Annotated in this window: 56 protein-coding genes and 2 pseudogenes (2 of these 58 running past the window's edge); 32 read left to right on the plus strand and 26 right to left on the minus strand. The window is 60.2% G+C overall.

From position 1 onward, the window contains the following. From FIV38_RS12280 to FIV38_RS12290, 3 genes are all read right to left on the minus strand, one after another. Positions 1-355 carry the 5' portion of an SH3 domain-containing protein gene (locus FIV38_RS12280; RefSeq protein WP_070995318.1) on the minus strand. The gene continues 53 nt to the left of window position 1, outside the view, so only the first 355 of its 408 coding nucleotides appear in the window; its start codon is at positions 353-355; its stop codon lies off the left edge, out of view. Between the two features lie 106 nt (positions 356-461). Further along, entirely contained in the window at positions 462-761 is a 300-nt protein-coding gene (locus tag FIV38_RS12285) for a YciI family protein (RefSeq protein ID WP_070995319.1), read from the minus strand. A 1-nt stretch (position 762) separates the two neighbouring features. Further along, complete coding sequence (locus FIV38_RS12290; protein WP_092237778.1) at positions 763-1359, minus strand: septation protein A; 597 nt, start codon at positions 1357-1359, stop codon at positions 763-765. A gap of 87 nt (positions 1360-1446) precedes the next feature. Between FIV38_RS12290 and FIV38_RS12295 the strand changes: the two genes are divergently transcribed. From FIV38_RS12295 to arfB, 8 genes are all read left to right on the plus strand, one after another. Then, positions 1447-2310, plus strand: coding sequence for a PHP domain-containing protein (locus tag FIV38_RS12295; RefSeq protein ID WP_029296341.1), 864 nt, complete (start codon positions 1447-1449; stop codon positions 2308-2310). 13 nt (positions 2311-2323) lie between these two features. Further along, positions 2324-2953 carry an L-threonylcarbamoyladenylate synthase gene (locus FIV38_RS12300; RefSeq protein ID WP_070995321.1) on the plus strand — a complete coding sequence of 210 codons (630 nt, stop codon included), beginning with the start codon at positions 2324-2326 and terminating at the stop codon, positions 2951-2953. A 120-nt stretch (positions 2954-3073) separates the two neighbouring features. Further along, positions 3074-3772, plus strand: coding sequence for a segregation and condensation protein A (locus tag FIV38_RS12305; RefSeq protein WP_169851199.1), 699 nt, complete (start codon positions 3074-3076; stop codon positions 3770-3772). A gap of 12 nt (positions 3773-3784) precedes the next feature. Beyond that, positions 3785-4711, plus strand: a complete 927-nt coding sequence (gene scpB / locus FIV38_RS12310; RefSeq protein WP_092237775.1) for an SMC-Scp complex subunit ScpB — start codon at positions 3785-3787, stop codon at positions 4709-4711. A gap of 37 nt (positions 4712-4748) precedes the next feature. Then, on the plus strand, positions 4749-4940 hold the full coding sequence (locus FIV38_RS12315) for a DUF1289 domain-containing protein (RefSeq protein ID WP_092237772.1): 192 nt from the start codon (positions 4749-4751) through the stop codon (positions 4938-4940). Between the two features lie 143 nt (positions 4941-5083). Next, positions 5084-6322 carry a 23S rRNA pseudouridine(2605) synthase RluB gene (gene rluB / locus FIV38_RS12320; RefSeq protein WP_029296351.1) on the plus strand — a complete coding sequence of 413 codons (1239 nt, stop codon included), beginning with the start codon at positions 5084-5086 and terminating at the stop codon, positions 6320-6322. Between the two features lie 610 nt (positions 6323-6932). Beyond that, the gene (locus FIV38_RS12325) at positions 6933-8354 is read left to right on the plus strand and encodes an amino acid permease (RefSeq protein WP_029296353.1); all 1422 of its coding nucleotides are present in this window, start codon (positions 6933-6935) and stop codon (positions 8352-8354) included. Between the two features lie 57 nt (positions 8355-8411). Then, positions 8412-8825 carry an alternative ribosome rescue aminoacyl-tRNA hydrolase ArfB gene (arfB, locus tag FIV38_RS12330; protein ID WP_029296355.1) on the plus strand — a complete coding sequence of 138 codons (414 nt, stop codon included), beginning with the start codon at positions 8412-8414 and terminating at the stop codon, positions 8823-8825. On the opposite strand, the gene FIV38_RS12335 is transcribed toward arfB, so the two are convergent. From FIV38_RS12335 to FIV38_RS12350, 5 genes are all read right to left on the minus strand, one after another. Continuing rightward, positions 8822-10021, minus strand: a complete 1200-nt coding sequence (locus tag FIV38_RS12335; protein ID WP_029296357.1) for an MFS transporter — start codon at positions 10019-10021, stop codon at positions 8822-8824. The two genes, arfB and FIV38_RS12335, sit on opposite strands and share 4 nt — an antisense overlap. 119 nt (positions 10022-10140) lie before the next feature. Beyond that, complete coding sequence (locus FIV38_RS12340) at positions 10141-10323, minus strand: hypothetical protein (RefSeq protein ID WP_029296359.1); 183 nt, start codon at positions 10321-10323, stop codon at positions 10141-10143. A gap of 74 nt (positions 10324-10397) precedes the next feature. Continuing rightward, a complete protein-coding gene (locus FIV38_RS30700; RefSeq protein WP_256324357.1) occupies positions 10398-10526 on the minus strand; it encodes a hypothetical protein in 129 nt (42 codons plus the stop codon). 151 nt (positions 10527-10677) lie between these two features. Beyond that, positions 10678-11268 (minus strand): HD domain-containing protein, encoded by a 591-nt coding sequence (locus tag FIV38_RS12345; RefSeq protein WP_092237769.1) that lies wholly within the window; start codon positions 11266-11268, stop codon positions 10678-10680. Positions 11269-11296: 28 nt separating this feature from the next. Beyond that, positions 11297-11608: an Mpo1-like protein gene (locus tag FIV38_RS12350; protein ID WP_029296363.1), complete on the minus strand. Its 312-nt coding sequence runs from the start codon at positions 11606-11608 to the stop codon at positions 11297-11299. Between the two features lie 172 nt (positions 11609-11780). On the opposite strand from FIV38_RS12350, the gene FIV38_RS12355 reads away from it, so the two are divergent. Then, a complete protein-coding gene (locus tag FIV38_RS12355) occupies positions 11781-12842 on the plus strand; it encodes an AraC family transcriptional regulator (RefSeq protein ID WP_092237766.1) in 1062 nt (353 codons plus the stop codon). Here FIV38_RS12355 and FIV38_RS12360 read toward each other — a convergent pair. The 6 genes from FIV38_RS12360 to FIV38_RS12380 all read right to left on the minus strand — a co-directional run bounded on the left by FIV38_RS12360 (position 12799) and on the right by FIV38_RS12380 (position 20219). Next, positions 12799-14253 carry a TrkH family potassium uptake protein gene (locus tag FIV38_RS12360; RefSeq protein WP_029296368.1) on the minus strand — a complete coding sequence of 485 codons (1455 nt, stop codon included), beginning with the start codon at positions 14251-14253 and terminating at the stop codon, positions 12799-12801. The genes FIV38_RS12355 and FIV38_RS12360 overlap by 44 nt on opposite strands. 484 nt (positions 14254-14737) lie before the next feature. Next, the gene (locus FIV38_RS12365) at positions 14738-16081 is read right to left on the minus strand and encodes an imelysin family protein (protein WP_092238436.1); all 1344 of its coding nucleotides are present in this window, start codon (positions 16079-16081) and stop codon (positions 14738-14740) included. Positions 16082-16242: 161 nt separating this feature from the next. Continuing rightward, positions 16243-18294 (minus strand): putative bifunctional diguanylate cyclase/phosphodiesterase, encoded by a 2052-nt coding sequence (locus FIV38_RS12370; RefSeq protein WP_029296372.1) that lies wholly within the window; start codon positions 18292-18294, stop codon positions 16243-16245. Positions 18295-18513: 219 nt separating this feature from the next. Then, the gene (locus FIV38_RS29960; RefSeq protein WP_166647888.1) at positions 18514-18690 is read right to left on the minus strand and encodes a hypothetical protein; all 177 of its coding nucleotides are present in this window, start codon (positions 18688-18690) and stop codon (positions 18514-18516) included. A 154-nt stretch (positions 18691-18844) separates the two neighbouring features. Then, entirely contained in the window at positions 18845-19441 is a 597-nt protein-coding gene (locus FIV38_RS12375) for a superoxide dismutase (RefSeq protein ID WP_003212997.1), read from the minus strand. A 178-nt stretch (positions 19442-19619) separates the two neighbouring features. Beyond that, a complete protein-coding gene (locus FIV38_RS12380) occupies positions 19620-20219 on the minus strand; it encodes a LysE/ArgO family amino acid transporter (protein WP_029296379.1) in 600 nt (199 codons plus the stop codon). Between the two features lie 95 nt (positions 20220-20314). Here FIV38_RS12380 and FIV38_RS12385 point away from each other — a divergent pair, with 95 nt between their 5' ends. The 10 genes from FIV38_RS12385 to FIV38_RS12435 all read left to right on the plus strand — a co-directional run bounded on the left by FIV38_RS12385 (position 20315) and on the right by FIV38_RS12435 (position 31979). Then, positions 20315-21208, plus strand: a complete 894-nt coding sequence (locus FIV38_RS12385) for a LysR family transcriptional regulator ArgP (RefSeq protein WP_029296381.1) — start codon at positions 20315-20317, stop codon at positions 21206-21208. Between the two features lie 52 nt (positions 21209-21260). Continuing rightward, positions 21261-22259 (plus strand): NAD-dependent epimerase/dehydratase family protein, encoded by a 999-nt coding sequence (locus tag FIV38_RS12390; RefSeq protein WP_029296383.1) that lies wholly within the window; start codon positions 21261-21263, stop codon positions 22257-22259. Positions 22260-22371: 112 nt separating this feature from the next. Further along, complete coding sequence (locus tag FIV38_RS12395; RefSeq protein ID WP_092237763.1) at positions 22372-23214, plus strand: BAR domain-containing protein; 843 nt, start codon at positions 22372-22374, stop codon at positions 23212-23214. Between the two features lie 435 nt (positions 23215-23649). Next, on the plus strand, positions 23650-24909 hold the full coding sequence (locus tag FIV38_RS12400; RefSeq protein ID WP_092237760.1) for a D-mannose isomerase: 1260 nt from the start codon (positions 23650-23652) through the stop codon (positions 24907-24909). 106 nt (positions 24910-25015) lie between these two features. Further along, positions 25016-26302, plus strand: a complete 1287-nt coding sequence (locus FIV38_RS12405) for an ABC transporter substrate-binding protein (RefSeq protein WP_092237758.1) — start codon at positions 25016-25018, stop codon at positions 26300-26302. A 168-nt stretch (positions 26303-26470) separates the two neighbouring features. Then, positions 26471-27379, plus strand: coding sequence for a carbohydrate ABC transporter permease (locus FIV38_RS12410; protein WP_029296391.1), 909 nt, complete (start codon positions 26471-26473; stop codon positions 27377-27379). Further along, on the plus strand, positions 27372-28214 hold the full coding sequence (locus tag FIV38_RS12415) for a carbohydrate ABC transporter permease (protein ID WP_029296393.1): 843 nt from the start codon (positions 27372-27374) through the stop codon (positions 28212-28214). Before FIV38_RS12410 ends, FIV38_RS12415 begins: the two co-directional genes overlap by 8 nt. A gap of 2 nt (positions 28215-28216) precedes the next feature. Next, complete coding sequence (locus tag FIV38_RS12420) at positions 28217-29377, plus strand: ABC transporter ATP-binding protein (RefSeq protein ID WP_092237755.1); 1161 nt, start codon at positions 28217-28219, stop codon at positions 29375-29377. A gap of 180 nt (positions 29378-29557) precedes the next feature. Next, positions 29558-30904 (plus strand): carbohydrate porin, encoded by a 1347-nt coding sequence (locus FIV38_RS12425; protein WP_029296397.1) that lies wholly within the window; start codon positions 29558-29560, stop codon positions 30902-30904. Between the two features lie 229 nt (positions 30905-31133). Continuing rightward, a complete protein-coding gene (locus tag FIV38_RS12435) occupies positions 31134-31979 on the plus strand; it encodes a D-hexose-6-phosphate mutarotase (RefSeq protein WP_029296399.1) in 846 nt (281 codons plus the stop codon). Between the two features lie 119 nt (positions 31980-32098). Here FIV38_RS12435 and FIV38_RS12440 read toward each other — a convergent pair whose 3' ends face one another. Beyond that, the gene (locus tag FIV38_RS12440) at positions 32099-32959 is read right to left on the minus strand and encodes a MurR/RpiR family transcriptional regulator (RefSeq protein WP_169851198.1); all 861 of its coding nucleotides are present in this window, start codon (positions 32957-32959) and stop codon (positions 32099-32101) included. Between the two features lie 219 nt (positions 32960-33178). Between FIV38_RS12440 and zwf the strand changes: the two genes are divergently transcribed. From zwf to FIV38_RS12455, 3 genes are read left to right on the plus strand one after another with little or no spacing between them, the layout of a single operon-like run. Continuing rightward, the gene (gene zwf / locus FIV38_RS12445) at positions 33179-34645 is read left to right on the plus strand and encodes a glucose-6-phosphate dehydrogenase (RefSeq protein ID WP_029296404.1); all 1467 of its coding nucleotides are present in this window, start codon (positions 33179-33181) and stop codon (positions 34643-34645) included. Continuing rightward, positions 34632-35345, plus strand: coding sequence for a 6-phosphogluconolactonase (gene pgl / locus FIV38_RS12450; protein ID WP_029296406.1), 714 nt, complete (start codon positions 34632-34634; stop codon positions 35343-35345). The genes zwf and pgl overlap by 14 nt, the downstream gene beginning before the upstream one ends. Positions 35346-35362: 17 nt before the next feature. Beyond that, a complete protein-coding gene (locus FIV38_RS12455) occupies positions 35363-36028 on the plus strand; it encodes a bifunctional 4-hydroxy-2-oxoglutarate aldolase/2-dehydro-3-deoxy-phosphogluconate aldolase (protein ID WP_029296409.1) in 666 nt (221 codons plus the stop codon). Positions 36029-36228: 200 nt separating this feature from the next. Here FIV38_RS12455 and FIV38_RS12460 read toward each other — a convergent pair whose 3' ends face one another. Beyond that, positions 36229-37401 (minus strand): aminotransferase class V-fold PLP-dependent enzyme, encoded by a 1173-nt coding sequence (locus FIV38_RS12460; protein WP_092237752.1) that lies wholly within the window; start codon positions 37399-37401, stop codon positions 36229-36231. A gap of 12 nt (positions 37402-37413) precedes the next feature. Further along, positions 37414-37650, minus strand: coding sequence for a DUF3820 family protein (locus tag FIV38_RS12465; protein ID WP_008056784.1), 237 nt, complete (start codon positions 37648-37650; stop codon positions 37414-37416). A 206-nt stretch (positions 37651-37856) separates the two neighbouring features. On the opposite strand from FIV38_RS12465, the gene FIV38_RS12470 reads away from it, so the two are divergent. Then, complete coding sequence (locus FIV38_RS12470; protein ID WP_092237749.1) at positions 37857-38324, plus strand: ferritin-like domain-containing protein; 468 nt, start codon at positions 37857-37859, stop codon at positions 38322-38324. Between the two features lie 257 nt (positions 38325-38581). Here the strand turns inward: FIV38_RS12470 and FIV38_RS12475 are convergent, their stop codons facing one another. Both FIV38_RS12475 and FIV38_RS12480 read right to left on the minus strand, forming a co-directional pair. Continuing rightward, positions 38582-39052: a MaoC family dehydratase gene (locus FIV38_RS12475; protein ID WP_029296435.1), complete on the minus strand. Its 471-nt coding sequence runs from the start codon at positions 39050-39052 to the stop codon at positions 38582-38584. A 68-nt stretch (positions 39053-39120) separates the two neighbouring features. After that, positions 39121-40065, minus strand: coding sequence for an alpha/beta hydrolase (locus FIV38_RS12480; RefSeq protein WP_029296436.1), 945 nt, complete (start codon positions 40063-40065; stop codon positions 39121-39123). A 210-nt stretch (positions 40066-40275) separates the two neighbouring features. On the opposite strand from FIV38_RS12480, the gene fadD2 reads away from it, so the two are divergent. Together fadD2 and fadD1 are read left to right on the plus strand one after the other, a co-directional pair. Beyond that, on the plus strand, positions 40276-41964 hold the full coding sequence (gene fadD2 / locus FIV38_RS12485; protein ID WP_029296437.1) for a long-chain-fatty-acid--CoA ligase FadD2: 1689 nt from the start codon (positions 40276-40278) through the stop codon (positions 41962-41964). A gap of 377 nt (positions 41965-42341) precedes the next feature. After that, positions 42342-44033 (plus strand): long-chain-fatty-acid--CoA ligase FadD1, encoded by a 1692-nt coding sequence (gene fadD1, locus FIV38_RS12490; RefSeq protein WP_092237746.1) that lies wholly within the window; start codon positions 42342-42344, stop codon positions 44031-44033. Positions 44034-44135: 102 nt separating this feature from the next. Here fadD1 and FIV38_RS12495 read toward each other — a convergent pair whose 3' ends face one another. Continuing rightward, on the minus strand, positions 44136-44513 hold the full coding sequence (locus FIV38_RS12495) for a hypothetical protein (protein ID WP_029296441.1): 378 nt from the start codon (positions 44511-44513) through the stop codon (positions 44136-44138). A gap of 199 nt (positions 44514-44712) precedes the next feature. Between FIV38_RS12495 and FIV38_RS12500 the strand changes: the two genes are divergently transcribed. From FIV38_RS12500 to def, 3 genes are all read left to right on the plus strand, one after another. Further along, positions 44713-44904, plus strand: a complete 192-nt coding sequence (locus tag FIV38_RS12500) for a CsbD family protein (protein WP_092237743.1) — start codon at positions 44713-44715, stop codon at positions 44902-44904. A gap of 175 nt (positions 44905-45079) precedes the next feature. After that, positions 45080-46033, plus strand: coding sequence for a YihY/virulence factor BrkB family protein (locus tag FIV38_RS12505; RefSeq protein ID WP_029296445.1), 954 nt, complete (start codon positions 45080-45082; stop codon positions 46031-46033). A 3-nt stretch (positions 46034-46036) separates the two neighbouring features. Then, entirely contained in the window at positions 46037-46576 is a 540-nt protein-coding gene (gene def / locus FIV38_RS12510; protein WP_092237738.1) for a peptide deformylase, read from the plus strand. On the opposite strand, the gene FIV38_RS12515 is transcribed toward def, so the two are convergent. After that, positions 46573-46989, minus strand: a complete 417-nt coding sequence (locus FIV38_RS12515) for a GNAT family N-acetyltransferase (RefSeq protein WP_092237734.1) — start codon at positions 46987-46989, stop codon at positions 46573-46575. The genes def and FIV38_RS12515 overlap by 4 nt on opposite strands. A gap of 805 nt (positions 46990-47794) precedes the next feature. On the opposite strand from FIV38_RS12515, the pseudogene FIV38_RS30925 reads away from it, so the two are divergent. Both FIV38_RS30925 and FIV38_RS30930 read left to right on the plus strand, forming a co-directional pair. Further along, positions 47795-48571, plus strand: a pseudogene (locus FIV38_RS30925) (PAS domain-containing protein); the annotation flags it as partial. Between the two features lie 120 nt (positions 48572-48691). Next, a pseudogene (locus FIV38_RS30930) lies at positions 48692-49114 on the plus strand (methyl-accepting chemotaxis protein); the annotation flags it as partial. A 125-nt stretch (positions 49115-49239) separates the two neighbouring features. On the opposite strand, the gene FIV38_RS12530 reads toward FIV38_RS30930, so the two are convergent. From FIV38_RS12530 to gntR, 4 genes are all read right to left on the minus strand, one after another. After that, positions 49240-49740, minus strand: a complete 501-nt coding sequence (locus tag FIV38_RS12530; protein ID WP_092237731.1) for a hypothetical protein — start codon at positions 49738-49740, stop codon at positions 49240-49242. 150 nt (positions 49741-49890) lie between these two features. Beyond that, positions 49891-50628, minus strand: a complete 738-nt coding sequence (locus tag FIV38_RS12535; protein WP_092237728.1) for an NAD-dependent epimerase/dehydratase family protein — start codon at positions 50626-50628, stop codon at positions 49891-49893. Between the two features lie 10 nt (positions 50629-50638). Continuing rightward, complete coding sequence (locus FIV38_RS12540; RefSeq protein WP_092237725.1) at positions 50639-51271, minus strand: glutathione S-transferase family protein; 633 nt, start codon at positions 51269-51271, stop codon at positions 50639-50641. A gap of 177 nt (positions 51272-51448) precedes the next feature. Beyond that, positions 51449-52480 (minus strand): HTH-type transcriptional regulator GntR, encoded by a 1032-nt coding sequence (gene gntR / locus FIV38_RS12545; RefSeq protein ID WP_029296458.1) that lies wholly within the window; start codon positions 52478-52480, stop codon positions 51449-51451. A 213-nt stretch (positions 52481-52693) separates the two neighbouring features. Between gntR and FIV38_RS12550 the strand changes: the two genes are divergently transcribed. After that, positions 52694-53227, plus strand: a complete 534-nt coding sequence (locus FIV38_RS12550) for a gluconokinase (protein WP_029296460.1) — start codon at positions 52694-52696, stop codon at positions 53225-53227. An 83-nt stretch (positions 53228-53310) separates the two neighbouring features. Next, the gene (locus FIV38_RS12555; protein ID WP_029296462.1) at positions 53311-54663 is read left to right on the plus strand and encodes a GntP family permease; all 1353 of its coding nucleotides are present in this window, start codon (positions 53311-53313) and stop codon (positions 54661-54663) included. Positions 54664-54720: 57 nt separating this feature from the next. Here FIV38_RS12555 and alaC read toward each other — a convergent pair whose 3' ends face one another. Then, a protein-coding gene (gene alaC, locus FIV38_RS12560; RefSeq protein WP_029296464.1) for an alanine transaminase crosses the window boundary here: on the minus strand, positions 54721-55917 show its 3' portion. It continues 15 nt past the right edge of the window; 1197 of the gene's 1212 nt are visible here — the last part of the coding sequence; the start codon falls outside the window, past its right edge; the stop codon is at positions 54721-54723.

The following is a 55917-nucleotide window of genomic DNA, read 5'->3' on the forward strand; positions in this document are numbered from 1 at the left end:
ACAGCAGGGCAACCAGCGCAACTCCTGCGCCAATCACGAACCATTGCTGCTGGTCGGTGAGCCAGCGGGGCAGGGTGCTGCCTTGTGCGTCCTTGAGTTGCTGGGCCAGGCGCTGGTTCTCCTGGCGCAAGCGGCTCAATTGCGCACTCTCGCGGGCGGCATCGGCAGTTTGCAATTGTTTGCTCAGTTCTTCGCGCAGGCGTTCGCTTTCTTTCAAGCGTTGCTGCAACTCGGTGATCTGGCTGCCGGCACTCAAGGACAGGGGCGTAGAACTGCCGGTGTTCGAGGTTTCTTCAGCCTGGGCCGTGGCCCCGATCGTTAACACTGCCAACAGACACAACTGACTTAAGCGCATCGGAACTCCTGATTCCACACGAATATTCAGAACGTTGTCGGCAGGTTACCGAGAATAATGAGCGATCAGGCGTTTGCCGAACCCAATAGGTTCAGCGCCACCCGGATCAAGGCAGGACTTGCTTGAAGGGTTTGATCACGACATCGGCATACACACCGGCCGCTACATACGGGTCGGCCTTGGCCCAGGCTTGGGCATCGGCCAGGGACGCGAACTCGGCAACGATCAGGCTGCCGGTGAAGCCGGCTTCTCCCGGGTCATTGCTGTCGACTGCCGGGTGCGGGCCGGCGAGCACGATGCGTCCTTCGGCTTGCAGCGCCTTGAGGCGTTCCACGTGGGCCGGGCGCACAGCCAGGCGCTTTTCCAGGGAGTTGGCGACGTCGGTGGCAATGATTGCGTAGAGCATGTCAGTCCTCGGTTTTTGGCGTGGTGGAGTCGGTGTCGTGCAGGTGGCGCGACAGGTAGATGCCCTGGGCAACCAGGAATACCACGGTCATGCCCAGGCTGCCGAACACCTTGAAGTCGACCCAGTAGCTCTGGAAGGTAAAGGCCACGAACAGGTTGGCCGCGCCACAGAACAGGAAAAACAGGATCCAGGCGATGTTCAGGCGGATCCAGATCGGCTCCGGCAGGCTCAGGGCATGGCCCATGATCCGCTTGATCAACAGGCGGTCGCCAATGAAGTGGCTGCCGATAAAGGCCAGGGCGAAGAGCCAGTTGACCACCGGGGCTTTCCATTTAAGGAAGGTTTCGCTGTGGAAGGCCAGGGTCAGGCCGCCAAAGACCAGGCAGGCGATGAGGGTCAGCCATTGGCTTTTTTCCAGCTTGCGCTGGGAGATGAAGATCGCGCCGTAGACCACCAGGGAACTGATGATCAGCACCGCCGTGGCGCTGTAGATGCCGCCGAACGACAGCTCATGGCCGCCGATATCCAAGACCCGTGGGTCGGTTTTGAAGACAATGAAAAACAGCAACAGCGGGATGAAGTCGATGAATTGTTTCACAGTAAGAGCCAGAAGCTGGATGTGGCGGCATAATAACAAACATCCTTGGTTGCGATAGCGCCAGCTGACTTGAGGTTACACACTCCCGTGAATGTTGATTTGCACTGCCACAGCACGGCCTCCGACGGCGCCCTGGCGCCCGCGGTACTGGTTGCGCGTGCGTTTGAAAAAGGCGTGCGAGTCCTGTCGCTGACCGATCACGACACCCTCGAAGGCCTGGACGAGGCGCGCAGCGCCGCCACGGCACTGGGGATGCATCTGGTCAATGGCGTCGAACTGTCCTGCACCTGGGGCGGGGCGACCATTCATGTACTGGGCTACGGTTTCGACGTCAACGCCCCGCCATTGGTGGCGGCCATTGCCAGTTTGCACGATGGCCGCTGGCTGCGGTCCGAAGAAATAAGCCGCAAACTGGCGCTCAAAGGCATGCCCAACGCCCTGGAGGGCGCCCGTGCCATCCAGCAGGAGCTGGGCGACAGCGGCAACGCGCCGGCCCGTCCGCATTTTGCCGACTGGATGGTGCGCGCAGGCTACGTCAAGGATCGCGCCGAAGCGTTCCGCAAATGGCTGGGCGCCGGCAAGCTGGGGGACGTGAAGTTGCACTGGCCGACCCTCGAAGACACCGTGGCTACCCTGCGCGCTTCGGGGGCCTGGGTCAGCCTGGCGCATCCCTGGCACTATGATTTCACCCGCAGTAAACGCCGCAAGCTGATAGGCGACTATATTCAAGCAGGTGGCCACGCCATCGAAGTGGTCAATGGGCATCAACCCGCCGAACAGGTTGGCAGCCTGGCGATTCTTGCCCGTGAATTTGGGCTGCTGGTCAGCGCCGGCAGTGATTTCCATGGCCCAGGCGGCTGGTCGGAGATCGGCGAATACCGCCCGGTCCCGGAAGACTTGCCGCTCCTGTGGGGGCGATTCAAGCATGACCCCATTACCGCCACCGTCTGAACAGGTAGAAAACGTGAGTCAATTTTTCCAGATTCATCCGGAAAACCCGCAAGCGCGGCTGATCAAGCAGGCCGTGGAGATCATCCGTGCCGGTGGCGTGGTGATCTACCCCACGGACTCCTCCTACGCCATTGGTTGTCAGATCGGCGACAAGAATGCGGTGGAGCGCGTAAGACGCCTGCGCGACCTGGATAAGAACCACAACTTCGCGCTGATCTGTAGCGACTTGTCGCAACTGGGTCTGTTCGCCAAGGTTGATACGGGCACTTTCCGCCTGCTCAAGGCCCATACGCCAGGGCCCTACACGTTCATCCTCAATGCCACCCGCGAGGTGCCGCGCCTGTTGCTGCACCCGAAGAAGCGCACCATCGGCCTGCGGGTGCCGGAGCATCCCATCGCCCTGGCATTGCTGGCCGAGCTGGGTGAGCCACTGATGAGCGTGTCGCTGATCATGCCCGGAGAGTCCGAGCCGCTGTACGACCCTTATGAAATGCGCCAACTCCTGGAAAAACACGTAGACCTGATCATCGACGGCGGCTACGGCGGCAACAAGGCGTCTACAGTGATCAACCTGGCCGACGGCGAGCCTGAGGTGGTGCGCGTCGGTTGCGGCGACCCCACGCCGTTCATGGTCGAGGCCTGAATGTCGGCCGTGGAAACCGTCGACAGCCAGGCCGGTGCCCAGCAGGAGCTGCCATTTGCCATGGTCTACGGCCAGGCGGTCATGGAAATGCCCCTGGACTTGTACATCCCGCCGGATGCCCTGGAAGTCTTCCTTGAGGCCTTCGAGGGGCCGCTGGACTTGTTGCTGTACCTGATCCGCAAACAGAACATCAATATCCTCGATATCCCGGTGGCAGAAATCACCCGCCAGTACATGGGCTATGTCGAGTTGATGCAGTCGGTGCGCCTGGAACTGGCCGCCGAATACCTGGTGATGGCTGCGATGCTGGCCGAGATCAAGTCGCGCATGCTGCTGCCGCGCTCGGAGACGATCGAGGCCGAAGAGGACGACCCGCGCGCCGAACTGATCCGCCGCCTGCAGGAGTACGAGCGCTTCAAGGCTGCTGCCGAAGGCATTGACGGCTTGAGCCGCGTGGGCCGTGACGTGGTGGTGCCCAAGCTGGATGCGCCGGAAGCCCGGGCGCGCAAACTGTTGCCAGATGTGAGCCTGGAAGAATTGCTGATGTCCATGGCCGAGGTGCTGCGCCGTGGCGATATGTTTGAAAGCCACCAGGTCAGCCGTGAAGCCTTGTCCACTCGCGAACGCATGAGTGATGTGCTGGAGCGCCTCAAGGGCGGTGGTTTTGTGCCGTTTGTCGAGCTGTTCACCGCTGAAGAAGGGCGCCTGGGGGTGGTGGTGACTTTTATGGCGATCCTCGAACTGGTCAAGGAGTCCTTGGTCGAGCTGGTACAGAATGAGCCTTTTGCGGCTATCCACGTGCGGGCGCGAGCCGAATAACGAGCTGAATCGATGAATCTGACTGAACCCCGCGAACTGGCTCCGCTGTTGGAAGCCTTCCTCTTGGCCTCGGGCAAGCCGCAATCACTGGAGCGCCTGTTCGAACTGTTTGAAGAGGCTGAGCGCCCGGAGCCGCCGGTATTCAAGAAGGCCTTGGAGATCCTGCGCAAATCCTGTGAAGGCCGGGCCTTTGAGCTGCGGGAAGTGGCCTCGGGTTACCGCCTGCAAATTCGCGAAAAGTTTTCGCCGTGGGTCGGACGCCTGTGGGAAGAGCGCCCGCAGCGTTACTCCCGGGCGATGCTGGAGACCATGGCGCTGATCGCCTATCGCCAGCCCATCACCCGTGGCGAGATCGAAGACGTACGCGGCGTGGCGGTCAACAGTCATATCGTCAAGACGCTGCTGGAGCGCGAGTGGATCCGTATCGTCGGTTACCGCGACGTGCCGGGCAAACCGGCGATGTTTGCCACCACCAAGGTGTTTCTCGATCACTTCAACCTGAAGAACCTCGACGACCTGCCGCCATTGGCCGAATTGCGGGAGATCGAGGCCGAACCGGTGCGCGATTTCGACGATGCGCCAGTGCCGGCTGGCTTGCAGGAGCTGGCTGATGCCAGCGCCGAGCCGGAAGAGCCCAAGGACGAGACCAGTTTCCATACGCTGCTGTTGGAGCTGGACGATATGGAGCAGGGGATCAAGACCGATTTTGATGACTTGCTGCGCGATGGGGCGGCCGAGCCCGAAACGCCGGTGAACGTTGAAACGACGCCAGCGGTCGAATCTGAACCTCTGGAAGATATCTTGGGTGTGGCGGCCGCTCGCGAAAAATTGCTGGCCGCCGTCGCCGCCCTTGAACAGCCCGAGTTGAGCGAAGAAGAAGCCGAAGCCCGGGCACTGGCCGAAGCCATCGAAAACGAACGCCGCGAATTCGAAGACTGACAGCTCCCACAGAAAAGCCCTGTGCAGTGAGGTAGTGATGAGCTCCACCAAAGACCCCTGCATCAGCATCTGCAAATTCAGCGAGGATATCTGCCTCGGCTGCGGGCGCAGCAAGCGTGAGATCCGGTCCTGGAAGAAACTCGACAAGGTCGACAAGCGCGAGGTGCTGGCCGAAGCCGAGCTACGGCTGCTCGCCCTGGGTGCCACCGGTCGGCGGAAAAGCAAATGAGCCGGCCCATATCGACTAGTCTCTGATGCGCAATGCGCGCCATGAGCGTATGATTCGCGACCCTTCGGCGATGCGTTCGCCCAAGACCCCAGTTTCAATACCGTCAGGCCACGCCTGAATCGACACACCGGGAGGTGCTTAAGATGAAAGACCAAGACCAGAACGACAGCCAGGAAATCGGCCCAGCAGGCGAGAAACTGCAAAAAGTCCTCGCCCGTATCGGCGTCGGCTCGCGTCGCGACGTGGAAGCCTGGATCACCCAGAAGCGCATCAAGGTCAACGGCGTCGAGGCCACCCTTGGCCAGCGCGTCGACCTGCATGACGCGATCACCATTGATGGCAAGGTCATCAAACGTGAAGAGGCCGCCGAATCGGTGCGCCGCGTGATCATGTACAACAAGCCCGACGGCGAGATCTGCACCCGCGACGACCCGGAAGGCCGTCCCACCGTGTTCGACAAGATGCCCAAGCCCAAAGAAGGCCGTTGGATCAACATCGGTCGCCTGGACATCAACACCACCGGTTTGCTGATGTTCACCACCGACGGTGAACTGGCCAACCGCCTGATGCACCCGTCCTACGAGATGGACCGTGAATATGCGGTGCGTGTACGTGGTGAAGTCGATGACGAGATGATCGAGCGCCTCAAGGCTGGCGTCGTGCTGGAAGACGGCCCGGCCAAGTTCACCGACATCAAGCAGGCTCCAGGTGGCGAAGGTTTCAACCACTGGTACCACTGCGTGGTGATGGAAGGGCGTAACCGTGAAGTACGTCGCCTGTGGGAATCCCAGGGCCTGGTGGTCAGCCGCCTGAAGCGCGTGCGTTTTGGCCCGGTGTTCCTCAACTCTGACCTGCCGATGGGGCGCTGGCGCGAAATGAGCCAGTACGAAGTCGACATCCTCAGTGCGGAAGTGGGCCTGACCCCGGTGGCCATGCCGCAGATGAACGCCAAGAGCAAAGACAAGCTGGAGCGTATGCAGCGTAAATCGTCGCGCCCAGTGGCTCGCACCGAGCGCGTTGCCCGCACTCTGCGCCCGGCGCTGGATGCACCGGCCACTGGCGGTCGTATTTCCCGTCAGCCGCAGATCGAGGGTGATCGTCGCCCATCGGCTCCGGCCCGTCAGGATGGCGAGCGTGCGCCGCGTACTCCACGTCCGGCCGGTCGTGGCGAAGCGCCAACAGGTGGCCGCAGCAACCGAGGCGATGCAGGCCGCGGTGCGCCGCAGACCGATCGTCCAGCCGAAGGCGCCAAGCGCCCAGCCAAGCCAGCGCCGAAAAAGCGCCCTGGGCTCAAACTGGTGGCTGACGAGCCATCGGGCAAGCGCCGTGGTGCACCGGCAGGTTCCGGGCAGCGTCCGGGCTTTGGTCGCAAGAAGCCTTAAGGGCTGCGGCAAGTTTTAAGCTGCGAGCGGTAAGAGAAAACGCCAACCCTGAGGGTTGGCGTTTTTTTTGCGTCGGACTTTGTGCAGGAGCGAGCTTGCTCGCGAAAAAACCAGAGCTGTCACGCTTATCCAGGATGAACGCGGTGCTCGGGCGTTTGCCGCGAGTAGGCTTGTTCCTACAGATGATGGCAAGCCCGGTCGTCATGAATGTCTTCCGCGCTGTAACAATTATTTTACGCAGGGCCTGAGCCTACGCCTGTCTTGGTCTCGTGGTTTTTTATCTGTAAAGAAAACTTGCCGATCGGTCAACAATCTCCCCGGCAAGGCTCCCTAACCAATCGAGCGGTGTACAATGCGCCGCGTTTTACTGTGACCCCCCTTGCATACCCATGCAAAAGGCCTTCAAGGCTGGCTGCCTTGTTAACTCCGCCTGGCCACAAGCCGGACGGGTTCGATTTCGTCACAGATAAAAACAAACAGGTGACGCATGACCGTAAGAAAGACGCTGAACTCCTGGTGCCTGCGCTGGGGTTTGATCGGCGCTGCTTGAGTCGGTTTCAAAGCAGCATCGTGTAATCAACATCATCAAACCTTGCGTGAGACCCTTTTCATGAGTGCAAACAACTCGCCTTCAGGTGAACTGAAGCGCGGCCTGAAAAATCGTCATATCCAATTGATCGCCCTCGGTGGCGCGATCGGTACCGGCCTGTTCCTGGGCTCGGCGGGGGTGCTGAAGTCAGCCGGCCCGTCGATGATCCTCGGCTATGCCATCTGCGGCTTTATCGCCTTCATGATCATGCGCCAACTGGGCGAAATGATCGTCGAAGAGCCAGTAGCCGGCTCCTTCAGCCATTTTGCCCACAAGTACTGGGGCGGTTTCGCGGGCTTTTTGTCGGGCTGGAACTGCTGGATCCTTTATATCCTGGTGGGCATGTCGGAGCTGACGGCCGTCGGCAAGTACGTGCACTACTGGTGGCCGGAGATTCCGACCTGGGTCTCGGCGGCGGCATTTTTCGTGCTGATCAACGTGATCAACCTGGCCAACGTCAAAGTGTTTGGCGAGGCCGAGTTCTGGTTTGCGATTATCAAGGTGGTGGCGATTGTCGGCATGATCGCCCTGGGCAGCTATCTGCTGGTCAGCGGCACCGGCGGGCCGCAGGCGTCGGTGAGCAACCTGTGGGAACACGGCGGGTTCTTCCCCCATGGCGTCGGTGGGTTGGTGATGGCCATGGCGATCATCATGTTCTCGTTTGGCGGCCTGGAAATGCTCGGCTTTACCGCCGCTGAAGCGGACCAGCCACGGACCGTGATCCCCAAGGCGATCAATCAAGTGATCTACCGCATCCTGATTTTCTACATTGGCGCCCTGGTGGTGCTGTTGTCGCTGACGCCATGGGACAGCCTGCTGGTGACCTTGAACGCGTCCGGCGATGCCTATAGCGGCAGCCCGTTCGTGCAGGTGTTCTCGATGCTGGGCAGCAACACTGCCGCGCATATCCTCAACTTTGTGGTGTTGACGGCGGCGCTGTCGGTGTACAACAGCGGCACCTACTGCAACAGCCGCATGCTGCTGGGCATGGCCGAACAAGGCGACGCCCCGGCGGCGTTGGCGAAGATCGACAAGCGCGGCGTGCCCGTGCGTTCGATCCTGGCCTCGGCGGCAGTCACCCTGGTGGCGGTGTTGATGAACTACTGGATCCCGCAGCACGCCCTGGAACTGCTGATGTCCCTGGTGGTGGCCACGTTGGTGATCAACTGGGCGATGATCAGCTTCTCGCACTTCAAGTTCCGCCAGCACATGAACCGCACCGGCCAGGTGCCGCTGTTCAAGGCGCTGTGGTACCCCTATGGCAACTTTGTGTGCCTGGCGTTCGTGGTGTTTATCCTGGCGATCATGCTGATGACGCCGGGCATTCAGAAGTCGGTGTATGCGATTCCGATCTGGCTGGCGTTCATGTGGGTCTGCTATTTCTTCAAGAGCAAGCGCGAGGCTCGGGAAAACCTGAGTGCGGTATCCTCGCTGAACAACTAGCCTACCCTGCAGGAGCCGGCAAACCGGCTCCTGCAGGTGTCAACGGACCCGCTTTCCATGTTGGTAATCTCCAGTAACGTGCACCTGCCCGATGCTGAAATCGAGTTGACGGCCATCCGCGCCCAGGGCGCAGGGGGGCAGAACGTCAATAAGGTTTCCAGCGCGGTGCACTTGCGCTTCGATATCGGCGCTTCATCGTTGCCGCCGTTCTACAAGGAGCGCCTGCTGGCACTGCGTGACAGCCGCATCACCAGCGAAGGCGTATTGATCCTCAAGGCCCAGCAATACCGGACCCAGGAACAGAACCGTGCCGATGCCCTGGAGCGCCTGGTGGAGTTGATCCTCAGCGCGACCAAGGTCGAGAAAAAACGCCGTCCGACCAAACCCACCCTGGGCTCGAAAAAGCGTCGCCTGGAATCCAAGACCAAGCGCGGCAGCATCAAGGCCGGGCGCGGCAAGGTGGATTTCTAGCCGGCGTTGCGTTCGTCGCGGTATTTGGGTGCCTGGCGATACAGGTATAGGCTCAGCAGCAGCCCGGCGAAGGCCGCCAGTGCGGCAAACAGAAAGATCGAAGCAAAGCCGAAACCCGCCGCAATAGCGCCGGCCAATGGCCCGGTGATGCCCAAAGACAAGTCGATAAACAGCGAATAGGCCCCCACCGCCGCGCCACGGCTGGAGGCAGGCACCAGGTTGACCGCCTCGACGCCCAGCGCTGGAAACACCAGGGAAAAGCCAAAGCCACTCAGGGCCGCGCCCGCCAACGCCAGTTCGGCATTCGGCGCCAGCCACAACAGCAGCAGGCCAAGGGTTTCCACCGACAGGCAGGCGATCGCCACGCGAAACCCGCCGATCCGGTTGATCAGGTTACCGAACAGCAACCGCGCGCCGATAAAGCTGGCCCCGAACAGGCTCAGGCACAGCACCGCGTTATCCCAGTTCTGGGTTGCGTAATACAGGGTGATAAACGTAGCGATGGTGCCAAAGCCGATGGAGCCCAGGGCCAGCCCGCAGCCGTGGGGCAGTACGCGGCCCAGCACATGCATGAAGGGCAGGCGTTCGCCGACTACGATGGGCGCCGCGACTTTCGGCCAGGCCAGCAGCAGGCCCAGCACCGCCAGCACCATGATGCTGGCGCCCATGCTCCACAGCCCGAACCGGCTGACCAGCAGCACCCCCAGCGGTGCGCCAATCGCCAGGGCGCCGTAGCTGGCAATACCGTTCCAGGAGATGACCTTGGCGGTATTCAGCGCACCGACCCGGCCAATCCCCCAGCCAATGGAGCCCGATCCCACCAGGCTTTCGGCACTGCCCAGGACCAGCCGGCCAATCAGCAGGCTGGTCAGGCTCAAGGCCGGCAGATGGGTCAATGCCGCGGACACCAGCATGAACACCCCACTCAAGCCACAACCGGCCAGGCCGTACATCACCGCGCGCTTGCTGCCGCGGTTATCGATGATGCGCCCGGCATAGGGCCGGCTCAGCAGGGTGGCCAGGTACTGCACGCTGATCACCAGGCCCGCGATCACCGCGCCAAAACCCAGGTCGCTGTGGACATAGCCCGGCAATACGGCCAGGGGTATGCCGATATTCAGATAGCCGATAAAGGTGAACAGCACGATGGAAACGACTTGCAGCGTGACCGCCATGGGGCGCTGGGTATCTGGCATGGGAGGGGTCCACTGTCGCGGCAATAAAAGATAGGCTGCTTATGATACCGGTGCTTTGCGCTGCACAGGGCATAAAACCTTTGGCGGCTGAACGACCGCCATCGCTGGCGAGCCGGCGCCTACAGTGGCGCGGGGTTGAGCATGCGCGTGGTCACGAGCGCGGCCAGGGCGTTTTCCTGGGTGCCAAAGCGCTTGAGCAGCAGCGCTTGTTTTTCCGGGCTGAGGCGGCTCCACACATCGACCATTTGCAGGGCGGCGCCGAGTATCGCGTCATCGGGGGAATGCTTGGGAGTGTCAGGCATGTTGCGTGTCTCTTGATTCAGGCGGTGTGGAAAGCGCGCAATGTCACGCTTTCCACACGGTCTGGGTACTGCGGTCAGTCGTCGCTATCGCTGTCGACCGGTGCTGCTTGTGCTGGCGCTTGTTTATCGCTGCCGGCCTGTTGTGGGGTTGGCTGCTCGGTCTCGTGCAGGCTTGGGAAGGGGAGATTGGGAATCTCGTGCATCGTCGTCGCTCCTCGCAAGGTCTGTTGTGGGATTGCAGATGTGCCACGCTTTTTACAAAGCCTGGGCAGGATACAGCACTGCAAATGACAAAAAGACTTTTATCTCGCCAAATGCACGAACCTTTCGCCCCAAGACGCAAGTGACAAGAGGTCACACGCTGGCCTGGCGCTCCATGGCGGCCTTGTAGATGGAGTTTTTTGGCTGGGCAAAGACCCGCGCCAGCATGGGTTCGAAAAAGCTCAGGGGCAGGGTGGCATAGGCCGGATCGAAGGCGGCCGCATCGTACAGCGCGCAGAATTCAATGGTTTGCTCATACTGCGGGTGTTCATCAAATTGCTCGCGCAGGTGGCGATCCATGCCCAGGTGATGAAAGAAATAGTAGCCCTGGAAAATCCCGTGCTTTTCCACCATCCACAGGTTTTGTGGGCTGACGAACGGTTTGAGGATGGCGGCGGCAATGTCCGGGTGGTTGTAGGAACCCAGGGTGTCGCCGATGTCATGGAGCAGCGCACAGACCACATATTCTTCGTCGCGGCCATCGTGCCAGGCGCGGCTGGCGGTCTGCAGGGAGTGGGTCAGGCGGTCCACCGGGAAACCACCGAAGTCACCCTCCAGCAGCCGCAGGTGCGCGAGGATTCGCCCGGGCAACTGGCGGGCATAGGCACTGAAGTCGGCGGCGATGATGGACCAGTCTTCCTGGGTGCCGTCTTGCATATGGGTGAAGCGGGCCTGCTGGCTCATCGGCGTGTCTCTTATTGTTTTGGATGGTTTAGAACGGCACCTTGCCCAGGATCATGTCGCGGTACATCACGAAATCTCCCAGCAGGCTGTAGAACGGATGCTGGAATGTCGCCGGGCGGTTCTTTTCAAAGAAAAAGTGCCCGACCCAGGCAAAGCTGTAGCCGGCCACTGGCAGTACCCACAGTAGCCACCAGGCACCCTTGCCGATGGCGAACGCGAGAATAAAAATCACCAGGCTGGTACCGATAAAGTGCAGGCGCCGACAGGTGCTGTTGCCGTGTTCACTCAGGTAATACGGATAGAACTCGGCGAAGCTATTGAATTGTCTGACATTTTCCACGTTGGCCGGCCCTCTGGTTATTGTTGTGCCCGACGGATGTTCGGCGGGGAGCTTATTTGAGTCTAGAGTCATCACTGGCAAGGGCCAGTGACAATAGACGCCACTTTAGTATCCTTGGGTTCCTGGCTGCGATTTCAGCCGTCCCGTCATAGAACGCGTGCAAGATAACGCCATGAACGAACGAACGACTTCTGCAAGCTGGGCGATGGGGATAGTCAAGGCGCTGGAGCTCGAGGGCCTGGATTGCCGCGCGCTGTTCAAACAGCTGGGCCTGGATTACAACGCCCTGGATGACCCCGACGCGCGCTTTCCCCAGGACTCCATGACCCGGCTCTGGCAGCGTGCGGTGGAGGTTTCGGGCAACCCGGCCATTGGCCTGAATATGGGCAAGGTAGTACGCCCGGCGTCGTTCCATGTGGCCGGCTATGCCTTGATGTCCAGCAGTACCCTGGCCGAGGGCTTTACCCGGCTGGTGCGCTACCAGCGGATCATCGCCGAAAGTGCTGACTTGAGCTTCCGCCTGTTGCCCGAAGGCTATGCGTTGATCCTTACGGTACACGGCGATCATCTGCCGCCCACCCGGCAAAGTGCCGAGGCATCGCTGGCCTGCGCGTTGGCGTTGTGTGGCTGGCTGACCGGGCGCACGTTGCAACCGCGCAAAGTGTTGGTGCAAGGCGCCCAGCCAGCCGACCTGGAACCCTATAAGCAGGCCTTTCATGCGCCGCTGGTGTTCAACGCGCCGTATGACGCGCTGATCTTCGAGCGGGCGGATATGGAAGCACCGTTGCCCACCGCCAATGAAGCGATGGCGCTGCTGCACGACCGGTTTGCCGGGGAATACCTGGCGCGGTTTTCCGAGAGCCGCGTGACCCACAAGGCCCGCCAGGTGCTCTGCCGGTTGCTGCCCCAGGGCGAACCCAAGCGTGAGATGGTCGCGCAGACGTTGCACCTGTCCCAGCGTACGCTACAGCGGCGCTTGCAGGAGGAGGGCACCAGCTTCCAGACCTTGCTCGACGACACCCGCCGCGAATTGGCCGAGCAGTACCTGGCGCAGCCGAGCATGACCCTGCTGGAAATCGCCTACCTGCTGGGGTTTGCCGACCCGAGCAACTTCTTCCGCGCGTTTCGCCGCTGGTTCGATGCCACGCCCGGCGAATACCGGGCGCGGTTATTGGAGACTTCGGCGAGTGTCAGTGTCGCCAGAACGCCGGCATACACAGTACAAACACCGTAATGATCTCCAGCCGGCCGAGCAGCATGCCCAAGGACAGGATCCACTTGGCGGCATCTGGCAGGGTGGCGAAGTTGCCGGCCGGGCCGATGGTTTCGCCCAGCCCCGGGCCCACGCCGGAAACGGTGCTGGCGGCGCCGGTCAGGGCGGTCATCCAGTCCACGCCCAGCAACGACAGGGCCAGGGCGATCATGCAGATGGTGATGGCAAAGAAGAACGAGAACGTCAGGATCGACCGGACGATTTCTTCGTCGAGGCGATGGCCGTTGTATTTCTGCTTGATCACCGCCCTGGGGTGAATCAGCTGGTTCAAGTTGGCCTTGAGCAGGATATAGGCGACCTGGAAGCGGAAAATCTTGATCCCGCCCGCGGTGGAGCCCGAGCAACCGCCAACAAAACCCAGGTAAAAGAACAGCATCAGCGAGAAATTGCCCCACAGGCTGTAGTCACCCAGGGCAAAGCCGGTGGTGGTCACCACGGACGTGACGTTCAGCGCCACATGGCGCAGCGCATCCAGCCAGTGCAGGTTGGTGGTCCACCAGTACCAGGTGCCGAGCACGATCCAGGTCACCAACAGCATGCCCAGCAAGCCCTGTACCTGCTGGTCCTTGATCAGCGCCTTGCGGTTGCCACGCAAGGTGGCGACATACAAGGCAAACGGCAGGCTGCCCATGATCATCACGACTATCGCGACCCAATGCACGGCGGGCTGTTTCCAGTGCGCCAATGATTCGTCGGAGGTGGAGAAACCGCCGGTGGAAATGGCCGACATCGCGTGGTTGATCGCGTCGAACAGGCCCATGCCGGCCCACCAGAAGCCCAGGCTGCCGAGGATGGTAATGCCGACATAGGCCGCTACGATCAGGCGCGCCACCATATGCGAGCGGGGCATGACCTTCTCGGAGCGGTCCGAGGATTCGGTCTGGAACAGGCGCATGCCACCGATGCGCAGCAGCGGCAGGATCGCCACCGCCATGCCGATAAAACCGATGCCGCCGAGCCAGTGCAGCATCGAGCGCCACATCAGGATGCCCGGTGACATGGTGTCCAGCCCACTGAGCACGGTGGCGCCGGTGGCGGTGATGCCGGACATGCTTTCAAAGAACGAGTCGGTATAGCTGATGTGCTGGGTCAGCAAGAACGGCAGCGCGGCAAAGATACACACCACCACCCAACTGCTCACAGTCAGCAGGTACATGTCCCTGGGGCGCAGCTGGACTTGTTCCGGACGACCGGGAATCACCAGGGCCAGGCCTGCGATAAAGGTGATCATGCTTGCCCAGAGAAAGGACGGCAGGTCGCTGGTGCGGTCGAAAAACATCAGGGTGGCCATGGGCACTACCATGGCGACCGCGAGGGTAATCAGGAAGATGCCGATGATGAAACCAATGATTCGCAGGGTCGGCATTGCCATGAATTGCGCTCGGGTGACAGTTTGAGGCGCCATTCTACCTAGGGTGCAGGGCTTGTAAACCGGGGGGTACGGATCTGATGTGGGAGCTGGCTTGCCTGCGATGGCGGTGCGTCAGGTTCGAATGCCTGACTGACCCGCCGCTATCGCAGCATAGGTATCTACACAACTTTCAGAAACTGACGAACTCTCCTGTGGCGAGCGGGCTTGCCCCGCGCTGGGCTGCGAAGCAGCCCCAAAACCAGCCGCTGCGGTGTATCTGGTACAACGCATTCGGCTTATTGGGGCTGCTTCGCAGCCTAGCGCGGGCGATGCGGCGTTCCGACAAGCCCGCTCGCCACAACTGAGCTATCTGCCTGGACTTAGGCGTTGCGGCAAAGTTGTGTAGATACCTATGGCTATCGCAGGCAAGCCAGCTCCCACATGGGTTTTGTGGGGGTAATACAAAAAAGGCGACCCGAAGGCCGCCTCATTCAAACCGCGCGGATCAGAACTCGTGATCAGCGGTATCCGGGTTCAGGTCACCGATGCCCAGCTTGCCAGCCGCTTGCTCGATGGAGCCGGTCTGCTTGACCAGGGATGCGATAGCATCGCGCACGATCTGGTTGCCTGCGGTGTTGCCGGCAGCGATCAGTTGGTCGTAGTGCTCACCCTTGTTGGCGTGGTCGACAATGACCTGGATCTTCGCTTCGGTGGCAGCGAGGTCAGCCTTGAGGGCTTCATCGGCAGCCGGATCAACCTTGGCCACCAGGGACGACAGGCTGGCGCCGGTCAGTTTGGTGCCGTCGGTGCGGGTGTACTCGCCCAGGTAGACGTTGCGGATGCCCTTGGCGTCGTAGAAGTGCGAGTAGTGTGTGTTGTCGCTGAAGCAGTCGTGCTCGTCTTCCGGCGAGTTGGCTTCCAGGGACACTTTCATCCGCTCGCCCGCCAGTTCACCCAGGGACAGGCTGCCCATGCCGAACAGCATCTTGCGCAGGCCGTCGGTGCCAGGTTCGGCTTCCAGGGTGGCGCGGTAGTTGTCTTCGACGTTGGGTTTCCAGTTGCCGACCATTTCTTCGAGGTCGCTGACCAGCAGTTGGGTCACGGCGCGCAGGTAAGTGCGGCGACGCTCGTTATGACCGCCGGTGGCGCCTGCGCCTTGCAGGTAGTCCGACGCTGGACGGTTGCCGGCGCCAGGGCCGGTGCCGTTCAGGTCCTGGCCCCACAGCAGGAATTCGATGGCGTGGTAGCCGGTGGCAACGTTGGCTTCGGAGCCGCCCAGCTCATTGAGGCTGGCGAGTTTCTCCGGGGTGATTTCCTTGACGTCGATCTTGTCTTCGCCGACCTGGATCTCGGTGTTGGCGATGATATTGGCGGTGGCGCCCGGGTTGCCGAGGGCGTGTTCGTAGGACTTGTCGACATAGTCGATCAGGCCTTCGTCCAGCGGCCAGGCGTTCACCTGACCTTCCCAGTCATCAATGATGGTGTTGCCAAAGCGGAACACTTCGCTCTGCAGATACGGTACGCGTGCAGCGATCCAGGCGGTACGTGCGGCCTTCAGGGTCTCGTCGTTGGGGTTGGCGAGGAAGGTATCGATGGCGGTCTGCAGGTTTTTTGCAGTGGCCTCGGAGTCGCTGTACACCGCGAACACGATGTCTGCGTAATGCGCGACGACCGCCTTGGCGGCAGCCTCGTCAACCTGGCCGGCGGTAGCGGCAGCCGCTGGAGCGGTAGTGCTGGCAGCTGGCGTTGGCGCCTGAGGAGCGGCGGCCTTGTCTTTGCCCTCGCCGCAGCCGGCGAGAGAAATAGCGATGGCCAGCAGACTGGCGGTGGCCAGGGGCATACGAATCATGGCGAACATCCTGCTTCGGTAGTTGATCGGGGCGCAATGCAGCGCGCAAAACTGCGACATAATGCGAAAGATTTGCATTTTCTGTAAAGAGTTAACGCAGTAAAAATTTCACATTCGCGCCCTGGCCGCCCAAGGCTTTGCCCTGGGTGGCCAGCATGGCGCTATAAGATCGCCGCGTTGTTGCGCTCGGCCTGTTTGAGATAGGCCGCCAGCTCACGAGCCGGCAGGGGTTTGCTGTAGTGATAGCCCTGACCCTCATGGCAGCCTTCGCTGATGATGTAGGCCTCTTGCTCGGGCGTCTCCACGCCTTCTGCAATGACCTGCATGCCCAGGCTTTTGCCCAGTTGGATGATCGCCCGCACGATGGTGGCATCGTCATCGTCGTCCAGCAGGTCCTGGACAAAGCTCTTGTCGATCTTGATTTTGTCCAGGGGCAGGCTTTTGAGGTAGCTCAGCGACGAGTACCCGGTACCGAAGTCGTCGATGGCAATCAGCGCGCCGGAGCGGCGCAGGCTCAGCAAGTGCTGGGCGGCGGTGCTGATGTCTTCCATCAGGCCGGTCTCGGTCACTTCCAGCTCCAGGCTGCGCGGCGGCAGGCGATAGATCTGCAACAGGTTGTTGACCACCCGTGGCAGTTCGGCGTGGTGCAGTTGCACCGTGGACAGGTTGACCGCCATGCGCAGCTCGGTAAAACCCTGGTCGTGCCATTCGCGCAATTGCCGGCAGGCCTGGTCCAGTACCCACTCGCCGATGGGGATGATGGTGCCGTTCTGTTCCGCCAACGGGATAAACAGGTCGGGAGGTACCAGGCCGTGTTCCGGATGTTGCCAGCGAATCAGCGCCTCGACGCCGACCACGCGATGATCCACATAGCTGATCTGCGGTTGGTACACCAAATGAAACTGGTCGCGGCCCAGGGCTTCGCGCAGGTCTTTCTCCAGCTCGCGGCGCCGGCGCATTTCGCTGTCGACGCTGGCGATATAGAACTGGTAGCGATTGCGCGAGCGGGTCTTGGCCAGGGTCATGGTCTGCTCGGCTTTTTGCAGCAGCTTCTCGGTGCTATCGCCGTCTTCGGGAAACAAGGTGATACCGATGGTGGCGCGCAGGCGGATCTGTTCGTGGTCGAGGGCGAACTCGGCTTCCAGGTCATCGAGGATGCTTTGGGCCAGCTCGGCGGCTTCGTAGGGCTGCTCGATATCGGCCTGGACCAGGGCGAACTGGTCGCCACCCAGGCGGGCGAGGGCGCCGAGCCGGCCGCTGTGGGCGCGCAGGCGGTCGGCCAGGGCCAGCAGCAGTTGGTCGCCGGCCTGGTAGGTGTACTGCTCGTTGATGCTCTTGAAGTCATCCAGCCCCACGCACAACACCGCGACCCGGCGTTGACGGCGGCCGGCATCGATGAGGATCTTGTCCAGTTGCTCCTGCAGCTTCTGGCGGTTGGGCAGCCCGGTGAGGAAGTCGTACTGGGCCATGCGCAGCAGGCTGTTTTCGGCTTCATGGCGCAGGTGAGTGTTGCGTTCGATAGAGGCCAGCAATTGATTGGCGGTGTTGATCCACAGCCCCAGTTCATTTTTCTCGTGGCCTTTGAGCTGGGGGATCTTGTGCTCGCTGGGCCGGTCGGGGTTGATCGAACTGAGGTGGCTGATGATCCGCGACAGGGGCTTGGTCAGCAGCCAGTGGTAGACCAGGTACAACACCAGGCCCATGGCCAGGGCGCGCAGCACCCCGGAGATAAAGATGATCACCGAATTGACGATAAAGCCCTGGCCATAGGTGGCCGTGTCGAGGGTGATGCTCAGGTCGCCGTAATACTCGCTGTAGGGCCCGCGCCCCACCAAGGGCGTCGTGAAGGTGCGTTCCTGGCCGAGAATCACGTCCGTCAGCCAGCGGCTTGGGGAGTGCTGCAGTTCCCGGCTCTTTTCGGCAAGCATGGGCTCGTTGGGGTGGCCAATGGAGGCCATACGCACTGCATCATCCTGGAACAGGCCCTCGATGACTTGCATGCCCATCTCACGGTCCAGGCTGTAGACGGCCTGGGTGGAAGGGTCGCGAAACATGTCGAGGATGCGCTGGGCATCGCCTGCCACGGCCTGGCGCGTCTTATAGGCATCGAAGACGATCTGCGCCACGCTCAGTGCCACGCCCACAATCAGTGCCGACAACAGCACCACCCGGAGCAACTTCACCGACAAGCTGTTTTTGAGTTCCAGCTTCAAAGGGTCATTCCTTGTTCCATTCGGGTAGCCTCAATATGCCATGAGTATTGGCAATCCCGGGGTGGCAGTCAAAGGAACATTGCGGCTTGAGGAGTCTTTGGGAGGGGGGAGGGGCGTGAGAGGAGGGCGGATTATGTCCGCCCCCCTCTTGATCCACACGCATGAGAGCAGGCGAATGCCATGATGGCTCTCTGCACGCGGTCGTAAGCGTCTTTTAGATTAGAAGTTAATCTGTACTGGCGCCTGCTGCTGTTGATCCCCGCCTATCTTGCCGGGCGCCTGGTCTCCAGCGCCCGCCGTCAACTCTTTGAGTGCATCCATCCCCATTTCCAGACCTTTTGTTACCAGTGGAAGAAGTGTTGAGGCGGCACCCGAGATCATCGACATTGGATCCATATTTGACTCTCCTGTTTGGGCTGAGAGAGTTATTTCTCTCACTTGTTGATTGGTTAAGTTCTGTCAGGGAGTTCCACTATTTCTGGGGTGCTTGCAACTGATCGCCCACAAAAAAGCCCGGCAATTGCCGGGCTCTTTGTACTGCAAGGGTTACTTACGCAGTGAAGGTCTTGCCTTCGAACTGCTCGGCAACGAACTTCCAGTTGACCAGGTTCCAGAACGCTTCCACATATTTTGGACGCACGTTGCGGTAGTCGATGTAGTAGGCGTGCTCCCAGACGTCGCAGGTCAGCAGCGGGGTATCGCCGCTGGTCAGCGGGTTGCCGGCGCCGATGGTGCTGGCCAGGGCCAGAGAACCGTCAGCCTTTTTCACCAGCCAGCCCCAACCGGAACCGAAGGTGCCGACGGAAGTCTTGGTGAACTCTTCCTTGAACTTGTCGAACGAACCGAACGCAGCGTTGATGGCTTCAGCCAATGCGCCAGTTGGTTGACCGCCAGCGTTTGGCGCCAGGCAGTTCCAGTAGAAAGTGTGGTTCCAGACCTGGGCGGCGTTGTTGAAGATGCCACCCGAAGAGGATTTGACGATCTCTTCCAGGGTCTTGCCTTCGAACTCGGTGCCTGGCACCAGGTTGTTCAGGTTCACGACGTAGGTGTTGTGGTGCTTGTCGTGGTGGTACTCCAGGGTTTCCTTGGAGATGTGCGGCTGCAGGGCATCGTGTGCGTACGGCAGCGGCGGCAATTCGAAAGCCATGATAATTCTCCTAATCAGGTCAGTTGCGGTGAGCGCAAGGCCGATCACGGGCGGCCAAACAAGCGCCGGGGAGTTTGTACTCTTTGCGGCGCAGGGGCTGGATCATAGCACCGGGGGTGCGGCAAAACCACGCAACAACTGTGTGGAATAGAGGTTCCAGAGCGTTTTGGAATATTCCTCAGTTGCTGATCAATTGATAGGCCACGCTGAACATCATCACCGCCACCAGCAGGTCCAGCAGGCGCCAGGTCGCCGGGCGTGCCAGCCACGGGGCCAGCCACGCCGCGCCGAGGGCCAGGGCGGAAAACCACAGCAAGGACGCACTGGCAGCACCTGCGACATAAGCGCCGGGTTCGGTCTGCTGGGCGCCGAGGGAGCCGATCAGCAACACCGTGTCCAGATAGACGTGGGGGTTGAGCAGGGTCACGGCCAATGCACTGAGCATTACCGCGCGCAGCGAGCGCACTTTTTGCCCTTCACCTTGCTCCAGGCTTTGACGTGAACAGGCGCGGCGCAAGGCCAGGGCGCCATACCACAGCAGGAACGCCGCGCCGCCCCAGCGCGCAATCGCCAGCAACAGCGGGTTATGCGCCAGCACTGTCGCCAGGCCGAATACGCCGGCAGCCACCAGCAACGCATCGCACACCACGCACAAGGCCGCCACGGGCAAGTGATGTTCGCGACGCAGGCTCTGGGCCAGGACAAACGCGTTTTGCGTGCCGATGGCCATGATCAGCCCCAAGGCGACCAGCAGGCCGTTCACATAACTCTGCCACATAATATTTACTCTGCTTGCTAATCAATGCTGGCGATTGTCGGCGTTGAGGTTGTATAAGAAAAACAAATATTGCTGATCGCTCATTAGGAAAACTGATGTTCGACTATAAGTTGCTCTCCGCCCTAGCGGCAGTGGTGGAACAGGCCGGTTTCGAGCGCGGGGCCCAGGTGCTTGGTGTGTCGCAATCGGCCATTTCCCAGCGCATCAAATTGCTCGAAGCCCGCATCGGCCAGCCGGTGCTGGTACGCGCGACCCCGCCGACGCCCACGGAAATCGGCCGCCGCCTGCTCAACCATGTGCAGCAGGTGCGCTTGCTGGAGCGCGACCTGCAAAGCCAGGTGCCGGCGTTGGATGAAGAAGGCATGCCCGAGCGGCTGCGCATCGCCATCAACGCCGACAGCCTGGCGACGTGGTGGGCGCAGGCCGTCGGGGATTTTTGCGCCGAGCAGCACTTGCTGCTCGACCTGGTAGTGGAAGACCAGACCGTCGGCCTCAAGCGCATGCGCGCCGGCGAGGTGGCGGCTTGCGTCTGCGCCAGCGAACGCCCGGTGGCCGGTGCCCGCAGCCTGTTGCTGGGGGCCATGCGTTATCGGGCGTTGGCGAGCCCGGCGTTTATTGCCCGGCACTTCCCCGGCGGAGTACGGGCCGATCAACTGGCGCGCACGCCAGCGCTGGTATTTGGTCCGGATGACTTCCTGCAACATCGCTACCTGGCGTCGCTGGGCGTGGACGGTGGTTTTGAACACCATTTATGCCCGTCCTCCGAAGGTTTTATCCGCCTGACCGAGGCCGGCCTGGGCTGGGGCTTGGTGCCGGAGTTGCAGGTGCGTGATCAACTGCAACGGGGCGTGCTGGTGGAATTACTGCCAGATAAACCCATCGATGTGCCGCTGTACTGGCATCATTGGCGCAGTGGCGGGCAATTGCTCGGTTTGTTGACCGAGCATCTGGCACGGGCTACCGGCCAATTGCTGGTGCCGTTGGAGTGACCGTCGGCGTCAACGCAACTGCGATGAAAAATGAAAGAACACGGGGTAACACATGAAAATTCTGGTCACCGGCGCAAGCGGCTTCATTGGCGGGCGCTTTGCGCGTTTCGCCCTGGAGCAGGGCCTGGACGTGCGGGTCAACGGGCGGCGCGCCGAGGGTGTCGAGCACCTGGTACGGCGCGGCGCCGAGTTTATCCAGGGTGATCTGAATGATCCGGATTTGGCGCGCAACCTGTGCCGCGACGTTGAGGCCGTGGTTCATTGCGCCGGCGCCGTAGGGCTGTGGGGACGTTACCAGGACTTCTATCAGGGCAATGTGCAGGTCACCGAAAACGTGGTCGAAGCCTGCCTTAAACAACGGGTCGGCCGCCTGGTGCACCTGTCGTCGCCATCGATCTATTTCGATGGCCGCGATCACCTGGGACTGACCGAAGAGCAAGTGCCCAAGCGCTTCAAGCATCCCTATGCGGCGACCAAGTACCTGGCCGAGCAAAAAGTCTTTGGTGCCCAGGAATTCGGCCTGGAAGTGCTGGCCCTGCGCCCGCGTTTTGTCACCGGGGCTGGCGACATGAGCATCTTCCCGCGCCTGTTGAAAATGCAGCGCAAGAACCGTCTCGCCATCGTTGGCGATGGCCTGAACAAGGTCGACTTCACCAGTGTGCACAACCTCAACGAGGCCCTGCTCAGCAGCCTGCTGGCCACCGGCTCGGCGCTGGGCAAGGCCTATAACATCAGTAATGGCGCGCCGGTGCCGGTGTGGGACGTGGTCAACTATGTGATGCGCCAGATGGACATGCCCCAGGTCACTCGTTACCGCTCCTACGGCTTGTCTTATAGCATCGCGGCGCTCAACGAGGCCTTTTGCGCGATGTGGCCGGGGCGTCCGGAACCTTCCCTGTCACGCCTGGGGATGCAAGTGATGAACAAGGATTTCAGCCTCGATATCAGCCGTGCGCAGCACTATCTCGACTACCAGCCCAAGGTCAGCCTGTGGACGGCCCTCGATGAGTTCTGTCATTGGTGGAAAGTCCAGGAGCCGGGCTCCAACTAGCGTTGGCAACACCGGGAACCGATTTTTCGGTTACCGGTCGACCAAGGCGACGGGCCAGGGGTTTATACTCCCGCCGCTCAGTTTTTTTATGCGGCTATTTCAAGGTTGATTCATGCGTAACGATATTAAAGACGACTTCGACCATGTGCCGAGCCTGCGGGCCGACATTGGCGATGACGATGATTTTGTGCCGACCGCCGCCACGTCCATGCGCTCGCGTCCGGCGCCGGTGGTCAAGGTCAAGAGCGCCAGCACCGGGCCGTTGTGGGCCTTGGTCGGGGCGCTGCTGTTCGCCTTTGTGGGCCTGGCGTGGTGGAGCTTCCAGCAGATTTCCCTGATGGGGCAGCAACTGGTGGCGACCCAGGAAAGTTTTGCGCGCATCAGCGAAGAAGCTGCCGGCCGTTTGCAGGACATTTCCGGCAAGGTGGTGGCCAGTGAGGCCAACGTCAATACCGGCAGTGAAGCGCTCAAGCTGCAGATCAAACAGTTGGAAAGCCAGTTGCTGGAGCAGGGCAAGCAGCAGTTGGGTGTGGCAGGCCAGGCCACCGAGCTGGACCAGCGCTTGGCGCAGATGAGTGCCAGCACCACGGAACTGACCACTGCCAATACCCAGATGCAGGCCCAGGTGCAAACCCTGGCGACAGAACTGACGGCCCTCAAGGCTGCGCAGGCCGAAGCCGCCAAGTTGAATGCCGAAGTCAAGGAACTGAGCACGGATGTGGCAGCGTTGAAGAAGCAGGGCAACCCGGCCACGGCCATTGCACGGCTGGAACAGGACCTGTTGGTAATCAAGAGCGAACTGGACAACCGCGCCGCCACGGAAGGGCCGTCGAATAAAGAGTTCGACGTGTTCCGCATCCAGACCACCCGCAACATCACGACCTTGCAGACCCAGATGCAGAACCTGCAACGGGAAGTCAGCGCACCGGCCAGGCTCACACCCCTGGGCCAATGAGCCCTATTTCTGTAGGAGCCGGCTTGCCGGCGATGGGCATAGGTATCTACACAACTTTCAGAAACTGACGAGCTCTCCTGTGGCGAGCGGGCTTGCCCCGCGCTGGGCTGCGAAGCAGCCCTAAACCCTGCCATCGCGGTTTACCTGAAGAAACGCGGCGGGCTTTTTGGGGCTGCTTCGCAGCCCAGCGCGGGCGATGCGGCGTTCCGACAAGCCCGCTCGCCACAACGGCGGTATCTGCCTGGATTTAGGCGTTGCGGCAAAGTTGTGTAGATACCTATGCGGCGATGGGGCCAGTAGCCTTGCGCTGATTCCAGGGCCGCCATCCCCGGCAAGTGTCACCGTTCAGTGACATTTGTCTTCCCTTTCGTTACATGTCCCTTCTCGGCCCTTGTTTAGACTGCGGTCATCCCACAAAAACAAAAAGGGCCACCCATGACCATCCAACCACTGCCTGCCAGCAGTTGGCTGAACGCACCTGCCCATCACGCCTGGCTTGCCGCCGAGGGGCAGCGCCTGCTGGCGTTTGCCAAGGCTTCCAGGCTGCCTGAAGGCTTCGGCAACCTCGACGTCCACGGCCGCCTGCCCGCCGATGCCTGCGCCGAAACCATGAACACCGCCCGCATGACCCACAGCTTTGCCATGGCCCACGCCCAAGGGCTGCCAGGCTATGCACAGTTGGTAGAGCACGGGGTGGCCAGTCTCAGTGGCCCGTTGCGCGATGCCGAACATGGCGGCTGGTTCGCCGTCGCCGGCGCGCGTGATGGCAATACGGGCAAGGCCGCCTACCTGCACGCTTTTGTCGCCCTGGCCGCCAGCTCCGCGGTAGTGGCGGGTGCCCCTGGGGCGCAAGCCTTGCTGGCGGACGCCGCCCAGTGCATCGACGAGCATTTCTGGTGCGAGGAGGAGGGCGCGATGCTTGAATCCTTCGCCCAGGATTGGAGCGGCGAGGAAGCCTATCGTGGGGCCAACAGCAATATGCACGCCACCGAAGCGTTCCTTGCCCTGGCTGATGTCACCGGCGACAGCCGATGGCTGGGGCGGGCGTTGCGCATTGTCGAACGGGTGATCCATCAGCACGCCAGCGCCAATGAATTTATGGTGATCGAACATTTCGACCGCTATTGGCAGCCCCTGCATCGTTACAACGAAGACAACCCGGCCGACGGCTTTCGTCCCTACGGTATTACCCCTGGCCATGGCTTCGAATGGTCGCGCCTGGTGCTGCACCTCGAAGCCGCACGCCAGCAGGCAGGGCTCGTCACGCCGCAGTGGTTGCTGGAGGACGCCAAGGGCTTGTTCGCCAGTGCCTGCGAGTATGGCTGGTCGGTGGACGGTGCCCCGGGCCTGGTCTACACCTTGGACTGGCACTTTCGCCCGGTGGTGCGTGAGCGCCTGCATTGGACCCACGCCGAAGCCAGTGCAGCCGCCCAGGCCCTGCTCAAGCGCACGGGTGAGTGGCATTACGAAACCTGGTACCGGCGTTTCTGGGAGTTTTGTGAAACTCACCTGATCGACCGGGTCCAGGGCAGTTGGCATCATGAACTCGACCCGCTCAACCAGCCCGCCAGCAAGATCTGGGGCGGCAAGCCGGATCTGTACCATGCCTGGCAAGCGGTATTGCTGCCGGGTCTGCCTTTATCCCCAAGCATGGCCAGTGCGTTGGGGGCGGGTGCTTATGTCACCAAGTGGTGACATTTGGCCGTCCCTTTGTTACGTGCCTGGGAAAAATCCCTGTTTAGAATCCTATGCAGCGCAAGCTCCAGACTTGCATGCATAACAACAAGAAAAAGGTACTCAGATGAACGCGATTAATCGCCTCGCCGTTGCTATTTCCGTTGCCTCGTTGTTTCCCCTCAGTGCATTTGCCGCCGACTCGAAAGGGACGGTTGAAGTTGTGCATTGGTGGACCTCGGGTGGTGAGAAGGCGGCGGTGGATGTCCTGAAGGCCCAAGTTGAGAAAGACGGCTTTACCTGGAAAGACGGAGCTGTTGCAGGTGGTGGCGGCGCCACTGCCATGACCGTGCTGAAAAGCCGCGCGGTCGCCGGCAACCCGCCAGGCGTTGCCCAGATCAAGGGCCCGGACATCCAGGAGTGGGCCTCCACCGGGCTGCTCGATACCGACGTCCTCAAGGACGTGGCCAAGGCCGAGAAGTGGGATGGCCTGCTCGACAAAAAAGTCTCCGATACCGTGAAGTACGAAGGCGATTACGTGGCCGTGCCGGTGAACATCCACCGCGTCAACTGGCTGTGGATCAACCCGCAAGTCTTCAAGAAAGCCGGCATCACCAAAAACCCTACGACCCTCGAAGAATTCTACGCCGCTGGCGACAAGCTCAAGGCCGCAGGCTTCATCCCGCTCGCCCACGGTGGTCAGCCTTGGCAGGACAGCACGGTGTTCGAAGCCGTGGTGTTGTCGGTCATGGGGGCTGATGGCTACAAGAAAGCCCTGGTCGACCTCGACAACGCAGCCCTGACCGGCCCGGATATGGTCAAGTCGCTGACGGAGCTGAAGAAAGTCGCGACCTATATGGACGCCGACGGCAAGGGCCAGGACTGGAACCTGGAAGCCGCCAAGGTCATCAACGGCAAGGCCGGCATGCAGATCATGGGTGACTGGGCCAAGAGCGAGTGGACTGCCGCCAAGAAAGTCGCCGGCAAGGACTACGAGTGCGTAGCCTTCCCGGGCACCGACAAAGCCTTCACCTACAACATCGACTCCCTGGCAGTGTTCAAGCAGAAAGATGCCGGCACCTCGGCCGGGCAGCAGGACATCGCCAAGGTGGTGCTGGGCGAGAACTTCCAGAAGGTCTTCAGCATCAACAAGGGCTCGATCCCGGTGCGCAACGACATGCTCGGCGATATGGCCAAGTACGGCTTTGACAGCTGCGCCCAGACGGCGGCCAAGGACTTCCTGGTCGATGCCAAGTCTGGCGGCCTGCAACCAAGCATGGCGCACAACATGGCGACCACCCTGGCGGTACAGGGCGCGTTCTTTGATGTGGTGACCAACTTCATCAACGACCCGAAAGCCGACCCGGCCGACACCGCCAAGAAGCTTGGAGCGGCGATCAAGTCTGCCAAGTAACCCTTGGAAGGCTGGGCTTGAGTGTGGGAGCGGGCTTGCCCGCGATGCAGGCGCCTCGGTGTATCAATGACACCCAGGTGATGCCATCGCAGGCCAGCCAGCTCCCACCTGAAACCGGCCCCCACACGGTTATCCACTAGTCCCTTACTCCCTGCCCTGGATTTCCCCATGAGTTCTGTTGCTGTGTTCAGCAAGGCCTCGCCGTTCGATGCATTGCAGCGCTGGCTACCTAAACTGGTGCTGGCCCCGAGCATGTTCATCGTCCTGGTGGGCTTCTATGGCTACATCCTGTGGACGTTCGTACTGTCGTTCACCAACTCCACTTTCCTGCCGACCTACAAGTGGGTAGGCCTGGCGCAATACGCGCGGTTGTTCGACAACGATCGCTGGTGGGTGGCGAGCAAAAACCTGGCGCTGTTTGGCGGCATGTTTATCGGCATCACCCTGGTGATCGGCGTACTGCTGGCGGTATTCCTTGACCAGCGCATCCGCCGCGAAGGCTTCATTCGCACTATTTACCTGTACCCGATGGCGCTTTCGATGATCGTCACCGGTACCGCCTGGAAATGGCTGCTCAACCCCGGCATGGGCCTGGACAAACTGCTGCGCGACTGGGGCTGGGAAGGCTTTCGCCTGGACTGGCTGATCGACCCGGACCGCGTGGTGTATTGCCTGGTGATCGCGGCGGTATGGCAAGCCTCGGGCTTTATCATGGCGATGTTCCTCGCCGGCCTGCGTGGCGTTGACCAATCGATCATCCGTGCCGCACAGATCGACGGTGCGAGCCTGCCGCGCATCTACTGGAGCGTGGTGCTGCCCAGCCTGCGCCCGGTGTTTTTCAGTGCGGTGATGATCCTCGCGCACATCGCGATCAAGAGCTTCGACCTGGTGGCCGCGATGACGGCCGGTGGCCCAGGCTACTCATCCGACCTGCCGGCGATGTTCATGTACTCCTTCACCTTCAGCCGTGGCCAGATGGGCATGGGCTCGGCCAGTGCGATCCTGATGCTTGGGGCGATCCTTGCGATCATCGTGCCTTACCTGTACTCCGAGCTGAGGACCAAGCGCCATGACTAGTCTCGCCAAACCTTCCATCAGCTTCAGCCGTGTCGCAATCCACGCGGTGCTGATCCTGGCCGTGGTGCTGTACCTGGTGCCGCTGGTGGTCATGCTGCTCACCAGCTTCAAGACCCCGGAAGATATCAGCACCGGCAACCTGCTGAGCTGGCCGACGGTGATCACCGGGATCGGCTGGGTCAAGGCCTGGGCCACGGTGAACGGTTACTTCTGGAACTCGTTCCTGATCACCGTCCCGGCGGTGCTGATCTCCACCACCATCGGCGCATTGAACGGCTATGTGCTGGCGATGTGGCGCTTTCGCGGCTCGCAGTTGTTCTTCGGGTTGTTGCTGTTCGGCTGCTTCCTGCCGTTCCAGACGGTCTTGCTGCCAGCCTCGTTCACCCTCGGCAAGATGGGCCTGGCCAGTACCACCACCGGCCTGGTGTTTGTGCATGTGGTCTACGGCCTGGCGTTTACCACGCTGTTCTTCCGTAACTACTACGTGAGCATCCCGGATGCGCTGGTCAAGGCTGCACGCCTGGATGGTGCCGGGTTCTTCACCATCTTCCGTCGGATCATTCTGCCGATGTCCACGCCGATCATCATGGTCTGCCTGATCTGGCAGTTCACCCAGATCTGGAACGACTTCCTGTTTGGCGTGGTGTTCTCCAGCGGTGATTCGCAGCCCATCACAGTGGCGCTGAACAACCTGGTCAACACCAGCACCGGGGCCAAGGAATATAACGTTGATATGGCGGCGGCGATGATCGCCGGGCTGCCGACCCTGCTGGTCTATGTGGTCGCAGGCAAGTATTTCGTGCGCGGTCTCACGGCCGGCGCGGTCAAGGGGTAATCATGGCTACGCTCGAACTTCGCAATGTAAACAAGACCTATGGTGCTGGCCTGCCGGACACCCTGAAAAATATCGAACTGTCGATCAAGGACGGCGAATTCCTGATCCTCGTCGGGCCCTCGGGCTGCGGCAAATCCACCTTGATGAACTGCATCGCCGGCCTGGAAAACATCAGCGGCGGCGCGATCATGATCGGTGACCAGGACGTCAGCGGCATGAGCCCCAAGGATCGGGACATCGCCATGGTGTTCCAGTCCTACGCGCTGTACCCGACCATGAGCGTGCGCGAGAACATCGAGTTCGGCCTGAAAATCCGCAAGATGAGCCAGCCGGCCATCGATGAGGAAGTGGCGCGGGTGGCCAAGCTGCTGCAGATCGAACACTTGCTCAATCGCAAGCCGGGCCAGCTCTCTGGCGGCCAGCAGCAGCGGGTGGCCATGGGCCGGGCGCTGGCGCGGCGGCCGAAGATCTACCTGTTCGACGAACCGCTGTCCAACCTCGACGCCAAGCTGCGGGTCGAGATGCGCACCGAAATGAAGCTGATGCATCAGCGCCTGAAAACCACCACGGTCTACGTGACCCACGACCAGATCGAAGCCATGACCCTGGGCGACAAAGTGGCGGTGATGAAGGACGGCATCATCCAACAGTTCGGCACGCCCAAAGAGATCTACAACGATCCGGCCAACCTGTTTGTTGCCAGCTTCATTGGCTCGCCGCCGATGAACTTCATCCCCCTGCGTTTACAGCGCAAGGAAGGCCGTCTGCTGGCCCTGCTCGACAGTGGCCAGGCGCGTTGCGAGCTGCCGCTGGGCATGAGCGACGCCGGTCTTGAAGAGCGTGATGTGATTCTTGGCCTGCGTCCGGAACAAATTGTGCTGGCTGCCGGTGATGGCAATGGTTTGCCGAGCATTCGTGCCGAGGTTCAGGTCACTGAGCCCACCGGCCCGGACACCCTGGTGTTTGTCCAGCTCAATGACACCAAGGTCTGCTGCCGCCTGGCGCCGGACGTGGCACCGCAAGTGGGCGAGAGCCTGACCTTGCAGTTCGATCCGGCCAAGGTGCTGCTGTTCGACGCCAAGACCGGTGAACGCCTGGGCACCGCTGCTGCGCAGCCGGCACAGCCGCATGCCGACAACGTCACCCAATTCAAGGGCCGCTGAAGACCAATAACTGTAGGAGCGAGCTTGCTCGCGAAAAACGTGAGAGCGCCGCGTTCATCCAGGATGCCCGCGTCAGCGTTAACGATCTTCGCGAGCAAGCTCGCTCCTACTTCAGATAAAAATAGATGTAAACCGCGTTAGATAAAAACAGTTAATAACAATAAAGACGAGGATGTAGGGATGAAAAAGCAACACAACAACACCCGGCTGATCTGCCAACTGTCAGCGGCAGCAGCCCTGGTTTTGTCCGCCAATGCGATGGCAGACGAAGCCTTCAGCGCCGACTCCAAATGGATGACCGGCGATTGGGGCGGCGAGCGAACCAAGCTGATCGAGCAGGGTATCGACATCAAGGCCGACTACGTTGGGGAAGCGGGCTACAACGCGCGCGGCGGCTACAACGATGACAAGACCGGTCGTTACGCTGACCAGTTCGGCCTCGGCGTCGCGCTGGACCTGCAAAAGCTGTGGGGCTGGGACAACACCCAGGCCAAGATCCAGATGACCAGCCGTAATGGTCGTAACATTTCCAATGACCGTATTGGCGACCCGCGTGCAGGCACCTTGAGTTCATCTCAAGAAGTGTACGGCCGTGGCCATATGGTGCGCCTGACCCAGTTCTGGATTCAGCACCAGATGTTCGACAACAAGCTGGATGTAAAACTCGGTTACTTCGGTGAAGGCGAAGACTTCAACACCTTCCCATGCGACTTCCAGAACCTGTCGTTCTGCGGCTCCCAAGTGGGTAACTACGTCAACACCTGGTACAACTGGCCGGTCAGCCAGGCCGCGATCCGCGTGAAGTACCACATCACCCCTGAGCTGTATGCGCAGATCGGTGCGTACAACCAGAACCCATCGCAACTGGAGCACGGCAACGGCTTCAAACTCAGCGGCAGTGGCACCAAGGGCACCGTGATTCCGGTGGAGTTGGTCTGGTCGCCGAAGGTCAATAACCTGCCGGGCGAATACCGTGTGGGTTACTACAAGAGCGCCGCCGATGCTCCTGATGTGCGTGAGGACGTCAACGGTAACGATGCCGCCACCACTGGCGCTGACTACCGCACCCGCAGCAGCAAGAAAGGCTACTGGTTCGTTGCGCAACAGCAACTCACCACCCATAACGGCGACGCGTCTCGTGGTCTGAATATCGCTGCCAACGCCACGTTCCACGACAAAGAAACCAACACCGTCGATAACTACCAGTCGATCATGCTGGTGTACAAAGGCCCATTCGACGCGCGTCCAAAAGATGACGTAGGGATTGGCGCCGCTCGTCTGCACGTCAACGACGACGTGAAGAAAAACGCCGAGCTGCGCAACATTTCCAACGGTGTGAGTGACTACGACAATGCGCGGTTCTCGCCGCTGCGCGAAACCGAGTACAACTTCGAAATCAACTACGGCTTCCACGTCACCAACTGGCTGACCGTGCGTCCCAACCTGCAATACGTTGTCCAACCGGGCGGCGTGGATAAAGTCGACAACGCGCTGGTGGCCGGCCTGAAAATTCAGTCGGTGTTCTAACGCTGTTGCGATAAGCTCCTTCTCTCTGTGCGCATTTGCGGGTAGCCATGGCTATCCGCTTTTTTTTGCGAAGGGCGAACAGCCCTGCAGGAGCGAGCTTGCTCGCGAAAAACTTGAGAGCGCCGCGTTCATCCAAGATGCCCGCGTCAGCGTTAACGATCTTCGCGAGCAAGCTCGCTCCTACAGGTATGGGCGCATTTGCGCGACATGATTATCAGGACCGTGGCACATGCATGAGCAACCGCTGCAACGCTTTTTCAAATCCCTGCGCGAGCAACCGGTGTTTGCCTGGGAGCGCTTCCAGATGCGTGACGTGCTGGTGATCGATCACCCGCTCTGCCAGGCGGTGTTCAGCCGCCAGGGCGCGCAATTGCTGCACTTCCAGCCTACGGGCCAGAAGCCATGGCTGTGGTGCGCGGCAAAGTGGCCGCAAGTCGGGGCGATTCGTGGCGGCGTGCCCGTGTGCTGGCCGTGGTATGGCCGTCATCCCAGCGAAAACGCCTGGCCCTCCCATGGCTGGGCGCGCTTGATCGACTGGAAGCTGCTGGATAGCAGCACCGGCGAGGACGGCGTGCGCCTGCACTGGCAATTGCAGTTGTGCGATTGGCAGGTGGACCTGCATGCGCACTTGGGTGAAAGCCTGCAATTGCGCTTGAGCACCGAGCACCAGGACGAACTGCCGTGCCAATTGAGCCACGCTTTGCACGCTTATTGGCGTATTGGTCACGTTGGTGAGATAGCGCTGTCTGGGCTAGAGGGTGCGCAAGGTTACGACCAGTTGAGCCGCCAGGCCTGTCAGCAGGAAGGTGAGCTGCGCGTCGATGGCGGCTGCCAGCGCGTGTTCCAGCATGAGGGCGAACTGCAGCTCAAGGACCATGCGTGGCAGCGCGAGTTGTGCATTGATACGGGTGACAGTGCAGACACGGTGGTCTGGCATCCGGGCAGCCGGCCATTGCTGGGGGTGAGCTTTAATGAAGCGTCGGGCTTTGTGTGTGTCGAGTCGGCCATGGCCGGGGCCTGCCTGGCGCCGGGGGAGAGGGCGCATTTGAGTCTGCAGGCCCGGGCTGGGGTTTAGCGGTGTTGCTGATGGCGTCTTTGCGGGCAACCGCGCTCCCACATTCGAATGTGTTCACCCATCAAAAATGTGGGAGCGGGCTTGCCCGCGATAGGGCCCTGCTTGAGGAGGTTCCAGCTTTAGTTGAACTCATCCCCAACCGGATACCGGCTGTCGTTCAAACTCTCTTTGATCTTGCGCAAATGCGGCTGGAAATCCACCCCGCGACGCAAGGTCATGCCCGTCGCCAACACATCGAGCACGGTTAACTGAATGATCCGCGAGGTCATTGGCATATAGATGTCGGTGTCTTCCGGCAACGGGATGTTCAGGCTCACCGTACTGGCCTTGGCCAGTGGCGAGTTCTCGGCGGTTACGCCCAGCACCGAAGCACCGTTTTCCCGCGCAATACGCGCCACTTCCACCAACTCACGGGTACGGCCGGTGTAGGAAATGATCACGAACAACTCCCCGGTGTGGGCCACCGAAGCGATCATACGTTGCATCAGCACATCGGCATGGGCCGTGACCGACAGGTTGAAACGGAAGAACTTGTGCAGGGCATCCATGGCCACCGGCGCCGAAGCCCCCAGGCCAAAGAAGTGGATCTGCCGCGCCTGGATCAGCAGGTCCACGGCCTTGCTGATCAGGTTGGGGTCCAGGGCCTGGCAGGCGCTGTCCAATGAGGCAATGGCGCTGCCAAAAATCTTCTGCGTGTAGGCCTCGGGGTTATCATCGGCCTCCACCGCGCGGCTGACATAGGCCGCGCCACTGGCCAGGCTTTGCGCCAGCTGCAATTTCAGTTCAGGGTAACCACTGACGCCGAACGAGCGGCAGAAACGGTTGACCGTCGGTTCACTGACCGAGGCGGCTTGGGCGAGGGCAGCGATAGAGAAGCGGGTCGCCTGCTGTGGGTTGAGCAGGATGACCTCGGCGACTTTTTTCTCGGCCTTGTTCAATTCTTCGAGGCGGTTCCGGATCTGTTCCAGAAGATTTCGCACGCGGTCCATTCAGTCTTTCCTTCGGGCGACGATGCAAGTAGGGGCCAGTAAAAGGTCGACGAGCGGCCCTTGGCGGTGGCCTATCCTACTGAGGGTAGTTGAACACCACCACTCGCAATGCGTTTTTTGGGAAAATGTTGTGGTTATTACTACATTTTTCCTTGAGTGATGCCTTGAAAAAAGGTATTTGTAGCTTAACTTGATAAAAGAACAAACATCATGCCTTCGATAACCGTGGAACCCTGCACCTTTGCCCTGTTTGGCGCCTTGGGTGATCTGGCGCTGCGCAAGTTATTTCCTGCCCTCTATCAACTCGATGGCGCCGGGCTCTTGCACGCCGACACTCGCATCCTGGCCCTGGCCCGTGAAGCCGGTTCCGAGCAGCAGCACCTGGACCACATCGAGCACGAACTGCGCAAGTACGTCGGCCAAGAGCTGGATGAAGCGGTGGCCGCGCGCTTCCTGGCGCGTCTGGCCTACGTGCACGTCGACTTCATGAACGCCGATGACTACGTCGCCCTGGCCGCCAAGGCCGGCACCGAACAACGCCTGATCGCCTACTTCGCCACCCCGGCCGCGGTGTATGGCGCGATTTGCGAGAACCTGTCCAAGGTTGGCCTGGCGGAAAATACCCGCGTTGTCCTGGAAAAGCCCATCGGTTCGGACCTGGAATCCTCGCGCAAGGTCAACGACGCCGTGGCGCAGTTTTTCCCGGAAAACCGTACCTACCGCATCGACCACTACCTGGGCAAAGAGACGGTCCAGAACCTGATCGCCCTGCGTTTTGCCAATAGCCTGTTTGAAACCCAGTGGAACCAGCACTACATCTCCCACGTGGAAATCACCGTGGCCGAGCAGGTGGGTATCGAAGGCCGCTGGGGCTACTTCGACAAGGCCGGGCAACTGCGGGACATGATCCAGAACCACCTGCTGCAATTGCTCTGCCTGATTGCCATGGACCCGCCGGCCGACCTGTCGGCCGATAGCATCCGCGATGAGAAGGTCAAGGTGCTCAAGGCCCTGGCGCCGATCAGCCCCGAAGGCCTGACCACCCAGGTAGTGCGCGGCCAGTACATCGCCGGCTACAGCGCCGGCAAACCGGTACCGGGCTACCTGGAAGAAGAGAATTCCAACACCCAGAGCGACACCGAAACCTTCGTTGCCCTGCGTGCCGATATCCGCAACTGGCGTTGGGCCGGGGTGCCGTTCTACCTGCGCACCGGCAAGCGCATGCCGCAAAAACTGTCGCAGATCGTCATCCATTTCAAGGAGCCGTCCCACTATATCTTTGCCCCCGAGCAGCGCCTGCAGATCAGCAACAAGCTGATCATCCGCCTGCAACCGGACGAAGGTATTTCCTTGCGTGTGATGACCAAGGAGCAGGGCCTGGATAAAGGCATGCAACTGCGCAGCGGGCCACTGCAACTGAATTTTTCCGACACCTACCGTAGTACGCGGATCCCCGATGCCTACGAGCGGTTGTTGCTGGAAGTGATGCGCGGCAATCAGAACCTGTTTGTCCGTAAAGATGAAATCGAAGCCGCGTGGAAGTGGTGTGACCAGTTGATCGCCGGGTGGAAGAAATCCGGTGATGCACCCAAGCCGTACGCGGCGGGTTCCTGGGGGCCGATGAGCTCCATTGCACTGATCACGCGGGATGGGAGGTCGTGGTATGGCGATATCTGATTTGAAACTGCCGCAAGGCGTAACACCCCACGAGTACCGCACGCCGGTACTGCTGGCCGAAGGCTTGGCCAATGATGTGGCCGAACAACTGCGCGCGGCCATCAGTGCCCGGGGCGAGGCGACGCTGGTGGTGTCCGGTGGCCGCAGCCCGGTGGCGTTTTTTCAGAACCTGGCCAAGCAGGGCCTGGACTGGTCCAAGGTGACGATCACCCTGGCCGACGAGCGCTGGGTGCCGGTCGAACATGCCGACAGCAACGCCGGCCTGTTGAAAAAACACCTGCTGCAAGGCCCGGCGGCCAAGGCCCGGTTCTTGAGCCTCTACAGTGCTGCGGCGAACCTGGACGGTGCTGCCGAACAGGCCGATCGCCTGCTGGCTGAACTGCCGGCAATTGATGTGCTGGTGCTGGGCATGGGCGATGACGGGCATACCGCCTCCCTGTTCCCCAACAGCCCGAACCTGGCCGAAGCCTTGAAGCCGGATGGTACTCGTCGTTGCTGGCCGATGCTGGCGCCGAGCGTGCCCCATCAGCGCCTGACCATGAGCCGTGCGTTGCTGGCCAGTGCCCGTTACACCGTGTTGTCGATTGCCGGCGATTCGAAACTCCACACCCTGAGCGAAGCGCTGGCTGGCGACGATGTTGCCGGCATGCCGATTCGCGCGTTTTTGCAACCTACTCTAGAGATTTACTGGTGCCCATGAGCCAAGGATCAGCCGCTATGAAAAGCCCTCACCCGACCGTGTCCATGGCGGATAAAGTTGCCCTGATCGACAGCCTCTGCGCCAAGGCGCGGATCCTGCCGGTGATCACCATTGCCCGCGAGCAGGACATTCTGCCCCTGGCTGATGCCCTGGCGGCGGGTGGCTTGACCGCGCTGGAAGTGACCCTGCGTTCGCAGTTCGGCCTCAAGGCTATCCAGGTCCTGCGTGAGCAGCGTCCGGAGCTGGTCACCGGTGCGGGCACGGTGCTCGATCGCACCATGCTGGCGGCAGCCGAGGCGGCGGGCTCGCAGTTCATCGTCACCCCCGGCATTACCCGCGACCTGCTCGAAGCCAGTGTCGACAGCCCGATCCCGCTGCTGCCTGGCATCAGCAATGCCTCCGGCATCATGGAAGGCTATGGCCTGGGCTATCGCCGCTTCAAGCTGTTCCCCGCGGAAGTCAGCGGCGGCGTGGCAGCAATCAAGGCCTTGGGTGGGCCGTTTGGCGAAGTGAAATTCTGCCCGACTGGCGGCGTTGGCCCGGCCAACATCAAAAACTACATGGCGTTGAAAAACGTGATGTGCGTGGGCGGTAGCTGGATGCTTGATCCACAGTGGATCAAGGACGGCGACTGGGGGCGTATCCAGGAAGTCACCGCCGAAGCGCTGGCGCTGCTCGATTGATCTGATTTACCGAATCGTTGTTGCTGTGCTTCACGGCATGTTTGCGGTGCACTTGGTCGGTGCGCCGCTTTTTTTTGCCTACAGAAAACCTTGAAATCACGACAATCGAACTGTGTGCGGGCTTGCTCGCGAATGCGGTGTGTCATTCAACACATTCAGTGACTGTTACCGCGCATTCGCGAGCAAGCCCGCACACAGTTTTAATCGGCATTCAGCTTGTTAATCGCGTTGACCAGCACGCCGATGTCCGCTGCCGAGGTCACCAACCCCGGCGTCACCCGGATACAACTGCCAAATGCCGCCCCGCTGCGCAGGGTGGTAAACAGGTTGTACTCATCGAGCAATCGATCCGCCATCACCTGCTGGTCGCGCCCGATGAACTTGAACGCGGTAATCGCGCAATACAACCGTGGATCATCCGAGGTCAGCACCTCGATCCCCGGCAATGGCCGCACCTGGCTCACCCACAGGTCACGCAGGTACTTCACCCGCGCACCCTTGGAATGCGCGCCGCCCAAGGCTCGATGTTCTTCAAGCACGAGCGGTAAGGTCATCAGCGCCGGAAAATTCGGTGTGCTGTAGGGCGTACGGGCACGCACATCGGTGATCGGGTAATGGAACTCGGCCATGTCCGGATCAATCTGGGCCAGGCGCTCAGGGGCTATGTACAAAAAACCCAGGGTCAGCGGCGCACCGATCCACTTGTGCAGGTTAAAACCTGCGAACGAGATGCCCAGTTGGGCCAGGTTGAAGTCGATCTGGCCCAACGCATGGGCGCCATCGAGGATGATTTCGACGCCAGATTCCCGTGCAGCCCGGGCGATGGCCTCTACCGGCATAACCAGGCCCGTGCGGTGGGTGACATAGGTCAGCGCCATCAGCTTCAGGCGCGGGTAGCGGCTGAAGGTATCGCGATAGGTCTGCACCAGGCTGTCGAAACTGGCCGGGTGGGCGTGGGATACTTCTATCACCTCCACACCCCGGTAGCCGGCGAGCCAACGCATGGCGCCCTTGACCGTGTCGTATTCCAGGTCACTGATCAGCACCTGGTCGCCCGGTTGCAGGCGGTTGTAGTTGCGGATCAACGATTGCAGGGCTTCGGTGGCATTGCGGGTGAAGGCGATGGCTTCTGGATCGACATTGATTAATTCGGCCAGTTGCCGGCGAATCTCGACGTTGTCCCCTTGCTCGAAACGTTGGCGCACATGCACCGAGTTGCTGCGATTGATAAAGGCCACATGCTCCTGATATTGCGCCAGCACCGCCCGGCTCATACGGCCGAAGTAACCGTTTTCCAGGTTGATGGGGCCGGGTTCTTGCTCATAGCGCTGGGCAATGGCCTGCCAGTAGGCCTCGTCGCGGGTGTAGGGCATGGTCAGGCTCGATTAGTGGCGAGGGGCAGGTTTACCGTGTTTGGCGCGCAGCGGTTCGAGCAGTTCGGACAGGCCGTTGTGATCGATTTCCTGCATCAACGCCAGCAGGCCGCCTAACTCGCCGTGGGGGAAACCCTCGCGGGCAAACCAGTTCAGGTAAGGACCGGGCAGGTCGGCAATGATCCGGCCCTTGTACTTGCCGAACGGCATTTGGCGGGTGATCAGCAGTTCGAGTTTTTCGGGGTTCATAGGTGCTTCAGGCAATCAGGAGGGTGCCCTGGAAAATACAGGCATTCTGCATGAAGGCCAAATGACAGATCATGCAAATAAAGCGGATACAGATTTTGAGTTTATTTATAACTCATTGAAAATTAAGGCTTAATTTTTAATTCAAGACCTGGCACGGGCGCTGCAACTACCCCAGTACGTTTCTAAACCTGTGAAGGAATTGAAAAATGACTGACATCAACAAAGAATCGATCTCCGTACTCAACGACCTGATCGAAACCAGTAAAGACGGCCAGGAAGGCTTCAAGACCTGCGCAGAAGACATCAAGCACCCAGAGCTCAAGGCGTTGTTCACCAAGCGTTCAGCTGACTGCGCCTCGGCGGCTGCCGAACTGCAGACAGCGGTGCGTGCCTTGGGTGGTGACCCGGAAGATTCCGGCAGCGTTGCCGGCGCCCTGCATCGTGGCTGGGTTGACGTGAAGTCGCTGGTGACTGGCAAGGATGAAGAAGCAGTCCTCAACGAAGCCGAGCGTGGTGAAGACCATGCGTTGAAGGCTTACAAAGAAGCCATCGAGAAAATCAACAAGCACAACCTGGTCGGTATTCGTGACTTGGTTGAGCGTCAGTACCACGGCGCACAGCGCAACCATGACCAGGTCAAAGCCCTGCGTAACCAGGCCCGCGCCCAGTCCTGAAACTGTGGGAGCTGGCTTGCCTGCGATGGCGGTGGATCAGTCAATTTAGATGTCGACTGCTACACCGCTATCGCGGGCAAGCCCGCTCCCACAAGGGGGTTGTGCCGGGCAGGATGTTTGAGTACGCCCCAAAACAACTGTGGGAGCTGGTTTGCCAGCGATGGCGGTGGAACAGTCAATTTAGATTTCGACTGATACACCGCCATCGCGGGCAAGCCCGCTCCCACATTATTTTGCTTTCACAGGACCAGGGATTTTCAGCCGATGCTGATCGCTGGCAATTGGGTCAAGGTCACGACCTGTTGCTTGCGCGGTGCGAGGATCTCCGCTTCGCCATCCACCACTAACTCATCACGCTGGTTGAACACCTGGGTGGCAATCCGCACGCGGAACTTGGGTAGCTTCTCGAGAATTTCCAGACGTACGGTCAGGGTGTCGCCGATTTTCACCGGTTTCTGAAAGCTCATCTGCTGGCCGATATAGATGGTGCCCGGCCCAGGCAACTCACAGGCGACTGCCGCGCTGATCAACGCGCCGCTGAACATGCCGTGGGCGATACGCTCCTTGAACATGGTCGCCTTGGCAAACTCTGCATCCAGGTGCACCGGGTTATGGTCGCCGGACATCGCCGCGAACAGCTGGATATCGCGCTCTTCCACGGTTTTGCTATAGGTGGCTTTCTGGCCGACTTCGAGGGCTTCGTAAGGCGTGTTGGTAACCTGGGTCATCTAATCGTGCATCCTGTGGCTAATCGATAGTCTTAATTCGTTGATTTTAAACGAAAATATTTTTCTGTTCATTCGCAGCGTGCCGGCCGGCGATGGTTCACGGCCTGGGCCATCCACGCCAGCACATCGGCGGTGACCGCATCGCGGTTGGTTTCATTGAACAGTTCGTGCCGGGCCTGCGGGTAAATATTCAATTGCAGGTTCTGGCAGCCCGCATCGCGCAGCGCGTTGGCCAGGCTGGTGAGACGCTTGCCTTCACTGACCGGATCACATTCGCCACCCATCACCAGGATCGGCAGGCCCGGATCAATCTGTTTGAGATTGGACGCTTTGCTGATTTGCTGCAAGCCACCGAGCAAGTCGATCCACAGCTGGTTGGTGCAGCGAAAGCCGCACAAGGGGTCGTTGATGTACTTGTCCACTTCGTCCGGATCGCGGCTCAACCAGTCGAATGCCGTGCGGTTGGGTTTGAAGGCCTTGTTGAACGAGCCGAACGACAGGAACTCGATCAGCGCGCTGCGCCCCCGCAGGCCCTGGCGCAGGCGTTCGGCGCGGGCGATCAGTTGGGCGGCGCGGTACAGGGCCACCGGCTGGAAATTCGAGCCACTGAGAATCGCCCCGTGCAGGCTGGCGCTGTGGTGCAGCAGATAGGCCTGGGCGATATAGCTGCCCATGCTGTGGCCCAACAGGATGATCGGCACACCGGGGGCCTGTTGGCCGATATGCTGGTTGAGGGCGGCCAGGTCACCCACCACCTTGTTCCAGCCATCCCGCTCGGCGTACAGGCCCAGGGTACCTTCATCGGCGGTGCGGCCGTGCCCGCGCAGGTCCGGGGCATACACACCGTAGCCGGCGCCACACAAGGCCTGGGCCAGGCGCGCATAGCGGCCGCTATGCTCGGCCATGCCATGGGCCAGCATCACCAGCGCCGCGGGCGTTTCGTCCGGGAGCCACTGGTTGACGTGCAGGCGGCTGCGGTCATTCGCGGTCAGCCAGAAAGTGGTGTGGTTCATGGCGCTTCCTTTGCTCAGGGTCGTTGCAGTGTATAGCTCATCTGTGGGCGGGCGTCTGATCACCCTTGGCCTCAGGGGCAAGATTCATACAATCAATGACACGTTTTTGTGTATTTGCCTGTTTAGCCATAACTGCTAACGTCCCCGAAGCTCCGCTTCCCGTAAACAGCCGGAAGCGGTCGGGCACACTCGGGTAAGAGGACAAGAATAATGCAACCTGATTTCTGGAATGACAAACGCGCGGCCGGTGTGCCCAATGAGTTAGACCTGTCGGCGTACAAGTCAGTAATCGAAGTCTTCGAGCGTTCCTGCAAGGCCTTTGCCGACCGTCCGGCATTCAGCAACATGGGGATCACCCTGACCTACGCCGACCTGGAGCGCCAGAGCGCGGCGTTCGCCGGCTACCTGCAACACCACACAGACCTGAAACCGGGCGACCGTATTGCGGTGCAGATGCCCAACGTCCTGCATTATCCGATTGCCGTCTTCGGCGCCTTGCGCGCCGGGCTGGTGGTGGTCAACACCAACCCGCTGTACACGCCGCGGGAAATGCGTCATCAGTTCAAGGACGCAGGCATTCGTGCCCTGGTCTACCTCAACCTGTTCGGTTCCAGGGTGCAGGAAGTGGCGGCCGACACCGAGATCGAATACCTGATCGAAGCCAAGATGGGCGACTTCATGCCCACTGCCAAGGGTTGGCTGATCAACACTGTGGTCGACAAGGTGAAGAAGATGGTGCCGGCCTACAGCCTGCCCCGGGCGATGTCGTTCAAGCGCGCCTTGCACATGGGCGCAGGCCTGGCCGTGACCCGCCATCCGGTCACCCTGGATGACATCGCGGTGCTGCAATACACCGGTGGCACCACCGGCCTGGCCAAGGGCGCGATGCTGACCCACGGCAACCTGGTGGCGAACATGCAACAGGTGCGGGCGTGCATGTCACAGGTGCGCGAAGACGGGCATCCGCTGGTCAAGGAAGGGCAGGAGGTGATGGTCGCGCCGTTGCCGCTCTACCATATCTATGCCTTCACCGCGAACTGCATGTGCATGATGGTCACCGGCAACCACAACGTGCTGATCACCAATCCCCGGGACATCGGCGGCTTTATCAAGGAGTTGAAGAAGTGGCGGTTTACCGGGCTGCTGGGGCTCAACACCCTGTTTGTCGCGCTGATGGAACACCCGGACTTCAAGACCCTGGACTTCTCCCACCTGAAGATCACCAACTCCGGCGGCACGGCCTTGGTCAAGGCCACGGCCGAACGCTGGAAGCAGATCACCGGCTGTTCCATCGGCGAAGGCTACGGCCTGACCGAGACGTCGCCGGTGGCCAGCACCAACCCCTATGGTGATCAATCGCGCCTGGGCACCGTGGGTATTCCAGTGCCAGGCACGGCGATGAAAGTCATCGATGACGCCGGCGTGGAGTTGCCGCTGGGCGAGCGTGGCGAGTTGTGCATCAAGGGCCCGCAGGTCATGAAGGGCTACTGGCAGCAACCGGCGGCCACCGCCGAGAGCCTGGATGCCGAGGGCTGGCTCAAGACGGGCGATATTGCGGTGATCGACCCGGACGGTTTTGTGCGCATTGTCGATCGCAAGAAGGACCTGATCATCGTCTCGGGCTTCAATGTGTACCCCAACGAGATCGAAGACGTAGTGATGGCCCACCCGAACGTCGCCAACTGCGCGGTGATCGGCGTGCCCGACGAACGCACCGGCGAGGCCGTGAAGCTGTTTGTGGTGGCGCGGGCCCAGGGCGTCAGCCTTGAGGAGTTGAAGACCTACTGCAAGGCCAACTTCACCGGTTACAAAGTGCCCAAGCACATTGTGTTGCGGGACTCGTTGCCGATGACGCCGGTAGGCAAGATCCTGCGCCGGGAGCTGCGCGACATCGCCTGACCTGGACTGAAATGCGATTCAAATGTGGGAGCTGGCTTGCCTGCGATGGCGGTGTATCAGTCGAAGTATGTATCGACTGGCCCGCCATCGCCGGCAAGCCAGCTCCTACATTTACGGTGTAAGTCCGCAAAATAGAGCTGTTTCGGGGGTTATAGAATCTTTGCTCTAAAAATGACTACTGCATATTCTTGAGTCATATTTATGACTGTAGGGCCCTCTTTTGGCTCTAGGCGGCCCTTTGCAAAGCTGCTACTCTCGGCGCGCTTTGTGACCTCTCGGCCTGCTTGAAACAGCCAGAATCACCTAAAAAAACACACACAAATAATAATCGCATCAAATGCGGTGAATGAATTCGCGTCGCTGAGGAGTGGGCTTCCATGATCGAAGACTTTTGGAAGGATAAGTACCCCGCCGGGATTGCTGCAGACATCAATCCAGACGAGTATCAAAATATTCAGGCGGTACTGAAACAGTCCTGCCAGCGCTTCGCCGACAAACCGGCTTTCAGCAACCTGGGCAAGACCATCACCTACGGTGAGCTGTACGAACTGTCCGGTGCCTTTGCCGCGTACCTGCAACAGCATACCGACTTGCAGCCCGGTGATCGAATCGCCGTGCAATTGCCCAACCTCCTGCAATACCCGGTGGCCGTGTTTGGCGCCATCCGTGCCGGCCTGGTCGTGGTCAACACCAACCCGCTGTACACCGCGCGGGAAATGGAACACCAGTTCAACGATTCCGGGGCCAAGGCCCTTATCTGCCTGGCCAATATGGCGCACCTGGCGGAAAAAGTCGTACCCAAGACTGGCGTCAAGCATGTGATCGTCACTGAAGTGGCTGACCTGCTGCCACCGCTCAAGCGGCTGCTGATCAACAGCGTCATCAAGTACGTGAAGAAAATGGTCCCGGCGTATCACTTGCCCCAGGCGATCAAGTTCAACGACGTCCTGGCCAAGGGCCATGGCCAGCCGGTCAACGAAGTCAGTCCCGCCAGCGAAGACGTGGCCGTGCTGCAATACACCGGTGGCACCACCGGCGTAGCCAAGGGCGCGATGCTCACCCATCGCAACCTGGTGGCCAACATGCTGCAGTGCAAGGCGCTGATGGGCTCCAACCTCAATGAAGGTTGCGAGATCCTGATCACACCGCTGCCGCTTTACCACATCTATGCCTTCACCTTTCATTGCATGGCGATGATGCTGATCGGCAACCACAACATCCTGATCAGCAACCCGCGCGACTTGCCGGCGATGGTCAAGGAGTTGTCGAAGTGGAAGTTCAGCGGCTTTGTCGGCCTGAACACCCTGTTCGTTGCGCTGTGCAACAACGAAGGCTTTCGCAAGCTGGACTTCTCGGCGCTCAAGGTCACCCTGTCGGGTGGCATGGCCCTGCAACTGGCGGCAGCCGAGCGTTGGAAAGCCGTGACCGGCTGCAGCATCTGTGAAGGTTACGGCATGACCGAAACCAGCCCGGTGGCCACGGTCAACCCGATCCAGAATATCCAGATCGGCACCATCGGCATTCCGGTGCCTTCGACGCTGTGCAAGGTCATCTCGGATGAGGGCGTCGAGTTGCCCCTGGGCGAAATCGGCGAACTGTGCGTCAAGGGCCCGCAAGTAATGAAAGGTTACTGGCAGCGTGAAGACGCCACCGCCGAAGTCCTCGACAGCCAAGGCTGGTTGAAGACCGGTGATATCGCGATCATCCAGCCAGACGGCTACATGCGTATCGTTGATCGCAAGAAGGACATGATTCTGGTCTCCGGTTTCAACGTCTACCCCAACGAGCTGGAAGACGTGCTGGCAAGCTTGCCAGGCGTGCTGCAGTGCGCAGCCATTGGTGTGCCGGACGAGAAGTCGGGCGAGCACATCAAGCTGTTCATCGTGGTCAAGCCGGGCGCGACGCTGACCAAGGAGCAGGTGATGGAGCATATGCGCGCCAACGTCACCGGCTACAAAGTGCCGAAGGCTGTTGAATTCCGCGAAGCGCTGCCGACCACCAACGTGGGCAAGATCCTGCGTCGTGAGTTGCGTGATGAAGAGCTGAAGAAGTTGGGCCTGAAGAAGTAAACAAAAAGCCCCGCGCATGCGGGGCTTTTTATTGGGCGCTGATTGGACTGCAATCCAAATGTGGGAGCAGGCAAGCCAGCTCCCACATTTTTGAGCGCCTGCTTACAGGGCGAACTGCGCGAAGCTCACGCCAGCGCCCGCCGGGCGTACATCCTTGAGGAACGAGTCCTTGTCCGCGCTCAGCTCCAGGGTAATCTCCGGCTTGCGCTTGCCCGCATTGCGCACCACCAACCCTTCAAGCTTTTCACGCAGGAACGCGGTCGGTACTTTCAAGTGCAGCAACTGGTCGGTCTCGGCGTTGTGCATCAACAAGTGAATCCACTCGTACTGCCCAATGGCAATGCGGGCCACCGGTAGGTCGAACCACCAGATGTTGCGCTTGCGGTCCAGGTCGGTGAAGTGGCAGTTGTTGACGCCGAGCACGGCACCGCCCAGTTCCAGGTTTCTGCGGGCGATGGCCTGTGATTTATTGAGTTTCATAACCTTCCTACGGGATCTGTTATTCAGCGATTGAGCCTGAATCTGCCGGGCATTCTCGGGGGTTGGCGGCAAAACATAAAGCCAAACCTGTATGGGGTGATGAAATGCCTCACGCAAATAATTGAAACTCTGCGCAGAGGCCCAGGGTCAACCCTTACGTAATGACCAAAACCCTTGATTGTTCTTACGGAGAAATACCATGGGCAGCACAGCGGATAAGGCAAAAGGTTTAGCTAACGAAGCCATCGGCAACATCAAGCAAGGTTTCGGCAAAGCCACTGACAACACCAAGCTTGAGACTGAAGGCAAGATTCAAGAGAAGAAGGGCGAAGCCCAGCAAGCGGTCGGCAAGGTCAAGGATGCGGTAAAGAATACCGTCGACAAGGCTTGATTCCAGCATTTGCAACACGCAGTACAACGGCCATCCACGGATGGCCGTTTTTATGTCACGCCCGATGTTTAAAGTTTCGAAATTGTTTCAAGGTCGCCAAATAGGCTACCTTGATGTAGAAAACGGCCCCTGAGTCGCCCACGAACTCAACCTTTTTGCGGCGAAAGGAGACGCTATGATTTTTCCGGTATTAAAAGATCTGCCGCTGCACCGCGTATTGATGCGCACCGTCACAGAATTCATCGATGACGAGATGCCCACCTACGCCTCGGCACTGGCCTACCAGATGCTGTTTTCGCTGTTCCCCTTCCTGCTGTTCCTGATTGCCCTGATCGGTTTCCTGCACCTGCCGGATTTCTTCAGTTGGCTGCGCCTGCAATCGGAACTGGTGCTGCCGCCCCAGGCCCTGGAGCAGGTCAACCCGGTGATCGACCAATTGCAGCAATCGAAGGGCGGGCTGCTGTCGGTGGGTATCGTCATCGCGCTGTGGACCGCCTCGGCCGGCGTGCGCCTGATGATGAGCGCGATGAATGCCGCCTACGACGTGGTGGAAGGCCGGCCGATCTGGAAGCGCTTCCCGCTGTCGATTCTCTACACCGTGGGCATCGCCGGCATGTTGCTGGCCGCTGCCGCGCTGATGGTGCTGGGGCCGCAAGTGATGGAGTGGCTGGCCGGGCAGATCGGCATGCAGGAATTTGTCGTTACCCTGTGGACCATCCTGCGGTGGCCCTTGATCGTGATCCTGCTGATGTTCGCCGTGGCGTTGATGTACTACGTGATGCCGGATGTGAAGCAGAAATTTCGCTTTATCACGCCAGGCTCAGTGCTGGCGGTGGTGGTCTGGATCGTGGCTTCATTGGGCTTTGGCTATTACGTCAAGACCTTCGCCGACTACAACGCCATGTATGGCAGCATCGGTGCGATCATCGTGCTGTTGTTGTATTTCTACATTTCCGCCGCCGTATTGTTGCTCGGTGCGGAAATGAATGCGGTGATCGAACATATGTCCGCCGAAGGCAAGGATCCGGGGGAGAAGGATTTTGGCGAACACCACCCCGATGAAAAACAGCATGTCTCGGGCCTCGGCCGGGACCACTCGATTCCCAAGCCCACCACTGATGAAACCTGACCGATGATTCGTGAAATTCTGAAAATGGGCGACGAACGCCTGCTGCGTATCGCGCCACCGGTACCACCGGAAATGTTCGACAGCCCCGAGCTGTGGCAACTGATCGATGACATGTTCCAGACCATGGAGCATGTGGGCGGCGTCGGCCTGGCCGCGCCGCAGATTGGTGTCGATCTGCAACTGGTGATCTTCGGCTTCGAAAGCAGCGAGCGCTACCCGGAAGCTCCGGCGGTGCCCCAGACCATCCTGATCAACCCGCTGATTACACCGCTGAGCCCGGTGTTGGAGGAGGGCTATGAAGGCTGCCTGTCGGTGCCAGGCCTGCGTGGTGCAGTGGATCGCTACCAGCAGATTCGCTACGAAGGGTTTGACCCCAAGGGCGAGCCGATTGTGCGGATTGCCGATGGTTTCCATGCGCGGGTGGTGCAGCACGAATGCGACCACTTGATCGGTCGCCTGTACCCTTCGCGCATCACTGATTTCAGCAAGTTCGGGTTTATCGAGGTGATGTTCCCCGAACTGGATCCTGCCGCCGACGCCTAGGCCTGGCGGCACACGCCCATGGCGATCATCGGCTTGTTGCGCTTATAGCGCACCAGGCGCTCGGCCAGGGACTGTGGCAACACCGTCTGCTGGCTGAAGCCCTGGGCTGCATAAAACCCTTCCAGGTCCGGGTGGCACAGCAGCCATACCGAGCCTTCGACAGGCGCGATCGCTTGCGCAATCAGCCGCGTCGCCAGCCCTTGCCCACGTAATGCCGGATCGACAAACAGCCCGGTCAGCCACTGGCCGCCGACCACGGGGCTCAGGCACAGACCGGCCACAATCTCGCTATTACGCGCCACCCACAATTGGCCGCCCTTGAGGGCTTTCATCGATGAGTTGTGGCTGCGATAAAACTTGTTAAGCAGCGGCCACAGGGGCTCTGCCAGTTGATCAATGTGCAACTCGGGCATGGTGGTATGACAGGTGTGATCCAGGGGCGGGGATTATAAGTCGGGCAAAGCGCCTTCTGGTGGACAATAGGTGTTATACCCCTTGTTACTTCCTCTGTTAGTGGAGCATGCAGCATGGCCAAAGGTATGGATTCAAAGAAAGCCGCGAAGAAAAAACCGGCAAAGACCGCTGATGAAAAACGTGCGGACAAAAAAGCCAAGAAGACCGAGACAGGCCTGTTCGGTCACTGAGTACTTCACTGTAGGAGCGAGCTTGCTCGCGAAGAGCGTTAACGAAAACGCGTGTTCGCAGGAAAAACACGGCGCTCTCGAGCTTTTCGCGAGCAAGCTCGCTCCTACAGCGGCATCGATACATCCTGCCCCTGCACATCCCCTTCAACACCTGTCTATAAATGCTGGCTGATTAATGGCCTTGCATAGCGCCAAGCCCTGTCTATGCTCACCCATAACCACTTATGTCGCTTGCCATATGAAGCGTTTCGGGTGGCTGTTTGCATAGTGGTTGATGAGCACTATACAAACTGTGAATAGATAAGTGCGTATGTCAAAGCGCCGGAAAAAGGAGCTGCAGGTTAAATGGATTTACGTGTGTCGGTTAAAGCTGGCCCCGGCTGGGGTCATCAAGAAAAGGATGCCTTGAAACGAGCGTTGTCCCATGGACTCTCCGATTAGCCATCATTTATCTATCGCCTGACACTTGTCCTGCCTTATGGACAGCTGCGTTTGCCTGTTTTGTGGAAAGTTGTACTGGGTCAAATCCAAGAACTAACCGTCATTCAAAGACAGCGCTGAAGGTGATCCGATCATGTTTAACCTCCACCACAAATCCGACCTGTTGGAAATCGAGCGCTTTTCCTGCGCGCTGACCCAGGCCCAAGCCAAGTTGGCGGCCATCAGCCGTTCCATGGCGATGATCGAGTTTGATCGCGACGGCGTGGTACTGGATGCCAACGAAAACTTCTGCAAGGTCATGGGTTACAGCGCCGAGGAAGTACGCGGTAAACACCATCGAATCTTCTGTGAAGAGTCCTATTACCGCAGCGATGACTACGCCAAATTGTGGCGCGACCTGGGCCAGGGCGAACCCATCAGCGGCACGTTCATGCGCTTGACCAAAACTGGCCAGGAAGTGTGGCTGGAGGCCAGTTACATGCCGGTCTACGGTCCGGATAAACAAGTGCAGAGCGTGATCAAGGTGGCTGCGGACATTTCCGAACGGGTTCACCGCGAGCACGAAAACCAAAGCCTGATCGATGCCATAGGCCGCTCCATGGCGGTCATCGAGTTCACGCCCCAGGGGCAGATCCTCAATGCCAACCAGAACTTCTTGAAGACGGTGCAGTACTCCCTCGGTGAAATCGTCGGCCAGCACCACAGCATGTTCTGTCATCGCGCCGAGGTGGAATCGCCGACCTACAAAGCATTCTGGGCGTCACTGAACCGGGGCGAATTCCACTCCCATCGTTTTGAGCGGCGCAACAAACAGGGTCAGACGCTATTTCTGGAAGCCTCCTACAACCCAATCTTCGATGCCAACGGGCGTCTGTACAAAGTGGTGAAGTTCGCCAGTGACATCACCGACCAAGTCACTACCTTGCGCACCGCTGCCGATTCGGCCCATGCCACCTCGGTGCAGAATGACGCCTGTGCCCGCAAGGGGTCGGAAGTGGTGCAGCAGACGGTGCAGATCATCGAAGAAATTTCCCGCGACCTCAATCAAGCGGCAGTCAGCATCGACGCGGTAAGCAAGCAGTCGGACATTATCGGCACCATCGTGCAGACCATTCGCGGGATTGCCGATCAAACCAACCTGTTGGCGCTTAACGCGGCCATTGAAGCGGCACGGGCCGGTGAGCACGGACGGGGTTTTGCGGTGGTGGCGGACGAGGTGCGCAGCCTGGCGGCGCGTACCAGCCAGGCGACAATCGAGATTGTCGATGTGGTGCGCAAGAACCACGACTTGTCCCTGAGCGCGGTGTCGAGCATGCAGTCGAGCCTGAGTCGTACCGGCCTGGGGGTGGAGTTGGCCAATGAAGCGGGGCAGGTGATCCTGGAGATCCAGGAAGGCTCGCGGCATGTGGTGGACGCCATCGGCCAGTTCAACTCCACCCTGCAACTGCAGTAGTGCCTCTGTGTAGGAGCGAGCTTGCTCGCGAAAAACTTCAACGATAACGCGGGGTATCTGGTTCCCCGTGGCGGTCTCAGGTTTTTCGCGAGCAAGCTCGCTCCTACAAAGGGCGTTGTGCTGAGTCAGATTGCGGCTAGGGCGTCTTTGACGGCCTTGATCTGCGGGTCAGCAGTCTTCTCGGCGAACTGCTCCGCTACCTGCATCTTTAGGCGATCAGCCACTTCCTGGGCAATAGCGTCTTGTTGTTCCACGGGCATCGCTTTTACATCGTCTTCGGTCAGGCCCTTTTCCAGCAGGATCTGATCGCGGATGCGTTCGGCCGGGGTCTTGGTCATATAGTCGGTGAATTCTGCGCGGGCCTGGGTGCTGGTCGCGGTGGTCGGCGTAGCACTGGTCGGCGGGGTCGCTTGCAATTGCAGGCGGGTCTTGGCAAAAGCGGCATCCACGTTGCTTGCGGTGGCGTCAGTGGCCTTTTGCGTGGCCTGCACCTGGGTCGCGGCAGCAGCATTCTGCACGTTCTGCATCACGCCACTGTACAGCGCACTGGCGGCGGCGTTGGCGGGGTCCAGCTCGGGGCGTTTGGACTGTTGGATCACGGACGAGACTTGGGTATTGACCAACATGATCGGGCACCTGTGGGTTTGAACGATGCAGAGGATTTAGCAATTAGCGTGCCGAGAGCCAACACCCCCGGATTCATTGGCGTTGAGGGCGCTGCATAGTCATGAGGGGTGCCGCCAACGGCGAATGTTTGCCGCCGGCGGCCACAGGCTTCAGTAGGTGATGGGAATTTCGAATAGCTGGAATGCATCATCTACCGGTCGATAACCCAGGACCCGCGTGGTCTCGCTCAAATCCAGGCGCTTGAAGCGGTTGTTGGAAATGCCATGGGCGATCAGGTGCTTGACCCCTTCGGCCTCCACCGAACGCTGCAACAACTGGACGGCATCCCGAGGGCTGAGCCAGGCGCTGAGGTCGCGAGCGTTGTTCAGGTCGTGGGTTTCGGCAAATTCAAAGGCCCCAATGCGTAGAGCGATAGTGGAGAGTGGGGTTTTGGCCGCGTAATACCCGCACAGCGCTTCGCCGTAGCATTTGCTCACGCCATACAGGTTGGCCGGCAGCACCGGCATGCCGGGGGTGATTTGCCGGTCCACCGGATAGCCTTCGATGGTCTGGGCGCTGCTGGCGAAGACCAGGCGCTTGACGTGGGCGGCCACGGCCGCTTCGAACAGGTAGGTGGTGGCGAGGATATTGTTGGGTAGCAGTTCGTCAAAGGTCGCGCTGGCGTGGGGAATGCCCGACAGGTGCACGATCACATCGATGCCGTCGAGCAGCGCTGGCAGTGCGGTTTTGTCGCTCAAGTCGGCCTGCACGAAGCGATGGCCGTCGAAGGCGAAGCCTGGTGTGACGCGGTCGGTGAGGGTGAAGCGGTAACGATCTTTCGAGGCCTCGAAGAAGGTCTTGCCGATTCTGCCGCAGGCACCGGTGAGCAGTACGTTGAGTCCTTTCATCGTGTAGTCCTTAGTTGTGACCGTCGAGGGCAAAAGCCTGGAAACCTGGGCGCTGGCTGAGTAGGGCGTAGTACGCGTCCACAGCCGGGTAGGCAGGGCGCTCCATGGGCGTCATCCGCCAGCGGTGCACTGACAGGCCGATCAGGATATCGGCCAGGGTGAAGTTATCCCCGGCCACATAGGCGCCGGTTTTGATCAATTGTTGCTCCAGCAGCCCCATCTTGTCGTTCCAGCCGTGCACCCCGGCGGCAACGCGCTGCGGGTCCTGGAAGTCCGGGTTGTTGCGCACCAGGGCATGGAAGGCGTAGCCCCAGGAGGGGTTGAGCTCGGTGGCTTGCCAATCCATCCATTGCTCGACCCCGGCCCGTGGCGCAGGGGCGGCGGGCAGCAGGTCGTGGCGTTGGTGCAAGCCCACCAGGTAACGGCAAATGGTGTTGGATTCCCATAGCACGCCGTTGTCATCGACGATGACCGGTACCTGGGCGTTAGGGTTCAAGGCAAGGAATTCGGGTGACTGGGTAGGGGTGAAGCCGATGCCCCAATCTTCACGCTGGTAGGGGATAGCCAGTTCCTGGCAGGTCCACAGGACTTTTCGTACGTTGATGGACGAAGTGCGACCCAAGATTTTCAGCGCGTGTCCCATGGTGCTTCCCTGGCAAAAGGTGAGTTGGGCAATTTAGCAGGGGCGCGCGAGGACAGCGATAGAGTTAAGTGGGCACGCTCAAAAATGTGTGCGGGCTTGCCCGCGATAACGGTGTGTCAGGCAATACATCTGGCACTGATACACCGCTATCGCGGGCAAGCCCGCTCCCACATTGGTTCAGGTACTCTCGCGCACCTTCAATTCAAACCCCATATCCACCACCGGCCGGGCGATCTTGTTGCCCGCCATCACCGTCAGCAAGTGCTCTGCCGCGCGTCGGCCAATGGCTTCGCGCGGGGTGCTGATGCTGCTCAGGCGCGGCACCATGAAGCTGGAGGCGGGCAGGTCGTTGAAGCCCAGCACCGCCACTTGCTGCGGTACCTTGATCCCGTGGCGCAGGGCTTCGAGCAAGGCGCCGTGGGCCAGGTCATCGTTGCCGAAAAAAATCGCGTCCACGTCCGGATGGCTGGCCAGCAGTTGCAGGAACAGTTCACCACCCAGGCCCACCGACGAGGGGCGCGGGGTCAGCAGTTCCAATGCCGGGTCATACAAACCGGCCTTCTGCAGGCCTTGGCGGAAGCCTTCGCCGCGCAGCAGCGTGCGCTGGTCCAGCTGTGCGCCAACATAGGCCAGGCGCTTGCGACCCCGGGAGATCAGGTGGGCGGCGGCGGTTTCGCCGGCACTGATCTGCGAGAAACCCACGCAGTTGAGGCCGGCCGTGGGGTCCAGGTCCATCATGTACACGCAAGGTACATTGCTCGACTCCACCATGCGCCGGGCGCTTTCGGTGCGATCAAAACCGGTCAGCAGCAAGCCCCGCGGCTGATAGGCCATGTAGTTGCGCAGCAGGTTTTCTTCTTCGTCCCGGGAATAGTGGGTATTGCCGATCAGCACTTCGAAGCCCTTGGGCCGCAACACCTGGTGAATGGCCTCCAGGGTTTCGATAAACAGCAGGTTGGACAGCGAAGGCACCAGCACCACCACCGACTGGCTCTGTGCAGAGGCCAGGGCGCGGGCGGCGGGGTTGACCACGTAGCTCAGCTCGGCGGCGGCTTTTTGCACCTTTTCCACCAGGTCGGGGGCCACGGTGCTGATGCCGCGCAAGGCCCGGGAGGCCGTGATCGGACTGACGCCCGCCAGGCGGGCAACTTCGTTGAGGGTAGGGCGACCCGTCGTGCGGGTATTTTTATCGTTCTTGGAGGTCATCAGGCGGCTTGCCAAACAAAAATCGAGGCACTAAGGTAGCGCTGTCTCCAAAGGCCTGCAAATACTTGCGCAAAGGGTTGCCTGATCCTTGCTCAAACGGTTGGAGCGGATGCACGCGTCACTCCATAAAAATGACAATTAGGCGCGGGAAAAGCCTGTTTTTGCACTAGCCTTAGGGCGTGCAAAGGTAGCGCTATCTGCGTCCTGAGGTGTTTCATGAGTCAACCTGTTACCGCCCTGGTCATCATGGGTGTTTCCGGCTGTGGCAAGTCCAGTGTCAGCGAGGCCCTGTGCCTGTTGAACGGCGCCACCGCCATTGAAGGCGACAGCTTTCACCCGGCTGCCAATATCGAAAAGATGAGCGCAGGCCATCCTCTCAACGACGACGACCGTGCCGGCTGGCTGGACATCCTCTGCGATGAGCTGCGCCGTGCGCTCAAGGCTGGCGAGCATCCAGTGCTGACCTGTTCGGCGCTGAAGAAAAAATACCGCGACCACCTGCGCGAAGCCGCGCCGGGCCTGGGTTTTGTCTTCCTGGAACTGACCCGCGAGGTGGCCGCCGACCGCGTGTCCCATCGCCCCGGCCATTTCATGCCGGCCAGCCTGATCGACAGCCAGTTCGCCACCCTCGAATCGCCTATCGGCGAGCCGCTGACCCTGGCCCTCAATGCCAGTGAAGACAGCATCGAGGACCTGGCCGCGCAGACCCACGCCTGGTGGCTGACCCACGGCTTTGAACCTTCCCGATGATTTTTTGGCCGAAAGATAGCGCTATCTGGCGGCACGAAACTCAACACCCGCTTTAATAACAACAACAAACAGGAGAGACCCCCATGTTTGGAATGTCCCACGAGTCGTACCTGCTGCTTGATGCAGTGGTCACTATCATCGGGCTGATCGTGTTGATCACCCGGTTCAAGGTTCACCCCTTTATTGCCCTGATCATCGCCGCAGGCTTCCTTGGCCTGACCTCGGGCATGCCCGTGGACAAGATCATCAAGGCCTTCCAGGACGGTTTTGGCGGTGTGCTCGGGTTTGTCGGGATTATCCTGGCGCTGGGTACGATGCTCGGCAAGATGATGGCCGAATCCGGCGGTGCCGATCAGATCGCGCAGACCCTGATCCGGGCTTTCGGCAAGGACAAGGTGCAATGGGCGATGATGTTCGCCGCCTTCCTGGTGGGCATCCCGCTGTTCTTCGAGATCGGCTTTGTGCTGCTGATCCCGCTGGTGTTCATCGTCGCGCGCCGTACCGGTGTATCGCTGATCAAGATCGGCATCCCGCTGCTCGCCGGCCTGTCGGCGGTGCATGGCCTGGTACCGCCGCATCCGGGGCCGTTGCTGGCCATCGGCGTGTTTGGCGCAGACATTGGCAAGACCATTCTCTACGGCCTGATCGTTGCCTTGCCGACCGCCATCATTGCCGGGCCGATCTTCGGTACGTTCATTGCCAAGCACATCCCGGGCAACCCGTCCCAGGAGCTGGTGGATCAACTGGCCCGTGAGACCGACTCGAAAAACCTGCCGAGCTTCAGCATCACCCTGATCACCGTGCTGCTGCCGGTGTTCCTGATGCTGCTCAAAACCTTTGCTGACATCGCCTTTGCCGAAGGCAATGTGGTGCGCAACTGGATGGACATGATCGGCCACCCGATCAGTGCCTTGCTCCTGGCGTTGCTGCTGTCGCTTTACACCTTTGGCCATCGCCAGGGCATCCACTCCAAGCAGATCCTCAAGCTGCTCGACGCCAGCCTTGCGCCGACCGCCGCGATCATCCTGATCATCGGTGCCGGCGGTGGTTTCAAGCAGATGCTGGTGACCAGCGGCGTGGGTGACGTGATCGGCCATATGGCGGTGACGGCGCAGATCAATCCGATCCTGCTGGCCTGGCTGGTAGCGGCGGTGATTCGCATTGCCACGGGTTCGGCGACCGTTGCCACCATTACTGGCGCGGGTATCGTGGTGCCGGTGGTGGGTATGGTGCCGGGGGTCAACCTGGAGTTGCTGGTGCTGGCGACGGGGGCGGGGTCGTTGATTCTGTCGCACGTCAACGATGCAGGGTTCTGGCTGGTGAAGCAGTACTTCAACATGACCGTGGCCGAGACGTTCAAGACCTGGACGGCGATGGAGACCATTCTGTCCATCGTGGCACTGGGCTTCATCATGTTGCTGTCGTTGGTGGTGTAACCCAAGCAAAATGTGGGAGCGGGCAAGCCCGCTCCCACATTCGTTATCGGGCGGCTATCAGGCTTTCGTGACCAGCCCATCAGCCCGGAACATGGCCCGGATCCCGCGCACCGCCTGGCGAATGCGGTCCTGGTTCTCGATCAGCGCAAAGCGCACATGGTCATCGCCATACTCGCCAAAGCCGATCCCCGGCGAGACACACACCTTGGCTTCCAGCAGCAACTTCTTGGCAAATTCCAGGGAGCCCATGGCGGCATACGCCTCGGGAATCTTCGCCCAGACGTACATCGACGCCTTCGGGTTTTCCACCATCCAGCCCAGCTCATGCAGACCCTTGACCAGCACGTTGCGGCGTTGGCGGTATTGCTCGGCAATGTCTTTCACACATTGCTGGTCACCTTCCAGCGCGGCAATGGCCGCCACTTGCAGCGGGGTGAAAGTGCCGTAGTCGTGGTAGCTCTTGATACGCGCCAGGGCGTTGACCAGTTCGGCGTTGCCAACCATAAAGCCAATGCGCCAGCCGGCCATGTTGTAGCTCTTGGACAGGGTGAAAAACTCCACCGCAATGTCCTTGGCGCCCGGTACCTGCATGATCGACGGGGCTTTCCAGCCGTCGTAGACGATATCGGCGTAGGCCAGGTCGTGGATCACCAGCACGTCGTACTGTTTGGCCAGGGCGATCACCCGCTCGAAGAAATCCAGCTCCACGCACTGCGCCGTGGGGTTGGACGGGAAGCCGAGGATCATCATCTTGGGCTTGGGGATCGAACCGCGAATCGCCCGTTCCAGCTCGGCAAAAAAATCCACGCCGGGAATCAGCGGCACCGAGCGCACCTGGGCGCCGGCAATCACGGCACCGTAGATGTGGATCGGGTAGCTGGGGTTGGGCACCAGGACCGTGTCGCCCTGATCCAGGGTGGCCAGCATCAAGTGCGCCAGGCCTTCCTTGGAACCGATGGTGACGATGGCTTCGGTTTCCGGGTCGATATCCACTTCATAGCGATCCTTGTACCAGCGCGAAATAGCGCGGCGCAGGCGCGGGATGCCTTTGGAGGTGGAGTAGCCGTGGGTGTCTTCACGCTGGGCGACGGTCACCAGTTTCTCCACGATATGCGGTGGAGTCGGGCCGTCAGGGTTACCCATGCTCAAGTCGATGATGTCTTCGCCGCGCCGACGCGCAGCCATCTTCAGCTCGGCAGTGATATTGAAAACATAAGGGGGGAGTCGATCTATGCGCGCAAAGCGGCGCGGCGA

The organism is Pseudomonas proteolytica (assembly GCF_007858275.1).
GTDB classification, from domain to species: Bacteria; Pseudomonadota; Gammaproteobacteria; order Pseudomonadales; family Pseudomonadaceae; genus Aquipseudomonas; species Aquipseudomonas proteolytica.

Bases quoted from the DNA above. Each gene is read 5' to 3' on its own strand.
- FIV38_RS12550 (WP_029296460.1), top strand. From the start codon at position 52,694: ATGAGTCAACCTGTTACCGCCCTGGTCATCATGGGTGTTTCCGGCTGT.
- FIV38_RS12555 (WP_029296462.1), top strand. From the start codon at position 53,311: ATGTTTGGAATGTCCCACGAGTCGTACCTGCTGCTTGATGCAGTGGTC.
- FIV38_RS12540 (WP_092237725.1), bottom strand. From the start codon at position 51,271: ATGGGACACGCGCTGAAAATCTTGGGTCGCACTTCGTCCATCAACGTA.
- FIV38_RS12315 (WP_092237772.1), top strand. From the start codon at position 4,749: ATGAGCTCCACCAAAGACCCCTGCATCAGCATCTGCAAATTCAGCGAG.
- FIV38_RS12360 (WP_029296368.1), bottom strand. From the start codon at position 14,253: ATGGCAATGCCGACCCTGCGAATCATTGGTTTCATCATCGGCATCTTC.
- FIV38_RS12505 (WP_029296445.1), top strand. From the start codon at position 45,080: ATGATTTTTCCGGTATTAAAAGATCTGCCGCTGCACCGCGTATTGATG.
- FIV38_RS12515 (WP_092237734.1), bottom strand. From the start codon at position 46,989: ATGCCCGAGTTGCACATTGATCAACTGGCAGAGCCCCTGTGGCCGCTG.
- FIV38_RS12390 (WP_029296383.1), top strand. From the start codon at position 21,261: ATGAAAATTCTGGTCACCGGCGCAAGCGGCTTCATTGGCGGGCGCTTT.
- FIV38_RS12385 (WP_029296381.1), top strand. From the start codon at position 20,315: ATGTTCGACTATAAGTTGCTCTCCGCCCTAGCGGCAGTGGTGGAACAG.
- fadD2 (WP_029296437.1), top strand. From the start codon at position 40,276: ATGCAACCTGATTTCTGGAATGACAAACGCGCGGCCGGTGTGCCCAAT.
- FIV38_RS12470 (WP_092237749.1), top strand. From the start codon at position 37,857: ATGACTGACATCAACAAAGAATCGATCTCCGTACTCAACGACCTGATC.
- FIV38_RS12340 (WP_029296359.1), bottom strand. From the start codon at position 10,323: ATGCCTGACACTCCCAAGCATTCCCCCGATGACGCGATACTCGGCGCC.
- FIV38_RS12325 (WP_029296353.1), top strand. From the start codon at position 6,933: ATGAGTGCAAACAACTCGCCTTCAGGTGAACTGAAGCGCGGCCTGAAA.
- FIV38_RS12480 (WP_029296436.1), bottom strand. From the start codon at position 40,065: ATGAACCACACCACTTTCTGGCTGACCGCGAATGACCGCAGCCGCCTG.
- FIV38_RS12460 (WP_092237752.1), bottom strand. From the start codon at position 37,401: ATGCCCTACACCCGCGACGAGGCCTACTGGCAGGCCATTGCCCAGCGC.
- zwf (WP_029296404.1), top strand. From the start codon at position 33,179: ATGCCTTCGATAACCGTGGAACCCTGCACCTTTGCCCTGTTTGGCGCC.
- FIV38_RS12405 (WP_092237758.1), top strand. From the start codon at position 25,016: ATGAACGCGATTAATCGCCTCGCCGTTGCTATTTCCGTTGCCTCGTTG.
- FIV38_RS12400 (WP_092237760.1), top strand. From the start codon at position 23,650: ATGACCATCCAACCACTGCCTGCCAGCAGTTGGCTGAACGCACCTGCC.
- FIV38_RS12375 (WP_003212997.1), bottom strand. From the start codon at position 19,441: ATGGCTTTCGAATTGCCGCCGCTGCCGTACGCACACGATGCCCTGCAG.
- FIV38_RS12415 (WP_029296393.1), top strand. From the start codon at position 27,372: ATGACTAGTCTCGCCAAACCTTCCATCAGCTTCAGCCGTGTCGCAATC.
- pgl (WP_029296406.1), top strand. From the start codon at position 34,632: ATGGCGATATCTGATTTGAAACTGCCGCAAGGCGTAACACCCCACGAG.
- FIV38_RS12455 (WP_029296409.1), top strand. From the start codon at position 35,363: ATGAAAAGCCCTCACCCGACCGTGTCCATGGCGGATAAAGTTGCCCTG.
- FIV38_RS12410 (WP_029296391.1), top strand. From the start codon at position 26,471: ATGAGTTCTGTTGCTGTGTTCAGCAAGGCCTCGCCGTTCGATGCATTG.
- FIV38_RS12475 (WP_029296435.1), bottom strand. From the start codon at position 39,052: ATGACCCAGGTTACCAACACGCCTTACGAAGCCCTCGAAGTCGGCCAG.
- FIV38_RS30700 (WP_256324357.1), bottom strand. From the start codon at position 10,526: ATGCACGAGATTCCCAATCTCCCCTTCCCAAGCCTGCACGAGACCGAG.
- FIV38_RS12335 (WP_029296357.1), bottom strand. From the start codon at position 10,021: ATGCCAGATACCCAGCGCCCCATGGCGGTCACGCTGCAAGTCGTTTCC.
- FIV38_RS12420 (WP_092237755.1), top strand. From the start codon at position 28,217: ATGGCTACGCTCGAACTTCGCAATGTAAACAAGACCTATGGTGCTGGC.
- FIV38_RS12435 (WP_029296399.1), top strand. From the start codon at position 31,134: ATGCATGAGCAACCGCTGCAACGCTTTTTCAAATCCCTGCGCGAGCAA.
- arfB (WP_029296355.1), top strand. From the start codon at position 8,412: ATGTTGGTAATCTCCAGTAACGTGCACCTGCCCGATGCTGAAATCGAG.
- FIV38_RS12395 (WP_092237763.1), top strand. From the start codon at position 22,372: ATGCGTAACGATATTAAAGACGACTTCGACCATGTGCCGAGCCTGCGG.
- fadD1 (WP_092237746.1), top strand. From the start codon at position 42,342: ATGATCGAAGACTTTTGGAAGGATAAGTACCCCGCCGGGATTGCTGCA.
- FIV38_RS12495 (WP_029296441.1), bottom strand. From the start codon at position 44,513: ATGAAACTCAATAAATCACAGGCCATCGCCCGCAGAAACCTGGAACTG.
- FIV38_RS12530 (WP_092237731.1), bottom strand. From the start codon at position 49,740: ATGTTGGTCAATACCCAAGTCTCGTCCGTGATCCAACAGTCCAAACGC.
- rluB (WP_029296351.1), top strand. From the start codon at position 5,084: ATGAAAGACCAAGACCAGAACGACAGCCAGGAAATCGGCCCAGCAGGC.
- FIV38_RS12355 (WP_092237766.1), top strand. From the start codon at position 11,781: ATGAACGAACGAACGACTTCTGCAAGCTGGGCGATGGGGATAGTCAAG.
- FIV38_RS12365 (WP_092238436.1), bottom strand. From the start codon at position 16,081: ATGATTCGTATGCCCCTGGCCACCGCCAGTCTGCTGGCCATCGCTATT.
- scpB (WP_092237775.1), top strand. From the start codon at position 3,785: ATGAATCTGACTGAACCCCGCGAACTGGCTCCGCTGTTGGAAGCCTTC.
- FIV38_RS12500 (WP_092237743.1), top strand. From the start codon at position 44,713: ATGGGCAGCACAGCGGATAAGGCAAAAGGTTTAGCTAACGAAGCCATC.
- FIV38_RS12535 (WP_092237728.1), bottom strand. From the start codon at position 50,628: ATGAAAGGACTCAACGTACTGCTCACCGGTGCCTGCGGCAGAATCGGC.
- FIV38_RS12465 (WP_008056784.1), bottom strand. From the start codon at position 37,650: ATGAACCCCGAAAAACTCGAACTGCTGATCACCCGCCAAATGCCGTTC.
- FIV38_RS12425 (WP_029296397.1), top strand. From the start codon at position 29,558: ATGAAAAAGCAACACAACAACACCCGGCTGATCTGCCAACTGTCAGCG.
- FIV38_RS29960 (WP_166647888.1), bottom strand. From the start codon at position 18,690: ATGGATCCAATGTCGATGATCTCGGGTGCCGCCTCAACACTTCTTCCA.
- FIV38_RS12345 (WP_092237769.1), bottom strand. From the start codon at position 11,268: ATGAGCCAGCAGGCCCGCTTCACCCATATGCAAGACGGCACCCAGGAA.
- FIV38_RS12380 (WP_029296379.1), bottom strand. From the start codon at position 20,219: ATGTGGCAGAGTTATGTGAACGGCCTGCTGGTCGCCTTGGGGCTGATC.
- FIV38_RS12285 (WP_070995319.1), bottom strand. From the start codon at position 761: ATGCTCTACGCAATCATTGCCACCGACGTCGCCAACTCCCTGGAAAAG.
- def (WP_092237738.1), top strand. From the start codon at position 46,037: ATGATTCGTGAAATTCTGAAAATGGGCGACGAACGCCTGCTGCGTATC.